Genomic DNA, 57,671 nt, shown 5'->3' on the forward strand with positions numbered 1-57,671 from the left:
TGTAAAAGAAATTAAAGAACCTGGTGTTTACCAACTACTTTTTCCAAAGAAGGAAGTCGGGTTGGCAGTTATGGTTTTATTTGAGAAAATTGAAAACAAAACGCTACCAGATGGAAAATTCATCGAAAAGGATCTTCACGATGCGTTTGCGCAAATAAGCAAACCAAACGAGAGATACCCAAAAGAAATTTACAGTGAACATATTAAAGATCTTCAGGAATACTTTTTAGACTACAACCAAGAAACTCAAAAATATTACTTTAAGGATTATGCACATAGGTTCTATGCCTATGCAAAGGAAACTTTAGAGGGTAACTTTAATCCAACTCATATTGAAAAGATTTGTAGTCTTCTTACAGCTTCATTAAAACAAAGAGAAACTTTAGAGGATTTAAAGTTTTGGCTCAAATCAGAATTCAAAAAATATGAACCTGATCTTCGGGAACAGGTAGACTTTTTGGACAGACAGATTATTGAATCTGTAAATAAACTTAAAAACAATACCACAAATTCCGATAAGAATTTTATTGAACTCTTGCGAGAAGTAGAAAGCAATCTAGATAAAGCACAAGATCAGAGTAAAGAATTAGCAGCCGCGTATTCTGAAACTAAAGTGATACGCTCAATCCTAGAAAAACGAGAAGATACAGATTCAGAAGCAGATGATTTAATAGCAGATGTTCACTTCTTTATCAAATATCTCAACGAGAGACTGGATTCTATAGATGGAAAATTAGATAGGATTCAACCAAAGATTAGACATTTATTTTCTATCCTAAATAGACCTCAGTTCAACAGCAAGATTGAAAAGTTTCTACATTTTCTATTAGATAAGAGTACCGTGACCGGTAAAAAGGATACGGTTTTACCAAAGTCGGTACTGAATCCAGTTTTGCATATAGACACCCCTAATTTTACCATTGTTGAGCGAGAAAGAGAATTATTTCCCTCTAAGCCAAAAAAAAGAGTTTCTTACAAATCAAATGAAGTTAAGATTGAGGAAAACACAAAAAGTATATTAAAAGTACTCACTCAACAGGATTTGATTAGAAAATGGGAACAACACATTATTGCCGAAATAGAATTAAGAGGTGGCATCGATTTATCCGCAACGTTCTTTGAAATTATGGAAGATACTAATGATGGACAGATAGCTGTAAGTGCAATATACAGTTCAATACAACAAGCACGTAAATCAAAAAGATTTGATTTTAAAATGAATAAAACTAAACAGACCAACAGTAAAATAGAGCATATTAGTTTATGGAAGATGAACATACAAAAGATATAAGGGTACAGTTTTTAGACCATCCTGATACAGAAGAACTATTTGCTTCCTTAGACTATATGTTGAAGGATGGTGTACATTTTCAAAGGGAAGGAAGTCAGGCAAGATATTACAATTACATCTACTCTAATGTAGATAGCTTAAAAGCGTACTACCAGTTTTTATTTAATGTTGAATTGACATTTGGCGGTACCGAAACAAGAGGTTATTACTACTTAGATTTTATTGGTAACACAAGGGGTCAAATAGATGCTGGGCATAGATATCATATGAAGAGCGAACACGTTATAATTGGCTTTATCATTTACAAGATTTTTTTCATTGATAATCAAATTGATGTGGCTTCGGTAGAAGACTTGCAAAAAAAGATTAGGACCGATTACGAAGATTTAAAACCTGGTATTTACAGATTGATTGCAAAATCAAGGAATACCAATCCCGGGAATTTAAATGACGATGCCATAGATTCAACTGTAGAATCTGCACTTAGAGAATTCAAAAAAATTGGTTGGGTAACATTAAAGGATGATGAGTTCGACCTGTTACCAGCTTTCGATAGGTTGATTGCCATACACGAAGACCACATAAATAATATAGATGAAACTCTAAATGAATTGAAATGAAGAGATACCCTAGAATAAAAAGACTATCTACTTTGGGCATCGTGCATCATCAATCATTTGATTATGATTTTAATCCATTCAGAACAGATTTTGTTGGCGAAGGTGGTTCTGGTAAGAGTATGATTGCAGATATTTTGCAACTCATTTTTGTAGGTTCTGCTGCCTTTCATTCACCTACAGATAGTAGTGAGCCAAGGAAACCCAAAACTATGGTGTTAAGGACATCTGGTAAAGGTACAGATATGGGTTACGCTTTTATCAATATAAAACTCGAAAAAGATGCCTTTGTAGTTATAGGTATATATCTTGAAAGTACCGGAAGCTCACGTTCTTTTATTATTCAGCAAGGAGAAAATTTTGAACCAGAAGATGAATTGCTTCCATTTAGTAAAGCCCTTAGTTTTTCAGATTTTCTAAAGGACAACAGTATTTTACCAATAGAAGATTTAAAAAATCACATATTCGACACCAAAGGATATGTATGCGAATCTTGGACACGACCAGACAAGTTTCACAAACTGTTGTTTGAAAACTTTATTATACCGGTTGACTTGTCCATCAACCAAGAATCACTAAAGAGCTATGCTAAAATCATTCAGGCATTCTCTAGAGAATCTTTAGACATCAAGAAAAGCGAAAAAATTCAGGAATTTCTATTCGGAAGTGACAAAGAAAAAGAGCTGAAACTAGAATTTGATAAAGCTGTTGAAGAATTGAGTGGCGATATCCGTCAGTTTGAATCTAACAGGGATGAGATAGATATGTTAACCCACAAGCAGACAGAGCTGCAAGATCTTCTCAATCTGAAAAAGAAAAGGGACAAAGCAAAGAGCGAATTTTTAAACACAAAATTTCATTATTTAAATCAGCAGATAAATCTATCTAATGGTAAAATGACTGAAAAGTTAGATGCCTTTTTTAATAATCGAAACACATTAAATGGACTTAAGAATTTTGCAGAAACTAAAGTTGAAGAGCTGAAATTAAATATACCTGCTCTAGACGAAGACTTTGAAAAGGCTTCTGCGGAAAGGATGATATGGCAAGGAAAAAGCAAGAATTTGAAAAAGTATTTTTCTTGGATGCAATATTTTGAAAAGACAGGGGAAGAACTTTCAGAACATTATCACAGTTATCATAAAAACAAGCAGGACATTGAGCGAATAGCACAATTAAAGTCCTTACTAAAGTATAATAATATCTACGGCTTCTTCGGGAACAATGATAAGCTTGACAAGAGCACTTTATTGAATATCGCCGAAACGATAAAGGGATTTGAGTCTTCACTAGAAGAAAAAAGGAAACTCAAAGTGCTAAACAATTTGGACGATACCGCTTCACTTGCGCATTGGGCATTAAATCTCAAACGGAAGTTGAACTTAAAAGAGGAAAGTGTAGTTCACAAATATCAAAACGATAATATTACCACCGAAGAACCTACAAACGGGATAAAGGAAAGATATATTCCAGAGCCAAAACTGCTCATTAAAAATCTGCAAATCACAAAGGATCAAGATGATGGTTTTTGGATAGACTTGGGTGGGGTTCGCGAGTATATTCCGTATGTAAAAAAACCAATTTTTGATACGGGTAACTCAGATAAAATCAAAGATTATTTTTCAAAACAAAAAACAACTTTAGAAAATGATATTAAAGATTTAGAAAAGGAATTGAAGAGTTGGACAATTTTAAAAGAGCTTTTAAATAACTTGGAAAACGCATCAACATATCTTTTGTCTTGGGAATCAAAAGATGTTAACTCTAAGTTTGACAAGCACGAACTGTTTGGGGAAACCCCAGATACCATAAAGCAATATTTGAAATTACTGGATGAAGATGAACTGATAGATGACGGTTTAAGAATGGCAAATAAGGTCTATAAGAAGATAGATGAAAAGCGTTCTGAAAATATTTCGTTAATTAAGGGGTTAGAGACAAACCTAAAAACAATTTCAATTCCTGAAATCGAAGAAGATGTTAACCAACTAACCGTAAAATATAACTATGAAGTAAAAGATACGAATGGTTTTGTCAGATTGAAAAAAACGTTAGTTCAAAAAAAAGATTTCTATGACACTTTTGTTTCAAAGCTTCAAGAAGAGATAAAAAATGAAATAGCTGTTGAAGATTTAAAATTTGAAGACAAAGCAATAGATGTTTTTAAGACAGATTTGCAAAAATTAATTGCTGACCATCCAAAAATCACTTCAGAAACTTATCAGGATGAGATTGAACTTTCTTCAGATTTATTAGAAGAAAAGGATACCCTAAATGCAGAATGTCAAAAACACTACAATACTAAATACGTTTTAGTGATAAAGGAATTTTTGAAAGAAAAAGCCAATCGCTATTTAGAAACAGATGATTTTAGACAAATATGCTCTGAAATTCTACCACCAGAGATTTTTTCAGAGAAGGATTTAGAAGATGATGAAATCATTCCACGTATAAAAAAGTTACTCAATGATATCAACATCAAGAATAAGCAGCTCAACATAAGAAAACTTCAAAAACTAACGAGTATAGTGGATAAGGTTCGTAATGAAGTAAGTGAACAGATATATTACTCAAGAAAAATTAGGGATTTTATAGATGCAGATGATAAGACGATAACTGGCGGTCACAGAGCTAAATTGTCTATTAATTTTGAAAATAGCTATCCTAAAGAGTGGATGGAAGATTTTATTGATAAAATACGGGAAGACATTCGAGTATCAAGTGAGAATAATCTATTCAATGATTTACAGGGCGTTTCTAATGAATTAGAAAAATATACATCGCTAGAAGAAAAAATGCAGGAAGCATTTTATAGATGTGGCGGTTCTAGAAATTTAAAGCCTAAAATTATAGAATTACTCAACCCTAAATCATATTATGGGTTAAACTTTACTATCAAATCCTTGCACGGAAAAACCAATCCAGGAAGCACGAGTCAGACCTATGCAGCAATTGCACTTTTATGTATTGCTAGGCTATCACTAATTAATAGAGTTGCCAAGGACAAAGTAAGGGATGGGATAAGGTTTATGCCTATTGACGAGGCTGCTGGTCTAGGAAGTAATTTCGATATGCTTTACGATATCGCCAAAGCTAATGATTACCAGATTATTTCGTTGTCAATTCAGCCTTATAAAGTTGATATGCTAAACCAGTATATCTACTTACTTCATAATAATCTAGAAGAATCTGATAAAGTAAATTATGAACCAGTTCCAATATTTGGGGATTTTGATGATAACTTAAATTAACTGGAAAACTGCTCATTGCCATAATGAAGAAAAACGTAGAGTGGAAATATTTAATTGGTCTTAACCAGTTGTACGAGAAGGGTAGAACTAACCTTAGAATCGAGAATAATAGTTTTATCAAACAAGTATTGATGAGGCAGAAAAAGCTAATAAAACCAAAAATGGGCAATCCTAAAATATTGGAAGCCAAATATGGTTATAAGGACTATTACAAAGAGGAATTTTTGAGCTACTTTGAGTACTATTCCAAGTTTTTTGAAAAAGCGGGATTAGAAAGTAACGCCCACAAAACCTACAATGAAGACGATTTAAAAAGTTTGGCTTTCATTTATTATCAAAAAGACCAGCTGAAGAAGAATCTAACAACCGAATATACATTTTCAACAAGAGTCTTCAAGGGTAAAGGTGCTAAATATTTAACTAATAAACCCAGTTTGCGCAATGCCGTATTACAGCTTTTAGAGATTGATGAATTTCCAGAGAAAGACCCGAAGAATGCTCAATGGCGATTTGTAGTCGATTGTGAAGATCCTAAGTTGGTTGTTATTTGCGAAAACATAGCCTGCCTTAAAGTGCCTTATGAATACAAACAAAATAACATTGAGTTATGGTACGTAGGCGGTAATAATACAAATCCTTTAAAGGATATTTCTGCGAAGAAAATAGAATTACCTCTCTTTTATTTTTGCGATTGGGACCATCACGGACTATCTATTTATTCTAGAATAAAAGGCATCTTTCAGGAAAAAGGAAAAGAAATAAGACTAGTTGAACCTACCACATTAGATAATGCACTACCTGTAGATTCACCACACCACAATAGTAAGTGGCGCAAAAAGGAATTTTCAGGATTAAAAAAAGAGAACTTTTCTGTGCAACAACAAGACATAATTAACAACTTGATTCAAGATAATATATGGGTAGAAGAAGAATCAATGGATTTGTTAGAACTTCTGGGAATGAAAAGTTTAAATTAAAAATAAAGATTTGGTAGAGATAGAAAAAATAGATTCAAAACTTGTATTAAAATACTATTCCGACTATGAGCCTACGGAATGGCTAGATAAGAAATTAGAAACGCTAATTCCTTTTAAAATCAAGCATATTTTTAATGTAGGAAGTAAGTCTCTACTTAAAAAGATTGAAAATGAATTTCAAGAATCTGAGTACTTCTTTGAGATTGGCGAATTAATGGATGGCTACTATGGTGTTTACAGAGAAGTTTTGGGTGTGTCTAATACATTTTTCTTTCATAAATCTTTGGATATTAAACTCGACTATTTTTTCGTAAAATCTAAATCCTCACTTCTGTTGCAAATAGATAAACATTTGCAAGAAGACATTTATATTGGTGGTCCAAAAGAAACTATATTACCAATCGAAGAATTTGAAAAACTCATTAAAATTTTCCCCACTACTCACGAAATTACCCTATATCGTCAGGCAAAAGTCACATCAGTTTTAAAGAATTATTTTGACTATATTACAGATAAGGAAGAATCTTATCAAAACTATCTAAACAATAAAACACCCAACTATGGTAGCAACTTAAGAAAAACGTTTCGGGAAGCCGATATTGTCAAATATCAAACGCTTTTAGAGAAACTAAAGGAAATGCTTTCCAATGAAGTGAAGTACACAGAACATCAATGGCAAGCTGAAATTATTGAAATAATATTATTACTATTTCCTAAATACATCGCGGTATTTGACGAAGTAAAGTTTAAGGACATCTACAATAACAAAACCAGAAGACTAGATTACGGATTAATCGATTTTATGGGGAATCTAGACATTGTTGAAATAAAAATTCCTTTTGATAAGAACATCGTATCGGCTAACCCTTACAGAGATAATCACATTCCAAATAAGGATTTATCTGGAACAATAATGCAAATAGAGAAATACATATTTTATTTAAACAAAACTGGGGCAAACGGGGAAAAAAGATTGACTGAAAAATACAAAGACCAACTACCAGAAAAATTGAAAATTAAGATTACAAACCCGAATGGAATGATTATTATGGGAAGAGATAATAACCTAACAGAAAGTCAACTTTCAGATTTTGAGATAATTAAAAGGAAGTACAAGAACATAATAGATATTTTTACATACGACGATTTAATGCGTAGAATGGAAATAATGTTGGCGCAGCTAGAACGGATATAAGATTTTTGGAATTTGAGAATCTATTCTTGCTCAATGAGAGTATTAAGGGTGTGCATTCTGCTTTGTTCAGTTGTACCAGTTATTTGATGAAAAAAGCCTGGATTGTGGTTATCAGATTTAGAAATAATCTTCACGTAAAGCTGAAGATTGCTTTTTTGTAAATCATTTAATTTTTCAAACTCTGAGATTATTAGTTTTTCAGGATGATTATTTATGAAACTATGATATTTAGAGGTTAAGCCTACTATGATATCGGAAAATTGAATCATAATTTCTGATTTTGAATCTTTGAATACATAGTTGTTCAAAGTCCTTTTTCCATCAATAAGATTAAATCGACCTATAATTTTTTGGATGGCATCTTCATTGTCAAACGTATGTGTAGAGTTTTTGAACATATAAATTTGTTTGATGTAAAACTGGTAAAACTCTTCTATTAACATATTATCTTTTTCTCCGCCTAGAAAAGGCATTTTTCGCTCCATACCTGAAAAGTCAAGTATTTCTTTGAGAATTTTTAGACTTTTCTGATTTTTTACATTTTCATTGTCATAGCTGGTTATAGCTATAATTTTTATTATAAATTCAGGAATATCTTCCTCACTTATGTTTGGGTATTTAAAATCAAAAAATAGAGCTCTAGTTTCATCTAAGTGTTCTCTAAGAACTTGGTGCATAACATCTTTTAGCTCTGCAATAAAATGAGGTCCACGGTCTAACAATTCTTTACGATTCATAAGTGCAGAATCCACAATATCAACTATAGAATAATACAAAAGATTAATACTAGAAAGATGAACTAATATATCTTCATTATCAATAAATTGTAGATAGGTATTTATTTTTTGAGAGTTTAAGCAACTTATAAAATCGCCACTAGCTAAATGTTTGAACTTGATTTCCTTTACATTTTTTTGCAATTGTAAAGAATCCTTAAGCTCTTTGAAGTTGAATACATTCCCAGCATCAACTATTCCACCCAAAACAAAACTACCAGTTATTGAGGAGTTGAAATCTGTTTCTTTGGTGTATAGTTTTCTCGGGTTATTGGATTCATCATAGAAAAAATGATATTTTCCATCAAAGTTGATATGTGGAGCGAGTGATTTCTGACCATCTCTTATTTTGTTTATGGGAAAATCCATTATGAATTTATTATGTGGTAATTGTGTTGTAATTCATTGAAGCATAAGGATGGAAATCTGGCGTATAACTTATTAATTCTCCATCTATGAATTTGTGATGTCCTATATTTGGAAAGTATTCCATATCAATAGGGTGTTTTGCTTTCGGATTATGAAATAAGTTTAAACCTTCTCGCCAAGTCTCTTTTGTGTCCTCTGAGACCTTATATTTAAATGAAATTGGGTCAAAACTTTGTGGGTCTGGATTTACACAATCTCCTATTCGAATAACTATCTGTCCCTCTTCTGCAAAGCCAGCTTGAATTCCCATACGTGTGAATTTGGCTAAGGTACCTGTAGCTGAAAATAGTATCGCACTTACATATTCAGTATCAGGTTGGTCAAAAAAACCTGTTGGGATTATTTTTCCTGAAGGCTTGGTGTAACTATTTGCTTTTACAGTCTTGATGATTTCTTTACCCTTCTCATCTTTCTCAGAAATTTGCTTATGACCATATAGATACTCTGTAAGAGCAACAAAAGACCATATCATAGAGGCGTCGCTATGAAAATCTGCGATTGCAAAAACAAGAGGCCTGTTCTTTACGTGGTCAAGTTTCCAATATTCCTTTCTCAATTTAGAGTAAAGAGCACTACCATAACGCAGAGGAGTTTCATTTTTTAGCTTTTCTTCAATGTCCTGTAGAGTAGTTGAACGAGGTTGTATATGGACTAGTTTAGGAGGATCATTTTTACGACCTAAAATAACTGCTTCTACAGCAATAGTTAAGTCATCTTTTTTAATCAAAAAGTCAGGTCTATTAAATTCTCTAAGCATTTCAAATTCTAATTCTATGAAGGAAGCAAAAAGATATAGCTCCCAAAGACGTGCATCAAATCCATTTATGGATTGAAATTGTTCTACAAAATTACCATCTATATCATCTAAATGATTAGATATTTCTATAATAGCTTGTTTTGAAGCTTTTGAACCTTTACTGTTTTTGAGGTTCTTGAAATAAGGATGAAGTTTTTCTGGTGATTGATTTACCTCGAATAGCTTAAGGCCTTTTGGAGGGCCACCTTGTTCAACAATAGTCAAATTTTGAGAACTATGCCACTTCATTGAATTAGTTAGAGCGGTTATGCATTTTTCTTCTGTAGTGTAATCTGTTTTGATTTCAAATGCGCGAAACTGCCTATTTTCATCCCTTGCCATTAGTATGTAATTATAGTCTTTGTCTGTATAGTCAAGAATAACAACCCCTAAAATAGTGTTAGTGTCATTAGTATAATAGTGTAGTTCTTTGGCAAGAAAATTTATAAACGGATGCCTTGTAAAAAGCATAAAAATATCGAAGCGATTTTTATTAATTTCTATTATTTTGATAGGTATTATTTTTTTCATAAACAATGGTTCAGATTATTGAAGATCAAGTCGTAATATCTAAAAATTGTTTTAAAATCAAAATTTTTTACATTATTTCCTCTTATCCCCAGCCCCTTTATCAAAAGCAATTAAATTAAAGAGTTCCCGCATTCGGCTACGAACGCGGTTGCCGTAACGTTCTTCCAATTCCTCGGCATTGAGGTTGGTCGTGGCGTGAGTCTTTATTTTTCTTTTGGTGCTTAAATAGAGTTCGTATCGGGATAACAGTACTTCACCCATCACATTTAAATCCTTACCATAAAAACGACCGGCAGGTTCGACACCCAAGTCATCAAAACAATAGAATTTTGTATTACCATACTCTTCGACCGTTTTAAAACCGAGATGGTTAAAGCTGAATGTCACGTTACGACAAGGAATCATTTCATAGGGTCGTTGTAATGGAACGATATGTCGTAGCAATTTCATCAAACTGGTCTTGCCACAGCCTACTGGTCCGGAAAGTAGAATCCCTTTGTCAATGTCAATTCCGTAGTTCTTGCAGTTCTCTTTGTCTCTTATGAAATATGAACAAAGCTTAAGCAGAATATCCTTATCCTCATCGTAAATCCTGAATTTTTTGCCGAACAATAGTTTGCCTTTGGCATTCACGTAAATCAGAATTTTTGGAAAGTCGTAAAGAACACTTTTTCCATCAAATTTGCCGAGCGAATATTCCACGCCGCCTTCCGTAATTTTAGAGGGGTTGTCCATAGTCTTTAGTTTTAGTGGTTCGTAAGTTGTCCTTGATTTGGGACGGTAGTTTTTTCTTTGGCTTGTTTTCTAATTCAAATAATTCGGTTCTGTCCATCCAGTTGATGGCTACAGCTCGCCAATCTCGAATCGGTTCGCCATCGCCTGTTTGCCAATCTCGTTCAGCATAATGCTGGTAAAACTTTTCAGCTTCAGCTTTATCAAAATTCTTTTCTTCAAAAAAATCAACGACAGCCAGACAGTCCTTTGGCTGTTTTATTAGGTTTTCTTGTTTGATATTGTTTGTATTAGATACCAATGCTTGTCCACCTATGGGACGGTGTTGGTACGTAGCCTGTCCATTTTTGGGATGGTGGTGTCCCTCAAGTGTTACACCTCTGGGATAGTACTGTTCCGCAAGCTGTTCCAATATGGGATTGTACTGTCCCGAGACAGGTTCATCACTTGTACCGATAATGGACATCTTGATTTTACTGCCCTTGTACGGATTATTGGATGGAAAGTAGGATAAGTATTCCCAGGAATGAAGCTCGGTGATGCACCTGTGGTAAGTTGATTTTGACCCGATTTTGGCCACGCGCATCAGCTCCCTACGGTTAACATAAAATTCGTCCATAAAACGGCAACTGTTCCATTCCTGGAACAGCGCCATATACAAACTGATATGGGTAGGATTTAGACGGTCATCAAAATAGAACTTTTCAAAAGCCGCGTTAAGTAGCTTTATATAGTTCATCGGTTAAGAATTTAAACCGTGCTGCACACGGTTGGCTTCCATTACTTTTTGAATTTCTTCTGTATCGTAATAGATAATTCCACCTACTTTGGTGTAAGGTAATGTGCCATTGATACGAAGATTCTGTAAAGTGCCTGGACTTACTTGAAGTAAATCCATAACTTCAGAAGATTTGAGGTACTTTTTTAGTTTTCCTTTGGACTGATTGGTAAGTAGTTTTTTGATGTCATCGAGCAGTTCCATTTTGAATTCTCGAAGGTCGTCTGTAGTAATAATACTTGTCGGCATAATAGAACGGTTTTGTGGAAAGACACTATCTGGTCTTGTGTTTTTAATTGATAGTCCCTGACCTGATTTAACTTTCGTTCTACAAATTTGAATAGGTTTATTGAATTTTATTCCACAGTACGACCGTACTACGGTCAAAATTTAACTTCTTTAAATTTGTTTTATTTTACTCGATTTTGATAGGTCTAAGTATGCTTTTGAGAAAGCGAAAAGAGGACAATTCATTAAAAAATCGAAAAACCTTAGTTCGACCGTACTACGGTATTTTTTAAACAGTTTAAAACATAATATTGATAAAGGAATTTAAGATTTATTCCTCACTTCTATTCATTTCAGAAAGTAGAGAAGTGCTTAGGTCATCAAGAAATAGCGTTCTGCTTTTTTTTCTGTTTTTGATGTCCTGAAAGGTTTTGTAGATGTCTTTCGGTTCAATATTAAAAATTTGTTCCAACTTCTTAGAAACTTGCATAATTCCTTGATTATTTCGTTTTCCCAATCCTTTTGAACATAGTGCGTACAGCAGTTCCACATAATCTGTGTTAGAAAACGGCCAATCAATTTTTTCCATTGGTTTGATCCTCTCGTGTTTTCCATTTAGTCCATTATGAACCCTATCTTTCTTTTCATCAAAATAGGTCACTAAACAATCGTATGCCTTGTATTTTCCCAAAAGCATATCTCTTGGAGTGCAAAAATCAGGATCTTGGAAGTAGAATTTGGATGTTGTGATATGAAAGGTTTCCAAATAATCCCGTGTGTAATATTCCTTGTCAAAATGTGTAGCACCAGAATTGACATATCGACCAAAATCAATGTTATAGAGAAAGAAGCGATTTAGTTTGTTGATTTTCTTTTTAAGGAATTTTAATTGACAATCTTTATTCCCCTTAGGGAATTGGACTTCAAACGAATAGATTTCAGAAAAGTAGATAAGTCTTATTAATGGCACCTGTTTGGTCTCTTTAAAGAACTGGATTTCTTCTTTGATGGTTTTAAATTCTTTACTGAGGATTTCATTTTTATAAACAGTTAATAAATTACGGCAGGCTTTTATAGAGCGCCAAGCACATTCTAAAATGTTTTCATTTTGAACCCTTATTTCATCCAGATCCTCTAATAGCTTTTTTGATAATAATTGTGAGTTCATAAGCAGGTGTATTTTGATATGAAACCATAGAAATCGGATTTAGTTAATACGATTAGTTAGATGAGATCATAGTCCTGTAAAACGGTATAAATGAATACCACGGGTAATTTAATTTGTGGCTCATTGGGGTATTTATAGAACCCAAATTAAAATAGTCGGTCTAGGTAAACGTACAAGGGAATCTTGCCGTATTTAATTACGGAATAAACCGTATTTCTCTACGGAAACTTTGTTAAACATTGAAAACACTTAGGTGATTGTTAAGGCAATTTATTCATTTTTTTTTGGCGAAACCGCTTTAAAAACTCACGCCGGTTCTTTACACCGGTTTTCTTAAAGATGTTTGATGCGTGTTTTGATACGGTGCTTTCGGCAATGAATAGTTCGTGGGCAATTTTCTTATAGCTTAAATTACTCAAGATCGATAAAGCTACTTCAATTTCCCGTCGCGTCAAATCCTCATAGATGATCTTTTGCTTTATGGACTCTTCACGCTGTTTTTTCTTTAAAGCAAATACTTCATACATCCGTGTATTATTTTCTAAAAAGTATAAATACCTGTCTACTTCAATAGCTGTGATGGCAAAGAAGGCTAAGTTCATTACAGTAAAGGTTATCCATTGATAATCACCTATTACGGTGCATATTGGTAACAAGGCTATACTCGCTACACTTACCATAGAAAGTTTGTTCCGTCTTAAAATAAAGGCATTCGGATTTCTTGGGTTTGAAATGCGACGGTAAAAAATAATGAGAAATATGAATGCCATTATGGATATCGGAATCGTAAAAAGAAAGCGAGCTGCCTCCAAGGAATTTGTTAGAAAATACGGTATCAAGAATAAAACTACAAAGCTAACGCTCGCCATTATCGCAAGATTTCTAATTGAGGAGTTAAACTTCAATACAACAATATCATACTCTTTATATAGGTAGTAAATAATATAAACGCATAATGCAATGGCCACACCATAAGTAATGATGTATTGAAGTATTAAAGGTCCAGGAAAATTATCTGCTGGCAGAAATCCACCAGTAGCATTATAGGCTATAAACAAATAGCCAAGATACAGAAATCGTCTTAAGCTACTGCGAGTTTTCTTTCTTGAAAAATAAAAGGCAAGCAATAAAATTACCGTATCTATTAAAAGATAAAAAAACGTTGTCCAGTGTATTGAAGTTCCAAACATCTATATTCCTACTCATTGCGCTCAAATTTGTTGGTTTCTAAATTTTTTGAAACATTATTCCAAAGTAAAACCTGTCCGTTCATAGCAATATAAACATCCGGTTTTAGAAGCTGTAATGAGCTTATTGCATAGCCTAAATTAAATGGTGCATCAGTGTCTGCAGATGACCCCAAAATAAAAGATCCAACCAGTACTATGGTTTTTTTCAGGTTGAGTTTGCCGATATATTTTGCGGTATCTTCCATTGTAAAAGTACCGTGGGTTATTAAAATCTTTGTTGAATTAGCATTTCTAATCCTTTGTACTAACAGTTGTATGTCTTTCTCATCAATAGCCCTACTATCCTTTTTAAACACACTTTCAACAGCGTATTCAAAATCAACATTCGCCTTTTCAAGAAAGGTTTCAATAGTAACGCTTGATTGGGTAATGCCTTTTCCATCTACATAGTCCAACCCTTCGATCGTGCCACCGGTAGTGAATATTTGTATCATATCAATAGATTCTAACTGAACTATTAAATTTAACTAAAATGAATTCTTGCATTTACGCAACTGTTGCCCTATTTTCAAACCATATACTGTTTTAAAGTTCTTTTATTACGAACCTACTTCTTTTTAAAGTTTCTTTATGTAACATCAGTTACCAAGATTGGAATCAATTCTTAATATTTTTGTTATTAAAAGAAAAAAATTGAAAAGACCTTATCTTTACAGTCTCTTGTTTTTAAAGTGCCCGCAATGTAGGCAAGGGGAGTTTCTTGAAGCGCACCCTTACAAGCTTTCCAAAATGAACAAGGTCAAAGAGTCTTGCCCGAAATGTGGACTAAAATATAGTATTGAACCTGCTTTTTACACTGGTTCAATGTATGTGTCTTATGGGGTGGGAATTGCAGTAGGTGTTGCTGTTTTCGTCCTGACCTATTTTACAGGATTAGCAAGACATCCATTGGCCATTTTTGGTTATATCGTTTTGGGTCTGTTTTTATTAATGCCCTACATAGGTGCCGTTTCAAAATCTATTTGGGCGCACTTCTTTTTCAAATACGACCCAGAGGTTGCTAAAAAAGTAAAAGGATGATTCAAGAACTAAAAAAACACTATGGCTCTGTATTTGAACCAGCACTTATAGACGAAATAAACCAGGTCGCAACCTTTATGGAAGTACCCGAAGGGCAAGATTTATTAAAACCTGGTCAGTATATTAAATCGATGCCTTTATTACTTTCTGGAAGCATAAAAATAATGCGTCCCGATGCCGATGGAGAAGAGTTATTACTATACCATCTTGAAAAAGGCGACACCTGTGCAATGACGATGACTTGCTGTATGGGAAATACAAAGAGCGAAATACACGCTGTTTCTGAAACACCTGCAAAGCTACTTATGGTACCTATTGGTAAAATGGAAGAATGGTCGAGAAAATATAAAACTTGGCGCAATTTTGTTTTTGAAAGTTATCACGTGCGTATGATGGAAATGCTTGAAAGCATTGATAATATTGCGTTCAACAATATGGACGAACGATTGGAAAAGTATCTTCAGAATAAAATTGAAATTTTAAATAGTAAGCATATTTACACGACCCATAAAGAGATAGCTCAAGATTTGCATACAAGTCGTGTCGTGGTTTCCAGACTGCTTAAAAGAATGGAAAACGATAAAAAAATTATATTACATAGAAGTTTTATTGAAGTCTTGTAACATCAGTTACAAAAATTTAATATACCTACAAGTACATTTGTCCCATAATTGATTTGACAAATGGAAATTGTAGAAATTTTAGGATACATAGGTTCGCTTTTCATTGGGCTCGTTTTAGGATTAATTGGCGGTGGTGGCTCAATTCTTACCGTTCCCATTTTAGTATATGCACTTTCTCTCAACCCAATAATAGCTACAGCATACTCGTTGTTTGTGGTGGGTACAACTTCATTGGTAGGAGCAATTAAAAATATGAAAAAGGGTAAAGTAGATTTTAAAACAGCCCTTATTTTTGCCGTTCCCGCTTTTACAGCTGTATATTTAACAAGAGCTTATTTAATCCCAGTAATTCCAGAACAACTTTTTGATGTTAAAAATTTTATGGTCACAAAAAATTTGGCCATTATGCTCTTTTTTGCCATTGTAATGCTTTTGGCATCTATTACTATGATTCGCAATGGAAATCGGCAGTTTAATTCCGAAGTAATTGAAAAAAAATCTAATTATCTTTTATTGAGTGTACAAGGTCTTTTCATAGGAGTTGTAACCGGAATGGTAGGCGCAGGAGGTGGTTTCTTGATTATCCCTGCTTTGGTACTCTTAGCCAAATTACCAATGAAAAAAGCAGTTGCAACCTCTCTTTTTATAATTGCTATTAATTCGTTAATAGGGTTTTTGGGAGATGTACAAAATTTAGATATTGATTGGCCATTCCTATTGATCTTTACAGGAATTTCAATAGTGGGTATTTTTATTGGGATTTGGCTTAATAAATTTATTGATGGTAAAAAATTGAAAAAGGCATTCGGATGGTTTGTGCTCATAATGGGAGTCTATATTATTTATAAGGAATTAAGTACATAACAGATTTTGGAAAAGTATATTGACATCATCTTAAATTCATTTTCAGGTTACTGGAATTATCTTGGCAAGGAAATATCCGACCCATCTTGGACCAATTATTTTTATTGGTTGTTAGCATTATCCTTACTCGTGTTTCTATTGGAAATTATTGTGCCTTGGCGAAAGAAACAGTCTATAATTAGAAAAGGGTTCTGGCTTGATGCTTTTTACATTCTTTTCAATTTCTTCTTGTTTTCTTTAATTGGTTACAATGCACTATCTAATGTTGGCGTAGCATTATTTAATGACTTCTTGGGCCTATTTGGTATTACAAATATTGTGGCATTAGAGGTGCAGACACTTCCCGTATGGTCGCAACTTTTTATAATGTTCATCGTTGCAGATTTCATCCAATGGAACGTTCACAGATTGCTACATCGTGTACCGTGGCTATGGCAATTCCATAAGGTTCATCACAGCGTAAAGGAAATGGGATTTGCCGCACAGTTCCGTTTTCATTTTATGGAAACCATCGTCTATAAATCCATTCAATATGTCCCATTTGCATTGATAGGTTTCGGTATCGAGCAATTTTTTGTCGTGCATATGTTTGCCGTCTTTGTAGGCCATCTCAATCACGCAAACCTTGACTGGAGCTATGGAAAGTTAGGCTACGTATTCAACAATCCTCGTATGCATATTTGGCATCATTCCAAAGAATTGCCAGAAAAACATCCATATGGGATGAATTTTGGTCTTACCTTGAGTATTTGGGATTACCTTTTTAGAACCGCCTACGTTCCCAAAAGTGGTAGGGATATCGAATTAGGCTTTGAAGACGACACTAATTTTCCAAGAACTTTTTTGGAACAGATGAAATATCCGTTTAAGAAAACCAAAGAAGCGTAACATTGGTTACTGAAAAACAGTATTGTGCCGCATAATTTTATCATATAAAAAAAGTAATTCAGCTTTCGCGTCGTGCCTGCCAGCAGGCAGGAAAGCGTAATTTCAAAAAACATTAAAATCAAATAGTATGAAAATCGAACAAATTTATACTGGATGTTTGGCGCAGGGAGCCTACTATATTGAAAGCAAAGGCGAAGTAGCCATCATAGACCCGTTGCGTGAAGTGCAACCCTATATTGACAAATCGGAAGCGGCAGGCTCAAAAATCAAATACATTTTTGAGACCCACTTTCACGCCGATTTTGTTTCGGGTCACGTAACCCTTTCAGAAAAAACGGGTGCACCCATTATTTATGGGCCCAATGCCAATCCAAATTTTGAATCGATAACAGCAAAAGATGGGCAGGAATTCAAATTGGGCGAATTGACTTTTGTAGTACTGCATACACCAGGACATACAATGGAGAGCACTACCTATCTGTTGCGTGACAAGAACGGAAAAGACCACGCGTTGTTTACGGGCGATACGCTCTTTTTAGGCGATGTTGGCCGTCCAGACCTTGCGCAAAAGGCAGCACATATGACACAGGAAGAATTGGCCGGAACGCTCTACGATAGCCTGCGCAATAAAATAATGCCCCTTGCAGATGATATTACGGTTTATCCCGCACACGGTGCAGGTTCGGCCTGTGGCAAGAATATGATGAAGGAAACCGTGGATACATTGGGCAACCAAAAGCAAATGAACTACGCGCTGCGTGCCGATATGAGCAAAGAAGAGTTCATCAAAGAAGTGACCGATGGCCTACTGCCGCCACCAGCCTATTTCCCGATGAATGTAAAACTGAACAAAGAAGGCTATAAGGATATTGATGACGTCATCGCTCAAGGCGAAAATGCCCTGTCCCCAGATGCCTTTGAAGCGGCCGCCAATGAAACAGGTGCCGTAATGTTGGACACGAGACACCAGAACGATTTTGCCAAAGGGCATATTCCCGGCTCAATTTTCATAGGTATCGATGGTAGTTTTGCGCCTTGGGTGGGCGATTTGATAAAAGATGTTCAACAACCTATTTTATTGATAGCAGATAAAGACCGCATAGAAGAGGTCATCACACGTTTATCGCGTGTAGGTTTCGATAATACGATGGGTTATCTCGATGGTGGTTTTGAAGCTTGGAAAAAAGCGAGCAAAGAATATGACACGGTAACTTCCATTCCAGCAACAGAGTTTAAACAGATTGAAGATGACAGTAATAATGATGTTCCCGTATTTGATGTAAGAAAGTCAGGGGAGTTCCAGAGTGAACACGTTGTTAATGCAAACCATACATCCCTGTCCGAAATTAACGACCACTTAGCCGGATATCCAGACAATGAAACTTTTTACGTGCATTGTGCAGGTGGCTATCGCAGTATGATTGCAGCTTCCATTTTAAAAAGCAGGGGTATCCACAACTTAATTGATGTTCAGGGTGGTTTTAAGGCTATAAAAGAAGCAGGAGTGGAAACCACCGATTATGTGTGCCCATCCACGTTAAAATAAAAGCTTGGTTTTAGTAAAGCAAAGAGTATAAAGCGGCAAGTGATTGTCGCTTTATATTTTTAGGATTTTTTCTTAAATACTAATGTGGTCATCGCTCGCTCATCTTGTACATTAGTAGTTTTTACGGGTTCAATGAGCTCAACCGTAAATTCCTTTAGTAAGTTTTCAATCCTTTCACGAGTAAGATAATATGTCCCCTTTTGCCCATTTTCCTTATATGTGATTTCTGGGGCATTACCGTCCAGACCAATATTTGATGCCATTCTAATGAGCAATGAGCCATTGGGTTTCAGTACACGAACCAATTCTGAAAACATAGCGGTAAATTGGGTTTGGCTTTGTGCGAAATGCAAAACAGCGCAACATAGAATATGGTCAAAACTGTTTTGGTCGTACGGTAACTTATCTAAACTTCCAACACTAAAATTTTTGCCGTATTCTGGGTATTCCGCTTTCGCGAAAGCGAGAAAATCAACATCCTTATCTATTCCGTACAGCTCAAAATCGTTTTGGTAAGACCATTTTAGGTTTCTGCCCTTTCCGCATCCCGCATCTAGGATGGATTGACCTTCTTGATAGCGTCCTTTTAGGATTTGGTCAATCACGTAGATGTCAACATTGCCGATTAAATTGAAAGTGTTCTTGTAATTCATACATCCATAATTGAATCAACAATATAAAAAGAATTAATCGCGGTTTATGTAACTCTTGTTACTGTCTTTGCACGGTATTCTGCATAATTTTATACCTCAGAACAAAGGGAAATACTATGGAAAACACAATTGAAAATGGCGTAACATCAATGCCAAGAATTGGCGACGAAGCCCCCGATTTTAAAGCAAAGACAACTAAGGGCGACATCCAGATGGCAGACTTTGCAAAGGACAAATGGATAGTGATGTTCTCTCACCCAGCAGACTTTACACCCGTTTGTACCACCGAGATGAGTGGCTTTGCAACCCGTAAAGAAGAATTTGATGCACTTAACACGGAACTTCTTGGATTAAGCATCGATAGCATACACGCTCACTTAGGGTGGGTTGCCAACGTAAGGGAAAAAACAGGGGTTTATTTTGACTTCCCGATTATTGCAGATATCGATATGAAGGTTTCAAAGCTTTACGGAATGCTGCAACCCAACGAGAGTGAAACTGCAGCCGTACGCGCGGTTTTCTTTATCGACCCTAAAAAGAAAATCCGTTTGATTATGTACTATCCGCTTAACGTGGGTAGAAATATGGACGAGATTTTAAGATCCCTTGAGGCTTTGCAAACTTCAGATAAACACGGCGTGGCTATGCCGCTGGACTGGAAAAAAGGCGACAAGGTAATTGTGCCGCCACCAAAAAATCTTGAAGAAATGGAAGCACGTATCGCAGATGATAGCTGTGAAAAAGTAGATTTTTATTTAGCGAAAAAATTCTTGTAAGCAATCAAGTTGGTTTTGCAAGTTAAGGTTGGTTAGTAGGGAAGCGACGAGTAATCGTCGCTTCTTTTTTGGACTACTGTAACATAGGTTACTAACTTCTTACTTCTTCATCCTTAATTTTAAATTTTATTGGTAGTGAAAAATAATGAAGAAAATAGCAATAATTATAATACTTATGAGCACTCTCTCTGGCGCAAATGCGCAACAAAACGACACATTAAAAATCTTAACAGCTTCAGAATTTAATGAAGCCATCAAAAACAACAATGTTCAGTTGATAGATGTACGTACTGCAAAAGAATTTAGCGAAGGAGCAATTAAAAACGCATTGAATATCGACTTCTTTCAGCAAGAAACGTTCAATAAAGAATTTGGTAAGCTGAATAAAGAACAACCTGTCTATCTCTACTGTCGTTCAGGAAACCGAAGTCAGCAGGCAGCCAGGAAGTTAGACTCTTTAGGTTTTAAGAAAATCTATGATTTGAAAGGCGGTTATATGGGCTGGCCGTATAAAAAATAGCCCGATGTATCAAACAAATATGAAGACTCTTCTGACGATTTTTGCGGTTACCCTATTTGCCTTGACCACGGCTGCTCAAAAGCCCGTGGACAATCCAGAGTATCAAAAAATGCTGGACACATTGTTAACGCACTCTGTAAATGAGATTTCGCCAAACGAAGTTCAACCCAATAAGGATGTTATTTTCCTGGACACAAGAGCAAAAAAGGAATTCAAGGTAAGCCGTATAGATGGGGCGATTTGGGTAGGTTTTTTATCTTTTAATAAGCGTAGAGTAAAAGAGATTCCAAAAGATAAAAAAATAATTCTCTATTGTTCAGTAGGATACCGAAGCGAAAAAATTGCAGAAAAATTACAAGAAGAAGGCTTTACCGATATCCATAATCTATATGGAGGCATTTTTGAATGGCTCAATAAAGGTAAGATCGTGGTAAATGATAAAGGACCTACCCAAGAAATACATCCTTACAACAAACATTGGGGACAATGGCTGGATAAAGGGGTTAAGGCTTATTAAGTTGATATAGCCTACGACTTTAGAGAATAATTCAAAATTATTTTAGATTCTTAGTGATGACGGAAAAAGAGCAATATGAAACCATAGAAAAAGAAATACATAGTGATGAAAGTCCTGTTGGTATCGATGCCAAAAAAACACACATCATCATCATTCACAAATTAATGAAAATAGAAGAACGCTTGACCCAAATAGAAAATAGATTAAAATGAAAACAACACTAAAATTACAGAATGTGAAGTGTGCCGGTTGCACAAATGGCATCGCTGTACGATTGTTAAAGTTATCAGATATTCACGAAGTAGCGATAAGTAACGCAACTTCAGAAGTTACCTTCTCTTATGAAACTGTAACTGACCTCGCCAACGCAGAGCGCACACTCACAAATGGGCGATCCAACGGAAGATATAGATAATGCGATTGTGAACAAAGTAAAATCATACATAAGTTGTTTGGAAAAGGCAAAAACAAGTGGTCAAATAACTAAATTGCTCAAATTAAACGTGTTTAAAATTTATTTTGGACAGGATTGAAAAGATATAATCAAACAAGGCTAATTATTTTTTTTGTTTAAATTTGCCCTTATTCTAATGCATAAATATATCCTCATATTTTTTTCCTTTTGGATGATCGTTACCAATTCGTGTGCGCTAAAAAAGAGTGTGCTTAATTGGGTAAACAACGGTGATGTAGAAAATTATTACCAGCATTCAGAAAAAACACTTCCAGAAACTGAGGTCAGCAGTTTTTCAATTTGTAAAAAAGGGATAAAAAATGCTGTTGAGGCCATTTCATCAAATTTTGTATTTCTTGTAAAATTTGTTCAGGATTCTCAGGCGCTTTTACTTTCTTTATATGCTTCTTTTTTGGTGAGTTTTTTGCTTTTTGCAAAGTCTAGGAAAAGAAAATATGTTATAAAAACCTTACCCTTAGGATGCAGTCCGCCATTCTATATTCAGTTTCAGCGTTTGCAATACTACGCATAAACATTCCATCCATTTCTTTGTTTCGTTGATACCGGGTTTTTCGGTATGAACTCCCTTTGATTTTTATTTATCATTTTAAAAACACAGCATTATGAAATATGGAATGCTGATAATGGGATGTTTTGCGCTATCGTATTCAGTTACTTCTGCACAAACTTCAGAAAATATTCCGTTGTCACAACTTTATCAAAAGGCTGCTGCCTATCCCGGGTTACAAGCAGAAGTCTCAAGCATTAAATCTGCCGATTACGATTATAGACTCGCTAAACAAAAAATCCTACCTGACCTTAATCTGCAGGCGCAAAATACATTTGGGACTTTTGAAGGTGCTGCCGGTGCCTTTGTTCCATTGCCCGGTTTTTTTAACGTCAGTGGCGAAGGTATTAATGGAAATACCGCGGTAAACGCTATGGCCTCGGCTACGCTAAAATGGGATTTTCTTCGGTTTGGAAAATACAGGGATCAGGTTCAACTAGCTCAGGTAAACCAAGATCAGGCGCAGACGAGTTTTGATATCGAAGCGCTTAAGCTAAAACATCAGGTCACTCAAGCGTATTTTGGTTGGATTCATGGTAAAGCTATGCAAGGCTGGGCCAAGCGGGAAGCCCAGCGCAATAAAAATTTACTCCAATTATCTTCCAGTCTGGTACAATCTGGACTGGCATCTGCTGCCGATTCCTTAATTGCATCGACAAGCCTGAAGCAAGCCGTCGCTCTACAGAAAAAATGGGAAGGACAAACCAACCGTTTTCAAAATCAGCTTTTGGAATATACCGGCACTGAGGTAATGAATGAAAATGTCCCACAGCCATTCTTTTCGATCAAGAAAGCTGAAATAAACGATTCAGCCCTTAGCCACCCATTAATAACGGCAAAAGAGCAACAGGATAAAGCGCTCAAAGTACGTGAAAAGATGGTGAACCATCAGGTTTTACCCGATGTTTCCTTGCTTGCCGGGGGACTGGCAAGAGGAGTTGGATTTGGTGATGATAGTCAGGCTTTTCAAGACAGTTATGAGTTACCCATCAGTAATTACCTGGTGGGCGTGGGGCTTACGTGGGATTTAAGCCAATGGTATTCCAAAGGATTAAAAACGCGAAAAGTACAACAGGAGCAGGAACGGGTTTCCCAAGAAAAGGAAGTTGTGGAACGCTCTTTAAATGAACAGCAAAATTCACTGCAATTTCATATTGAAAAATCAAAGGAAGAAATTCAGGAAGCGGAAGGTGCCTATCGTTCAGCTTCCGAATCGTACCGCTTATTTAAGGTACGTTACGAAAGTGGTTTGATAAACCTAACCACCTTATTGCAAATTCAGCAAACCCTTCAGTTTACCGAAAAAGCACGAATACAGGCGTATTATGATTACTGGCAATATTGGAACAATTATGCCTATACACAAGCCGATTTTTCAGTGCTCACCACAGTATTCAACTAAAAAAATAGAAAACGAATGAATATAATCAGATTCGCTTTACGAAAACCGATAGCCATCATCGTGACAGTCCTTGCGCTGCTCTATTTTTCGGTATTGGCCATTCAAAAAATTAAAGTAGATATTTTTCCGGAAGTAGAAGCGCCGGCAATTTATATCGCGATGCCTTACGGAGGGCTTTCCCCTGCCTACATGGATGGATTTATGTCCAATGAGTTTCAAAAGGTACTCGTGTTTGTAGGTGGTGTTAAAAATATGGAATTTAAAAGTGTGCAAGGATTAACTTTGATGAAGTTAAGTTTTTATCCCGGTACCGATATGGCACAGGCACAGGCCGAGGTGGCCACCCAGGTATCCCGCGCCATGGCTTTTTTACCTCCTGGAGCAGTCCCCCCTCAAGTAGTGCGTTTTGATGCCGGTGCACAACCGGTTGGCCAAATAGTTTTTGAGAGTGACCAGCGGTCTACCGGAGAGCTGCAAAACCTGGCCATTACCCGTATTCGACCTTCCTTTGTAAATATTCCAGGAATTAGTGCACCGGCACCATTTGGCGGAAATGTGCGCACGATGGTGATTAATGTAAAGCCTGAAGAAATGCAGGCATATGGGCTTACCGCTGATAACATATTAGAGGCGGTAGCTAAAAATAATTTCCCCTCCCCTGCCGGGAATGTTCAGATAGGGAACACCAATTATATGGCCCCGGTCAATACTTTGGAACTTAGTAGGGAAGACTTTATGAATACACCCGTCAAAACCGGTTCGGGACCTACGGTATTTGTTCGAGACGTGGCCACTGTTACCGACGGGGCCGATAAAACCACCGCGTATGCCCTCGCTAATGGAAAGCGTACCGTTTATCTGCCCATCATTAAAAAAGCAGATGCCTCTACCCTGGCCGCCATAAATAACCTAAAGGATGCTATGCCGATGTTATCGGACGCCTTGCCGGAGGACGTATCGATCAAATTCGTGTTCGACCAGTCTACCTATATTGAAAATGCCCTTTCCAATTTATTGCACGAAGGAATTTTGGGAGCAGTCCTTACCGGCCTAATGGTACTGCTGTTTCTTGGAGATAAACGAGGGGCTCTAATTGTGGTGCTCACCATCCCGATTGCGGTACTCACCGCTATAATTATGTTATACCTGCTGGGGCAGACGATCAATATTATGACCTTAAGTGGTCTGGCATTGTCCATAGGTATTTTGGTAGATGAGGCTACAGTCACCATTGAGAATATTCATCAGCATTTTGAAATGGAAAAAACCAAACAACGAGCGATTTTAGATGCTTTATTGGAGATTTCGATACCAAAACTTCTAATTTTGCTATGTATTCTTGCGGTATTAATTCCGTCATTTATGATGGTAGGAATTCCCCGGGATATGTTTATGCCTTTATCCATTGCGGTAGGCTCGGCAATGATTGCTTCTTTTTTGGCCTCACAGACTTTTATTCCTGTGGTGGCCAATTGGATAATGAAAAAGCATCCCCAAAAACATTCCGATACAAAGAAATCCCGGTTTGATAGGTTTAAGGGGCGATACCTAAAATTTATTCAGCAGAAGGAACGCTATAAAAAGCCTATTTTCTTTGGGTATTTGTTGGTTGTAATAGCCTTGTCAGGGGTTTTATTTGTTTCCATCGGGACCGATATTCTGCCACCCAGCGGTTCTAAGGATTTACAGTTGCGGATAAAAGCCCCGGTGGGTTCTGCTTTAGATCAAACGGAAGAGTATGTGCTGGCTGTAGAAAACCACATTCGAGAACAAATTGCACCTGACAAACTGGAGATCACTTCAGGATTCGTTGGAATGCATTCGCCAAATACACCAATTAACCCTATTTTCTTATTTACCAGCGGTTCGCAGGAAGCGATTTTACAGTTTTCGCTACCGGAATCGTTTGATGTACCGGTGGATGAACTGAAAGACGATTTGCGTACCAGTCTTAAAAATGAGTTTCCTGAACTTCAATTTACATTCGAACCGATGGAACTTGTGGAAAAAATTATGGGTCAAGGCTACAACACACCTATTGCTATTGAAGTATTAGGAAAAAACCTGGATCAGGTTACTTTGTATGCCCATAAGATCACGGATGCCTTAAAAGATGAAAATTACCTGACCGATGTGCATTTGAATGAACCCGTTGATTATCCCAGTATTTCGATAAACGTAGATCGTGAACGTGTCGCACAACTGGGACTAACAATGCGTGAGGTGAGTACGGCACTTACCACGGCGACGTCTTCTTCCCGTTTTGTAAGTAAAAATGTATGGGTAGATCCAAATTCAGGTCTGGTTTTTCAGGTTCAGGTTCAATTACCGGAAAATCAGGTTAATTCATTGAATGATCTTCAAAACCTTCCGCTAAAGCCGGGGGCAATGAGCCCCGTCCTTGATGATGTGGCAGATCTGAGTTTGGCGACCGAACCGGGACAGGTAAACCGAAAAGGCCCTAACCGTTTTGTAACCGTTACCGCAAACACCAATCACTCCGATTTGGGAAGTGCCTCCCGGAAAGTTCGTAAAATTCTTAGCGAATTGGACGCCCCGCCAAGAGGCTATAGCGTTAGAATGGCCGGAGAGGTAAATGTGCTTAGCGAGACTTTATCGGGCTTGCAATCTGGATTGCTGGTCGCCATTGTGGTAATTTTCTTAATGCTGACCGCTTACTATCAATCTTTTAAAACCTCTTTGGTTATTTTGGGGATTATACCTGCTGTGGTGGCGGGCAGTCTTTTAAGTTTATCACTTTTGGGGAGTACACTCAACCTGCAATCGTATATGGGTATGATTATGGCCGTAGGGGTTTCGGTATCCAATGCGGTACTTATTATCAACCAGAGCGAACTTTTTAGAAAAGAGAAACTGGAAAATGCGGCCGAATCTTCCCTATTGGCGGTAGCCTCCCGTTTTCGACCTATTTTAATGACCGCCCTGGCAATGATTGCCGGGATGATCCCAATGGCACTGGGACTTGGTGATGGCGGATCGCAGGTCGCCCCGCTGGGACAGGCCGTAATTGGAGGATTGGTATTTTCAACTTTTACCTCCCTACTGGTTTTGCCATTTATCTATACAATCGCTTATGCAAATACCCAGCCTAAAAAAGTGTCTTTAGATCCAGACGATCAGCACAGTAAATACTATCAAAAAAACTTAAAATCCTAAAAAATGAAATTTTACATAAAATCTATTTCTTTTTCCTTACTTACCCTTCTTTTAATGGCGTGTGGTAATGCTGAAAACAAAGCAAAGAAGGAAGATAAACCTTTAAAACCTACCTATCAGGTTACCAACGTAAAAAGTGATACGTTAAAATATAAACTTTCCCTTCCCGGTGAACTAAAACCCTATGAAGAGGTGACTTTATATGCCAAAATTGAAGGTTTTGTTGAAAAGCTAAATGTAGATCGAGGAGATTTAGTAAAAAAAGGAGAAATTTTATTAAATATTGAAGCTCCGGAAATTCAACAAAAATTATTGGCCGCCCGGGCAAAGCAGCGTGAAATAGCTGAAAAGCTAAGTTTTAGTGCACAAAACTACCAACGGATGAACCGAGCTTCTGAAGTTGAAGGTGCAATATCATCAATAGAACTTGAACAGACCAAAACGCGTTTTATGGTGACAGTGCTGCTTTGAGGCTTGTAAAAGCAGAACTATCGGCCGCTGCGCAGTTGGCGGGATATCGTAATATCAAGGCGCCGTTTGATGGGGTGGTTACCAGCCGGTTTGTTTCCCCAGGTGCCTTGGTAGGAAGCGGAAAGGAACCACTTTTAAAATTGGCGCGGGAAGATAAATTGCGCCTGGTAGTGGCTATTCCTTCGAAACACGCAGATGCCCTTTCTGCAAATACCAAGGCCAGTTTTACTGTGAATGGTGCTCCCGGAAAAAAGTTTCCGGTCAGTTTTTCCCGTAGCAGTAGGGCACTCGATCCTGAGCTACGTTCGCTAATGGTTGAATTTGATTATGATAATTCAGCTAATATCTTAAGTGCTGGAGCCTATGCACAGGTTCATTTGCAATTAAGGCGTAATCAACCTACTTTAAAAGTTCCTGCCAGTAGCATTATAACCACCCCAACCCAAACCTTAATCGCAAAGGTCAAGTCGGGTAAAATTCAAATGATTCCTATTACAACGGGAATCTCTAAAGATGGAATGATAGAAATATTCGGAAATCTTGATAGCGGAGATCAAGTTGTTTTAAAAGGAAATTCAACCCTTAAAAACGGAATGGCTATAGAAGCGGTAAATGCAAAAAAACAGCTAAATAATTAAAGAGCTTTCCTAAACCGATCTAAGATTCACTTATTTTAAACAATTAATTACTAAACAATAAACAGAAATACTATGAAAACAATTTTTTGGGGTATCTTACTCCTTTTCACACAAATAATTATGGCGCAGGAATGGAGCAATCCGAGAATTAAAGGTTACGGAAAAATCCATTTTAATAAAGACCTGGGTTTCCAGCCCGATGTAAAAAAAACCTATAAGTTAGTGTTCAACATAGATAATAATGCAGAAAAAGAAGGAGTAAATATGAGGTTATGGAAAATTGCAAGGGAACTCAATTTATTAAAAGCCGCTGGGGTACCCGATCAAAACGTGCAAATAGCGGCGGTAGTTCACGGAAAAGCCATTGCCATAAGTTTGACCGACCAAGCTTACGAAAAACGCCACCAAAAGAAGAACCCCAACACAAATCTGGTAAAAGCACTTGATGATGCCGGGGTCAAATTATACTTATGTGGACAAACTGTGGCAGGTATGAAAATTGAACAAGACGAGTTGAACCCATCTTGGGAAGTTACCTTATCGGCATTGCTAACCCTACCAATTTTAGAAAGTGAGGGATATTTGATGGTTCCCTAATTATTTTGAGGCTAGTAAATATACTTATTAATAGTTAAAGGAATATCGATAATCCACTATCTGCAATAATTAATCTCTGCGTCATTCCGAACTTGATTCGGAATCTCACAAAGTTCTTAAAATCAAAGGTTATTAAGTGAGACCCTGAGTCAAGTTCAAGGTGACGACTCTTTTATGAAACATAACGGACATTCAAAAGGAATATTCATTTTATGGAACTAATATAAACACGAAATAAATTTGTAATTAGACGTGGTCAGTACGGCTATAATAGGTCTTGGCGTATGCCATAAATTTAAGAATTATTTCAATCGATTGCGAGATGTGTAACAAAGGTTACCAATCCTTAAGATAACAACCCATATCTTTAAAAGATTTAAAAATACAAAAACTATGGCAACGCATCATCAAGTGCTCATTATAGGTGGCGGTACCGCCGGTATTATGGTGGCCGCACAACTCTTAAAACAGAAAAAATCCAATAGTGTCGCAATCATTGAACCGGCAGATACGCATTACTATCAGCCTGCTTGGACGCTCGTAGGTGCAGGGACTTACGACTATGATAAAACGGGCAGGCCTATGGCAGACGTAATGCCTAAAGGTGCAAAGTGGATAATGGACAAGGCCACCAGGTTTTGATGCAGACAACAACACGGTACATACAGAGGTAAGTGGCGATATTACCTATAACTATCTGGTCGTGTCACCCGGGCTCACTTATGATTTCAGTCTGGTTCCCGGACTGGGAGATGCTATAGATAATGGTGTGGTGTGTAGTAACTATACAGACCCCAAGCATACGTGGCACGTCGTAAAGAATTTTAAGGGAGATACAGCGCTTTTCACGCAACCTACAACACCTATCAAGTGTGGTGGTGCACCGCAAAAAATAATGTATCTGGCAGAGTCCCATTTTCAAAAATCTGGGGTAAGAAAAAACACCAAAGTGGTTTTTGCCACCGCAGGTACCGTAATTTTTGGGGTAAAGGAAATAGCCAAAACCCTAATGAAAGTCATTGACCGAAAAAACATTGATTTAAGACTGGGCCACCAGCTGGTAAAAATTGACGGACCCAATCAGATAGCTTGGTACAAAATGGCCGAACACGAAGGCTATCACAACAAAGACAATGGTGTAAAAGTAGAAAAAGATGGCGAGCTTACGGGCATCCACTACGATATGCTGCACACCGCACCACCATCTGTAGCACCTAAATTTGTTCAAGAGTCTAATTTGGTTAATGATGCTGGATGGTTGGATGTGGATAAGCACACAATGCAACATAATAAGTACGCAAATATTTTTGGGCTGGGAGACGTGGCCGGCTTACCGACAGCAAAAACGGGAGCCGCCATACGCAAGCAAGTACCTGTAGTGGTAGATAATATCGATTTGCTTATTCAACACGATAAAATGGGCAAGAAATCATATAACGGTTATTCTTCCTGCCCACTCGTTACCGACTATGGAAAAATGGTATTGGCAGAGTTTGACTATGATAAAAATTTTATTCCAGACCCAAAATTGAAAAACCTATTTATTTCTGATAGTTCCAAAGAACATTGGAGATTATGGATGCTCAAAAAATACGGACTTCCCTACCTATATTGGAACAAAATGTTGAAAGGTAAGGATGTATAGCATTGGACAGGCAAAGAATAAAAAAATTGGTCATTGTCTGTATCCTTTGTGCAGCAATAGTTACAGGACTTGTTTTGTCAATACAATTTTTAAATAAATGATTATGAAAAAAAATATGGGCGGTGCAGACCGCATTATCAGAACCATTATTGCAATAACGGTAGGTGTGCTATACTGGCAAGGAATTATCGAAGGTACCTTGGCGTATGTTCTTCTTGCGCTATCGGCCGTATTTCTATTGACCAGTTTTATAAGTTTTTGTCCGCTGTATAAGTTGGTAGGATTGAATACGTGTCCAAGAAAATAAACGCTTGAAATTTAGAGTTGTGTATCTAAGGTTACAGCCATTGGTTGTGACCTTTTTTATTTTTATATAAAATTTGGAAATTATGAACATCAAACAATTTGAATACAAACCGCTGGCACATTATTCGTATGCCATCGCAAGCGAAGGTAAGGTAGCCATCATTGACCCAGAGCGCGACCCATCGCAGTATTACGCTTTCGCGAAAGCGAACAACGCAGAAATCGTTGCCGTAATAGAAACCCACCCACACGCCGATTTTGTGAGTTCGCATCTTGAAATCCATAAAAAGACAGGTGCAACCATTTACAATAGTGAAAAACTGGGCGCTGACTATCCGCATCAATCCTTTGATGAAGGCGACGAGATTAGATTGGGAAAAATTTCCCTCAAAGCGATAAACACACCTGGACATTCGCCAGACAGTATAACCATTGTGGCCACCGAAGGCGAAGACACGGCATTGTTTACGGGCGACACATTATTTATTGGCGACGTAGGCCGTCCAGACTTGCGTGAAAAGGCAGGAAATATGCAAGCAAAACGAGAGGAACTTGCCGAGATGATGTATGACACTATCCAAAATAAATTTACCGACTTGCCAGATGATGCCGTGGTCTATCCCGCACACGGTGCTGGTTCGCTATGCGGAAAAAATTTGAGGGATGCCAACAGTAGCACCTTGGGCAATGAACGTATGGGCAACTGGGCTTTTAAAGAACAGTCCAAAAAAGAATTTATGGACACCATACTCGATGGCCAGCCGTTTATTCCGTCCTATTTTGGCTTTGACGTGGATATCAATAAAGCCGGTGCAGCTGATTTACAACCTTCAATCGAGGATATTCCATTTACTGAAAAGACAACTGCTGAAGGACTTATAGTCGATATTCGGGAAGAAGCTACCTTTAAAAAAGGTCATTTAAAGGGAAGTATCAACATACAGGCAAATTCAGAAAATGCGAAGTTCGAGACGTGGTTAGGTTCTATTGTTGAGCCTAAAGAAGCATTTACCCTCGTAATAGATAGCGCCGAAAATAAGGACATCCTATTACACCGCGTGGCAAAAATCGGCTACGAAAAACAGCTTACAAAAGTCATCACGCTTGCTAATGAAAATCTGGTAAAAACCGAAAAGCTGGATTTGGCAGATTTCAAGAAAAACCCTGATAACTATACCATTGTCGATATTCGTAATACAAGTGAGGTAGAAGAAGGAAAGTTTTTTGATAGTGCCGTTTCTCATCCATTGAATGAGTTGCGAGAAACAGCCGATGAAATCCCGACGGACAAGCCTATCGTGGTGCATTGTGCCGGTGGCTATCGTAGTGCAGCGGGAAGCAGTATCCTTCAAAAAAAGATAAAAGGCACTATTGTCTATGATTTAAGTGAAGATATTAACGATTTTAAAAATTAGAATATGGAAACTATAAGCAAAAACAACATAGGATTAGACATAGATAAATCAAAAATCATTGCTGAAAAGCTAAATGAATTGCTTTCAAATTATCAGCAGTTTTATATGAACCTACGAGGGTTTCATTGGAACATCAAAGGAAAAAAATTCTTTGAGTTACATCTTAAGTTTGAGGAGCTTTATAACGATGCATTACTTAAAATAGATGAAATCGCAGAACGTGTTCTTACCTTGAGCGAAACGCCCGTTCATTCGTTTAGAAAATATCTTAAGATTTCCGAAATAAAACCTGCCGAAAATATTACCAATGGCGAACAAGCAGTTGATAAGGTTCTCTTGAAGCCTTAAAGGTATTGCTGGCAAAAGAAAGAATTACATTAAATATGGCTTCCGAAGCCAATGACGAAGGTACTGTTGCTTTGATGAGCGATTATATTGTTCAGCAAGAAAAACTGGTTTGGATGCTTTCATCCTTCTTGGATTAAAATTGATATTTTAATTAAAAAGTTAATTGATAAAAAATAAACCGTCATATCGAGATTATATGTACGTAGCAATACAATTGTCATTGTTCGTCATATATCTTTTACCGGTAAAAATAGTTTCTACACACCTTCCCGAATGGCTACGCTATTCGGGTTTGGTTTTACTGTGTTTAGGTGTGATTTTGGGGGCAGTTGCGTTGCTTCAACTCAATACAAATCTTTCGCCTTTCCCAACACCAACTTCAAACGGAACATTGATTACCACAGGTGCTTACAGGATTGCGAGACACCCTATATACACCGCCTTGATTTTTTGTGGATTGGGATATGCATTCTACAATCAGTCGAGTTATAAGGCACTAATATCTATTACATTGCTCATCCTGTTTTATTTCAAATCAAAGTATGAAGAAAAGTTGTTATTGAAACACTTTCCCGAATACAGGCAGTATCAACAAAAAACGAGAAGATTTTTATGAAAGAATATCCAGCCGATTTCTGGAACAAAATGTACGGTGCTGATGAATATAGATACGGTACTAAACCCAACAGATTCTTTAAACAACAGCTCGACAAACTTAAATCTGGAAATATACTGCTTCCTGCCGAAGGCGAAGGCCGTAATGCGGTTTATGCCGCTTCCCAAGGTTGGGATATATCCGCTTTTGATATTAGTAAGAAAGGCAGGGCAAAGGCCTTGCGTTTGGCGAAAGAGCGGAAAGTATCCATAACGTACGAACTTACAGGCGTTTTGGAATTTCGGAGTGAGACACAATTTGATGTTATCGGTTTATCCTACGCTCATTTTCCCGCGTCTATTCGTAATAAAGCACACAAGCACTTGTTACAGTATTTAAAACCTGAAGGCATTGTGATTTTTGAAGCGTTTGCGAAAGCGCAACTGGGAAACCCATCTGGTGGCCCCAAAAATGAAGCAATGTTATTTTCAGTAGAAGAAATCAAGGAGGAGTTTCCACAATTAGAATTTGAGTTTTTGAAGGAAGTAACCATCCAACTTTCCGAGGGAAATTTCCATAAGGGAAAAGCTGAAGTCATACGTTTTGTAGGAATAAATAAGATGTTTAAAAACCATTTATCCTTTATACCAATCTAAAGCTTCCAATTGGGTCAGAATTAAAATCTGGATGTACTTTTAAATACATCTTCATAGCTTCCACCGCTTTTGGAGGATGTTCTATTCTATTTTTTCCATATTTCTTGGGGACGCCCTGTATAGTGATGAAACTAACCCTATATGTTTTATCCATTTCAAGGTGCTTGCCATTGTAATATATTTCTTGGATACGATGTCCGGTAGGGTTTTCTATGCGCATATTGATTTGCAGGCCCAAAACGCGTTTCACATAGCCGCCCATTTGTTTAAATGCATCGCTAGAGAAAGTACGCTCAAGGTTCTCTTCCAGCATCTGTTTTATTTCTTTGCCCGTAAGCTCTACGGTAGAAAGGGGCGGATTCATAGGGGCGATATTGTACAGGTCATTTTCAGTTATAGATCCTACAGGAATTGGTGCACCGTATCGCCATCCGTTGGAAAATACAATTGAGGTATCAGTAGCGTGAGCTGTGGCCTTTAGTAACAATTCATCCATAGTGGAGTTAAGGGTATTATACCGATGCAATACCGTCTTTGTACGTCCTATGTTTTTATTGCGCATATCTTCATAAGGCTCTAGTGACTTGTTCACGAGTTGTGCCATCGCTTCGTTCTCGGGTATGGAATCATCCACTTTGAGCATTTCATAATCGCAAATTTTGATTTTTTTATCTTCAAGTTCAATTGTAAAATTACCAACGAAGGCGCCGTGGCATCCACATTGGACAATTTTTGCACCATTGACTTCAATGGGCTTGTAAATCCGGTTGTGGGTATGGGCACTCAAACAAATATCAATGCCGTCAACTCTCTTGAGTAGTTCAACATCTTGGGGAAAGCCATTGTGGGATAGCACTATGATAATAGCTGCATCATTGGCTTTTAGTTCTTTAATATGATGCGGAACCTCTTCCACCCCAGAAGTGAATTGGAGACCTTTGCTCATCTTCTCCGGCATCACTTTATCGATAATCATCGAGCAAAGACCCACAACGCCAATTTTCACACCTTCTTTTTCGAACATAGCCGTGGGTTGCAAAAAATGATCACCGTCTATGGTGAATACATTGCAACCTAGCATAGGAAAATCTAACTGCTTATTGATTTTCTCTAATTGGTCTGGTCCGTAACCAAAATCCCAATGTCCCACCAGGGCATCGATATTAAGAGCATTTAAAATAGGAACCATAGCCATACCGTTTGAAGCTACAATAGGTTTTGTTCCGTATAAGGTGTCGCCACCGTCAAAGAGCAATGTATTAGGATTTCCTTCTCTGATGGCTTTCACTACGCTGGCAATCCTTGCATAACCACCCGCAGTCTCAATAATCTCTCCGGTTTCATCATAGAAAAGTTCGGGATGTGGTGCAAGGTATCCGTGCACGTCGTTTATAAACAATACATTTAGTTTCATCAATTTAATCTTCTAGTGTTAATGACATTTTGTGTTTTATCGAAATTGGTTACGATCAATTTATAATTGGGTTATGATTTACACCTTCGGAATCGCTGTTCACTAAAACGTCTTTTGTGTTTCTAATTTTAAATTCTTCAAGACCATTGTCTAAAAACTCAACAAAGTTCTGCACACTCAAATCATATCCTTTTGGCGCATTTAATAAAGAACCATTTGTATCAACCAAAGTATAATAGGGCTGAGCATTTGCATTGAGCCGCTGAATCATAAAATCAAGATTTTGGCCTCCTATGGTTTTTTTCAAGCGCTCATCGTGAGCAGAAACATACCATTCCTTTTCGGGCAATTCAGTCTTTTCATCAACATAAAGTGCCACGACAACATAATCTTCCTTTAGCCTTTTAAGTACTTTTGGATCAGACCAAACAGTTGCTTCCATTTCCCTACAATTTACACAACCGTGACCGGTAAAATCTATAAACAGCGGCTTATCTTGTTTCTTTGCGCATTCTAAAGCTTGAGTATAATCGAAATAGCCTTGAATACCCAATGGTAATTCTAGCAGGTCTCCGTATTTCGGCACTCCACATTCTGCGGTTTTCATCGTATTGTTGGAAATGGAAGTGACTTGAGGTGAGTTCATCACAAAACTTTGTGAACTTAACGGAGGCATATAACCGGCCAATGCTTTTAAGGGCGCACCTACTAAACCTGGGATAAGATAAACCACAAAACTGAAAACCAACAATGCCGAAATTATACGGCCTACCGATGTCTTCTGTTGTTTTTGTTCGTGAGGAAATGTGATTTTCCCCAAGAGATAAAACCCAAGAAAAGCGAATATAACAATCCATAAGGCAAGGTAAACCTCGCGGTTTAATATATCCCAATGGTAAACTTGGTCCACAATGCTGAAAAATTTTAATGCCAGTGCTAATTCTATGAAACCGAGTACCACTTTAACGGTATCTAACCAACCACCACTTTTAGGTAAAGATTTTAACCAATTTGGGAAGACCGCAAAGAGTGTGAAGGGTAATGCAAACGCCAGGGAAAAGCCCAGCATTCCCACAATAGGTTGTATAGTATCGCCATTAGCGGCTTGTAACAGAATAGTTCCAGCAATTGGTCCAGTACAGCTAAAGCTGACCAGAACCAAAGTAAATGCCATAAAAAAGATACCCAGCACACCGCTTTTGTTCGATTTTGAATCTATTTTATTAACAAATTTATTGGGCAGTGTTATTTCAAACAGACCAAAAAAGGAAAGCGCAAATATTATGAAGATCGCAAAGAAAAATAGATTTGGGATCCAGTGCGTACTTAAAAAGTTAGCGAAATCTGCACCAAACAATACCGAAAATAGAGTACCAACGATAGTGTAAATCGCTATAATGGAAACGCCGTACAAAATGGCATAGGCAATTCCCTTCTTACGACTCGTATTGGATTTTGTGAAGTAACTTACCGTCATCGGTATCATTGGGAACACGCAAGGCGTAAGTAATGCTATTAGACCTGCGCCAAAGGATATGAAAAAGAATGTCAAAAGAAAAGATAAACCCTGTCCTCGTCTCGGTGGTCTCAAAATCATTGTCAAAGGCTTCGAGGACCATAGGTGTCGAGGCATCGGCATCGCTCTTGGCCGTATCTAATGGTTTTTTGAGAACATTGTTAAATACAGCAACGTCACTTTCAAAGGGAATACATTGGCCATTGACATCTGAACATATCTGATAGGAAACCAGCCCTTTAATATCAGGACTTTCTGAATGGATAACAAATCGCTGTTTGAATTTTGCTTTTTTTGTAAAATAGGTGTACTCACCCTCAAACAGCTCATCATATTTTTTCTTTTGCCCTATGGCTTCAACATTTCCCAGTCGCTCAAATTGTTCGTTTTCGTAAAAATTGAATTCCGTAACCATTGGCCCAAGTTTTGGGTCAAAGTCGCTTGAATACATATACCAATCTTCCGGAATTTTAGCCTCGAAAAACACGGTTATTGTATCACCTTCAACAATATTATTTTCTTGGACTTCCACATTCCATTTGGGGACTTCCATAACTTGCGAATGCCCAAAATGACTGATTAGAGCAAGGACAAATACAATCGTTAGTTTATGATATCGCATACTTTGCTATATATTATTAGTTACTCCGAAAAAGGATGGGCATTGGTAAGAATCCATCCCCATTTCAGAACAAAATCTATTTTAAACTATTCAGGAACTCCCTAAATTCTTCATTGTTATAATCTGCCATACCTTTATGTGTAAGGGCAATGTTTCCTTCAGCATCAATCACATACGTAGTAGGCAGCGCGGTCGATTCATAAACAGCGGGCATAGGGCCAGCTTGCTCATAAATGGGTAGTCCATAGTCCTTCCGCTCCATATAGGCCTTGGCCGTTTCAAAATTTTTGTCAAAGGAGAGCATTACAAAGACTACGTCGTTCCCCATATCCTTGTATAATTTTTCGATACTCGGCATTTCTGCCACACAAGGTGGGCACCACGTGGCCCAAAAATTCAAAAAGATGACCTTGCCTTTGTACTTTTCCAGCGATACAACATTTCCTTTAGCATCGCGCAGTTTTAAGTTATAATCCGCTTTCGCGAAAGCGGAACTCTCAACAGTTTCTACATCACTATTATTTTGTGCAATTACTTCTACATCTGGATTCATAAAGCCAGTTGCGAGCAGCCCACGTTGCACAAAACCTATAACTTCGGTATGTAAACCCGTGGCGTAAAGTGTTATGGCCACTATCGCAAATATCCCGTACTGAATCCAGGTTTTTTTAATGTTCTTGTCTTTTTGGTTCTCTTCCATCATTAAAGTTTTATTGAAATTCGTAATCAGTTTTAGGCACGGTTGAGAAAGAATACTGTCCCAGATAATCGCAATACGCCCTACCTTCCAATGTTGGTGAAACGGGCGAGTTTTCCTGAAGATATTCTTCTACCACATCGTGAATGGTATAGTCTTTTACTTCAACATCCTCAACACCTGACATCCTGCAAAGGTTGTCAACTGGGTCGCCAGGGCGTACACAGGCCGAAATGGTATAATATTCATCATCTTCCATTGGTTCGCCGTTTACGGTTATACTATTGATTCTTTGACCCTTTTCATCTTGACTGTTGAAGTTGACCTTCATTCCTGAAAATCGTACCAGCCAACCACCGAATCGTTCGGTCGGGTCTTGCGCAAATGCGTTGTGCATTTCTTTTTCCAGCCAGTCCTTTATCTGTCTTCCCGTAGCTCTTCCTGTTTTCACCTTTTCATTCACGGGCAGTAAATTCCACAGATTTGCGCGCGTAATGGGTGCAGGGTTACCGTTTTTGGGAACTATTGGGTTACCGAACCTAAATCCGTTTGAAATAGATATGTCTGCACCCGTCTTCCAGCGAGCCGCATCTGTAATCATATTGTCCATAGGGTTCTCTACGGTAAGATATCGATAGAGAGGTTTTGTAGTATATCCTATCACTGTTTCCAGATGGTCTTTGTAAGGTGCTTTGGCCTTGTTCACCAAAGATTGAATTTCTTCATCTGCAGGAAAGACCTCTGGGTCAACGTCAATAAGTTCATATTCGTCACCCACTAATTTGCCGTCAATAAAATGAAGTGTCAGTTTACCAACGAAAGAACCGAATGCACCAGGTTCGGTGACTTTAGCGTACTTACCTTGAATGGGTTCTCGCACACGCTCGTGGGTATCATTTCCCAATATATAGTCCACATTTTCTGAAATAGGGTTATTAGCAAGTTCCACCTGTTTGAAAATACCGATATGCGTTACCAAAAAGAGTGCGTCAAGGTTTTCATTAACCTTAAAAGTGTCCACTTGCTTTCTCAAATCTTCAGTCAAACCACTGAATCCTATACCTTTACTGAAAATTGGGTTTTGACGCACGGGTACGTCCGGGTCATTAATACCCATAAACCCTATGCGTACGCCTTCTATTTCTTTGACGGAATAAGCTGGGAACAAAAGTTCGTCACTTTCTTCGTGGTACATATTTTGGGCTATGACATCTGTTTCATAACCGTTCATTGCATCCATCATTACATCTTTACCGTACACCACTTCCCAGTTGCCAGGAATGATAACGTCATAGCCCATATTTTTTATAAGTTCCGGCATAACCTTCCCTTCTGACAGCGCTGTGTAACCACTGCCCTGAATCAAATCGCCACCATCAATGATAATGGTGCGGTCTGGATTTTTCTGGCGTTCCTGTTCAAAAAGAGTTTTGATATTGGCAAGTCCTCCACGGTCTTTAAACACGATCTCTTCGTTTTCCCAGAACAGTTCAGGATGTGTGTCGAGTTGCCCGTGGATATCGGCTGTTTGAAGTACGGTAATACTCAAAGTATCCTTCGCTGTGCCGGTCCTGTCCATTTTATTTGATTTTTCTGTTTTGCAAGCAACCGGTGCCATCAATATTATCATCAGCAAAACTCTATTAAAAATTTTCATAGTTGTAAATTTTGCTTTTTAGATTCTTATAGGCTAATGCTTTTATATCCCTTTTTTTGAAGTTGAAAATTGTAAAGAATTCCGTTATCGACAACCTCAATTTTTTTAGGGACTTTTGTTTTATCGACTTTAAACTTTTTCAGTGAGAAACCGCAAGCTATAATGTGTACCCCTGCTTTTTCGGCTTTTTCAATAAAATTGCCCATTTTTTCAACGTTCGTGATATCGCCTATTTCCTTTCCGCATATGATGACTTGAAAATCGCCAAAGGCATCGCCTTCTTCCGCTTTAAGGGCTTCGGCGGTTAGAATTATGGGTTGTAATTGAGGCACTTTTTTGGTCAGTACCACATAATTGTTTGTGTCGTTGTCCATTTGCTGTGCCTGTGTTTTGTTTATGCTGAACAGGGTTAGCACCAAAAGAATTGAACTTAATAAATACGTTTTCATTTTTTTATTTTAGAAGATTACTGGTGTCGTTCAATACAAAAAAAAGAAGTCCATCGAAGATTGCTATATTTTTAAATAAAGGTCCAAGCGTTGTTATTTGACCCACTTGAATAGTTAATGTGATGGGGATTAAGACCGCCATCAATACAATAGCCGCCCATTTTGTCCTGTATCCGATTAGAAACAGGAAGCCTGCTACAAGCATTACGATACCGGATAGGATTACAAGCCATTGAGGTTCGCCAAAAAAAAAGCGCGATACCTTTAAAGCTTGCTTGTTCTATACGCTGGGCAGTTTTTTCTACATTCACAAGGTGGTTAAACCTGCTACGAGAAAAATGCCACTTACCATTATGCGCAATAGCTGAATGGAACGACGACTGATTAAAATTTTTGTCGCCATTGTAAATGATATTTAAAATGTTTTGATTTGTGCGGTGACTGTCCGTAATAGTTCATCCTGTCATATTTTTATGGATACAGAGAACCATTACGGAAGCACCGACTTTAAATTTTGAAAATGGGAGTTGGACTAAGCCAAACGAGGTGGTGGTGAATCGTTATCTAAATAGTGATAACTTAGGTTGGAAGGGAAATGCTCGCTGATAGTTGCGATGTTTTCTGAAAAACTTGTTTCCCAAGAGAACAGTTCAAATTGAAACTGCGGGTTACAAAGACTGCTAAGAATTAAAACTTGCGAATTGGATACGTCCTTTTGAGAAATTGAAAAATCCTCTGCATTGTTAATTTTCTTAGGGGAATTTTTCTTTTTGCAAAATGGCTTGACAACTGTCATACCACTATCAAAAATAAAGCCCATAGCATTTGCATCCACGGCAATAAGTTTAGCCATAAAAATGAATGTAAGTAAAATTGGTATGTAAGTTTTAGCTTTCACAATTATGACAAAAATAAAGAAAAGTGTAAAGCCGATATGTAACCTTTGTTACCTAAGTAAGAAAAATCTTATGCTTTTATTAAAAAGATTCCACTTCTAATCCTAAAACACCAAAATAATTAAAATAGAAAGCCCACACTTATAACGGCCGATGCCTAATGCCCATAAAAAATATTCCTATATACATTAATTATATAAAGTAATATTGAAATTAAGTTTTTTAGTCGTATTATCTCTATTACTTTATAAGTTAGCTGAAATTAATCATCACTTCTGTAACTATTGTTACAGAATCACTTTCGTAAAAATATCATATTTGCTTCAAATTAATTAAAATGAATTGGATATATGAGCCTTGGCCGTGGTATGTAGCGGGACCTCTTATTGCTTTTGTGATGTTAGTTTTATTGCTCGTAGGAAAGCAATTTGGGATGTCATCAAACCTACGCACGGCCTGTGCAGCCCTTGGAGCAGGAAAAGCAGCAGATTTCTTTAAATTCGATTGGAAAGCAGAGCGATGGAACCTGATGGTCGTATTGGGTGCAATTATTGGTGGTTTTTTAGCCTCAAACTATATGAGCGACAATACGGTAGAAATCAATCCTGAAATCGCACAGCAACTCTCAGATGATTATCAAATAAATAGTGCAGGCGAAAGTTATCTGCCGCCAGAAATTTTTGCGACAGATGCATTGAGTGACCCATTTATCATCGTGGTATTGTTAATAGGTGGCCTATTGGTTGGTTTTGGGGCAAGATACGCAGGAGGTTGTACATCGGGACACGCAATTTCCGGATTGAGCAATCTGCAATTGCCCTCACTTATAGCTGTCATAGGTTTCTTCATCGGTGGGTTGGTAATGATACATTTAATTTATCCTTTAATCTTTTAAAAATGAGATACATCACATATTTGGCCATTGGTATTTTCTTTGGAATCATAATGTTCAAATCCGAAGCAGCTTCGTGGTTCCGTATTTATGAAATGTTCCAGTTTGGCAGCTTCCATATGTATGGTATAATAGGTTCAGCTTTGGTTATCGGAATTCTTGGCGTTCAAGTCATAAAACGTAAGAATATCAAAACCTTGAATGGTAGCGAAATGAGTCTCAAACCTAAGAATAAAAGCGTTGCTCGATATTTAATAGGTGGGATTATCTTTGGTCTGGGATGGGCGCTTGCAGGTGCTTGCCCAGGACCTATGTATGTACTGATAGGTGCAGGATACGTTTCTATTTTGATTGTGATTGTTGGAGCAGTCGTAGGGACTTTTTTATATGGCTTGGTTAAGGATATGTTGCCGCATTAAATCGCTTAAAATTTATTATTTAATCAACAAGAGTTTACCTATGTTCTACTATTCTACGGTTTCCTTCAATTTAATTAATGCCAATGACCACTTGCTGTCAAAAGTCTTTTTAAATTAATGAGTTGATCTTCATCTTTAAAATATTTATGGCTTAACATTTTTTTGAGTTGACTGATTGCTTCTTTAGAAGTAAACCCTTTTTTTCTGCAAAGCAAATCGAACTTTTGCATCTGTTCTAATTTGAATTTTGCTTTCGCAACAAATTCTTCTGCATTTTCAGCGTCTTCATAACTTGATTGAATTTTGAAATGAGTTTCTATTGTTCCTGGCTTTCCAATTATCAACTTCTCGGCATTACTCTGAACTATTGCATTTGTAGTAAAAACGTAATCCCTATCGTGAACCATTCTATGAATTCTGGTTTGACCGTCAGCGATATTGTTAGGGAAAATTTCCAAATAATATTGAGTATCTAAAGGCAAAGTTATTACAGAGTCAGGATTGAAAAGACCTTCGAATCGAGTTGATTTGATACCGCGGATAGAAACTGGATTATCACAGGTAATCAATGGTGCATTTTTGTCATTGATTCGGTGTACATTTATCGTACAATCATATTTGAAGTCCACAAACTCTTTCCATTTTTCTAAATGTTGCACCAAGAATTTAATTCTGTTTCGCTCTTTAAATTCGTGTCTAACTTTATCAATATCCTTCATATTGAACTCGTGCCTTTCTTCTTCGAACGTAAATTTCACATCGCCTTTTTCATCGGCGTGTAATGTCATTCTATCTAAAATTTGGTCTGTAAAGGCATTTTGATGATTAAGAAATCTTGGTGTTCTAAAGTAAAGGGATAGACACACGTATAATACCTGTCTCTTTTGCTCAGGGGTCAATACTTTCACATTTTCATCAACGAGCAATTTATATATTTTGGGAAATTCTGAATCTACGTGTTCAGCATAGTGATGTTCTAAATCGTATTTTCTATCTACTTCAGCATTCGGAATTGTGTAAAGATTTTTTTTGAAGCAAATACTTTTTGTACTGATTTGTTTCAACAGAAATTCATCTTCTAACTTGTAGGCATCAACAAAATAGTTGCCGTTTTTTCCTTCAACGCCAAAATTTTTCAGGTATGAGCGAGGAATGTAATGCTGTTTTATTGGTTCGTTTTTGGCCATATCTTTAAAACTTAATTGTACAAGCCAGGAATATAGGTTTTTGGTGTAAGAAACGGTATGCTCAACCTGCCTTGAACAGTTTGGTTGAACTTATAATTTTTGAAATCTGTAATCTCAAAAAAATCATCGCGCGTTGGCTCAGAGTCTAAAGAATAGACCAACCCGAAAGGCGGATAGGTTATTTCACCAAGATAATGATACCCTTTGCTGGTTCTTGCCATTCCCCAACCATTCCTAACTTGTTTTGTGGATGTATGATAAATAAAAACTCTTAGATTTTTAGGAAATGTTTGTGAATCTTTATTCAATAGAAAGCTTGAAAGCCCTTCTAAATGTAGCAGTTGGTCACTGGTGTCAATTGCCATAAACATAGACAATATTTGCTTCAAGACGTTAAGAGGTTGTATGGCGTATTCAAAAGTGATGACCCTTGATGCCCAAACTCGATTGGTCAACGCCATCATTCCCTTATAGGCGAATTTCTTGTAGCTGTCCCCATAGTAACTACCTGTAAGGTTGTTGCAAGATTTGCATAAGTAATAGCCACCTGCACCTTGATTACTTCGAATTTTCTTACCGTATAAATAACTGTTTTTGTCGTGTATATGAACAGATTTTTGAAATAATACAGGTTTAGAATTGAAGGCGCTTTGAGGTGGAACGTGCTCAAACGTAAGTTTTCCGTAATTACCGCAAATTCTGCAAATTCCTTCTTTCTTCAACTAATACTTAGTAATTAAGGTTTTTAATTTTTTTAGTTAATCTTTTATCTTGAATTCTTTCTTTAGCTTCTCGTTCAATCCTTATACCCAGACCTTTCGTCTGATTAATATGGTTTGATGTAAGTTGATTGACATAGGCATAGATTATTCCAACTTCCTTATTCATTTTTGTGTTCCAGTCGAAGTCATAGAGTTCTTTCAATTTATCAGTCGGTGTTGTTCTGAATACGAAATTTTGGTTTCTATAGTGCCTGCCATCGTCCAGCAATATGACCATTAAAAAGACCTTACTAAAACCTATCTTTATGTATCCATCTGCTTGCTTTGTTCCTTTTTTCTGAACGCTTGTAATCTTGTTGATTTTCGGCGATTGATTTTCTAAGGATTCTGATTTTACTATTTTACATTCTATCCCAATTGCATTACTTTCATCGCCTGCATTGTAAATAAGAATATCAATATCGCCAGGTTTCTTTTTAGGTTCAGTAATTGGTTCTTTTACGCCACAATGATGGATGACAGAGGATGATGAAAATAGCTTTCTGTATAACATTTGTTTAAAATTATCATTGCTCATTAACCAATTAATAACATCGTCTTCATTTTCAAAGGTTCTGGTCACACTTACATCAGACTCAGTATTATTTACAAAAAATGAAATTTTTGATGAACCGTCTATTTGCCGAATATCTGAAATCACGAATTCTGTGACTTCATATTCAGGCTGTGGTTTTTTGCGAAAAAAAGCCTTGATACTATTTCTTATTGATGCGAATAGCTTCATTTGCTAAAATGGCAATATTTGGTCAGTAAATTGCTTGAATATTTCGCTGGCAATAGCTTTATCAAAAGCTTCTTGAGTTACCAAATCATATAATTTAGCTTTGAGAAGTTGACCAAATGATTTTTTGTCAAGGTTCGGAATATCTTCACGTAGCTCATCAAATTCATCGAAAATAATCTGTTGACCATAACCTAATTTTTCAATTTCTGAGAGTACTTGTTTTATCAGTTCCTTTAGTTCTTCATCAGAACTGCTAATTTTTGAGTAGTCTGTAACTTGCCTTTTTCTCGCCTGTTCTATGGCATATTTACCTTCTAATTTTAGTTTGGCATTTACGTTTCTGCCGTTCATACATTCAATGAATCCCCGATTTTCGAGCATCCTTCCATAATCCCAATCTTCGCTACGACCATTTAGTTTTACACCGTTACCTTCAAGAATCAAATTTAAAGAATGGTATTTTCCATCTTTGTAAAGGTCGTATAGTTTTGAAAGAATAAGGTCGAGTATGCCGTCGGTGTCCAGATTTTGACGTTCGTTCAAATCAATTTCATCAGGTCGCACAATGGCATCTGAAATAAAAAGAATTTTCAGGTAGTAGTTAAGCCCGTTTATTTCATCCTTTAGGGCCTGAATAGTGTTTTTTATCTTTTGGTCAACCCCTAATTTCATTCCCAGATTATAGCCTTTCTGAGCTCTGAACTCATAAGCGAAATTAATATGTTCCGGCTCAAAAGATTTTTTAACGAAGCTTATCACAGTATTTTCCCAAGACTGCTTTGCATCTTTTAATTCGGTAAATTCTTCTTCGCTTCTTGAAGACTTATATTTTTCAAGAAGGACTTCGCCCTCAATTATGTATTTATCGATTTGACTTTTGAAATCTATCCATTTGACCTTTAAAACCATATGCAAATTATATGGTGGTAAAGGTAGCGGAATGAAAATCAGAAATGTTAAAATTTCAGTCGAAGATGTTCACAGTTGGTAAACAATTACATACAAAAGAATATAGAAGCTACAGATGGGATTATTGATTTTATCTTTTTTTCAAGATGTAACTTAACGCTTCATTTTGAATCTCAGACTTAGATTTTCGATTGTTCTGAAGCAACCATTCATTGAGGCGATTGATATCAAAAAAAATGAGTTTGCCATTTGGCTTGCTGTGGGGAACAATTCCGGCAGAAGTTAATTTGTATAGATAGCTGCGTGAAATTCCGGTGTACTCGCAAGCCTCGTCCAGAGTAAGCACCTGTTTAGAGCCTAACAACAAACGCTCAATTCTATCGAGTTTTTCTTGAATTTCAATAATATCCATAACAATTAGTTCAATATGTTGAACTCTATAAAGCGCGTAGTTTCTTATAGTAGAATTCAGAAACTAAAGGTATAAATATGCTAAATAGAAAGTGCTGGACAACTACATTACTTATTCACAAATATCATTGAATAAGACGATTAGACTTGTTTGACTATAAATGAGTTCAAATTTAATTAGCCTCATTTAATTGATAATCTAATGATGGATTTTACCGTCCCAAATCATTGGGGAAAACACCTATGACTGACAGTTATTAACAATTAGACCACCGAAACAGTACTAAAGCGCCCTTATCTCAAAGTAAAGGAGGTTTTGGCTTTAAATTTAAACAGCAGTTTCTAAAATATCCAGGTCCAGTTTGGGGACTAAGTTTGCTGCCTCTTTCATTTTCTTGTCAATAATCTTGGCATAAATTTCAGTAGTTCTTATTTCCTTATGCCCCAAACGTTTTGAAACCGTATAGATGTCTGCCCCATTTTCGAGTAGTAAGACTGCATTGGTGTGGCGTGCAGAGTGAAACGTGATATGTTTCGAAATACCGGCAGCCATACACCAACGAAGCAATTGAAGATTCATATAGGCACTATAACGCAAGTTGGTAAAAACCCTATCTTTTGGTTCGGAACGTTTCCCCAATAATCTTCTCGCTTGTTTTGATATGTATAGATATTCCATTCCTTCAGTTTTCTTTTGCTTAAAAACTATTCGGAAAATTTCGTTATCTGACTTATCAATTCCCTCGTCCCGTACTTCGGACCAGGTTAGTTTGTGAATATCCGACCATCTTATCCCTGTCAAGGCAGAAAATAGGAAAGCATCTTTGAAAACCTGAATGTTGCAAGGGGTTTTTGCAAGCCTTTTTAATTCATCAGAGGTCAAATATTCTCTTTTGGATTCACCCATCGCAAACCCCTTCACTTTTGCGATTAAGTTTTCTTTCAAATACCCTTCTTCAAACGCAGCTCGCATAGCCGCTTTGAACTTATTGAAATAGGTATGCTTCGTGTTCTGGGATAAGTTCTTATTACTTTTTGTAACAGCAACGGTATCAAGATACTTTTTGAACCCTTTGATAAAGTCAATATCAACTTCGTTGAATGAAATATGGTTTGGGCAGTAGTTTTCTAAATGTTTTTGAGCAGCATCCCAGTTGTCATAATTGCCCTTTGTCTGATAGCGTTCCTCTTTCTTTTCCTCATAAAAATCGAGAAAACTTGTCCTTCCTTTGGAATTATTTTGGATTTTATATTTCCCTTGATAGATTGAAGCCTTCCTTATGGCCAAGATTTGTTCGGCCAGTTCAAGCTGTTCTTTGTTTTTCTTCTTTTCAGAAACCTTTGTCGGATTAGTAGTTAGATAAAGCTCTAAGTACTCAAATTCTCGAAGATGCTTAATCTTACCTTCAGCGGTGGTCTTATGACCTTTGTAGTATTCAATATAAAGACTTGTTTTTCCACTTTTCAATTTCTTCTTTCTTAGATGGACTTTCATAACAGGTGTAAATTTTTACACCTCGGGTGTAAAAAATAATTTTGAGGTGTAAATTAGGTGTAATAAAAGTATGAAAATCGGATAACCAAGAGAAAGTAAAAACTCAAGAGTTATTAACAGTAATTTGATTTACAGTCAATTACAGGCAAATAAAATCAAATAAAATGTCTAACTATTTCCCGATACAGAAATTAGCAAAAATATTACCCAGTAAATCATCATTAGTTATTTCACCGGTAATTTCTCCAAAATGATGTAAAGCCTGTCGAATATCGATTGCCAGTAAGTCTCCAGAAAGCTCCATATTTAAGCCATCTTCAACTTTATTGATTTCTTCCAGTGCTTTTAGCAGGGCGTTATAGTGACGGCTGTTCGTTACAATGGTATTATTGTTTCGAAGAGCACCGGTATTCACGAAATTCAATAATTTCTCTTTTAATTCTTCAACACCCAGTCCGGTTTTGGCAGAAAGCAAATGAAGATCCGGAATTCTGGAAGTTAAAATTTCAACCTGCTCTTCTGTTAACTGATCGATCTTATTGGCTATAATCACCAGTGGTTTTTGTGGATATTTATTCTTTATTTTTTCAATCTCTACTTGTATCATGTTCAGCGAAGTTTCATTTCCCTGAAGCTGATCTTTAGCTACACTTCCTTCAGCGAATTCTATTTTGCTTAATCGTGAAGTATCAAATAGGTAAATAACGACCTGTGCCTGGCCTATTTTTTCGAACGTCTTTTTTATACCGATACTTTCTACCACATCTTTGGTTTCCCTAATACCGGCAGTATCGATAAATCGGAAACCAACGCCTCCTATAGCCAGCTCATCTTCAATAACATCCCGGGTGGTTCCGGCAATTTCAGAAACAATGGCACGTTCCTCATTTAATAAAGCATTTAACAGGGTGGATTTACCAACATTGGGTTCTCCAACGATGGCAACGGGAATGCCATTTTTCAATACATTTCCTGTCGCAAAAGAATCGATCAGGCGTTTTAAAACTTTTTGGATTCTGGCTACCAGATTCCTAAACTGATCGCGATTCGCAAATTCAACATCTTCTTCGGCAAAATCGAGTTCTAATTCGATCAGAGAAGCAAAGTTCAATAATTCTTCCCGTAAACGCTGAATTTCGTTGGAAAAACCACCGCGCATTTGTTGCATGGCCATTTGATGAGAGGCTGCATTTTCAGAAGAGATTAAATCGGCTACCGCTTCCGCCTGACTCAAATCCATTTTAGCATTTAGGAATGCTCTAAGTGTAAATTCTCCGGCTTCTGCAGAGCGACAACCACTTCTTACCAAAAGCTGAATAATCTCCTGCTGAATATAAGGAGAGCCGTGGCAACTAATTTCGATAGTTTCTTCGCCGGTATACGATTTAGGTGCTCGAAACACTGAAATTAAAACTTCATCTAAATTGCGCTGTCCATCTACAATATTTCCTAAATGAAGGGTATGGGTAGGCTGTTCTTCTAATTTTTTCTTACTTTTTGCCTTAAAAAGTGGGGCAACAATCGAAATAGCTTCTGGTCCCGAAACTCGAATTACAGCAATAGCTCCCGCTCCCGAAGGGGTAGCAAGCGCAACAATGGTATCGTTTAATTTCATGCCTGCAAAGATAATAAAGAAAGAGCGTATGCAAAGATTTTGTAGAAAACTGTAACATTCCTTGGGCTTATTCGTCTTTTAAGTGTAGTTCTTTTTTTAGGAACGTTTATTAACCATCAAAATACCATCAAAAAATTATGGAAACGTATAGTGCAATGCGAGAAGACAGGCAAATGTTAATGATTATGCATTTGAGTCAGTTACTGGATTTTGTTACCGGAATAGGAGGTTTTATTGTACCGCTGATCTTATGGGCAACACAAAAAGATAAAATTCAGGATATGGACGAGCAGGGGAAAGAGATCATAAATTTTCAGATTAGTCTATTTATTTATTCAATAGTTTGTATTCCGTTGATATTTTTATTCGGTTTAGGATTTTTGTTTTTAATTTTAGTAGGTATCCTGGGGTTAATTTTTCCGATTATCAACGCGATCAAAGCTTCTAATGGAGAGCCAACGAATTACCCAATGACGATTAGAATCATCCAATAATATATACAATATCAAACTAAAGAATCAACTTTGGTTTCATGCATCAATCGAAAAGCAAAAACCCATTCAGGTTACTGAATGGGTTTTAATTTTATATAAAATAGAATCCTATTTAGAGCTGTCTATTTATTAGTTATTCAACATTACCGGCATTACCAGCATTGTAATTTTTTCTCCCGGATCTAATCCGTCAACCGGAGTTAAGATTCCGGCACGGTTAGGTAAACTCATTTCTAACTGTACTTCATCTGAATTTAAATTATTCAGCATTTCGGTAAGAAATCTGGAGTTAAAACCAATTTGCATATCATCTCCCTGGTAACCACAAGTTAAACGCTCTTCAGCTTTGTTGCTGTAATCTACATCTTCCGCAGAAATATTTAACTCGGCTCCGGCGATTTTTAAACGTACCTGATGCGTTGTTTTATTAGAGAAAATAGATACCCTTCTTACCGAACTTAAAAACTGGTTACGCTCTATGGTAAGTTTATTAGGATTTTCTTTTGGGATTACCGCTTCGTAATTTGGGTATTTACCATCGATTAAACGGCAAATTAATGTGGTATCATCAAAAGTAAATTTAGCATTACTCTCATTATATTCGATAAGCACTTCGCTTTCGCTACCCGCAAGAATTCCTTTTAAAAGATTAAGCGGTTTCTTGGGCATAATAAATTCTGCCGTTTGTGAAGCCGTCACATCTTCGCGGGAATACTTTACCAATTTATGGGCATCTGTAGCGACAAAAGTTAAGCCTTCTGTAGAGAACTGAAAGAACACGCCGCTCATTACCGGGCGAAGGTCATCATTACCAGAGGCAAAAATAGTCTTACTAATGGCTGAAGAAAGAATATCACCTTCGATCACTGTATTGCTTGGATCTTCAAGACTTACAGGATTAGGGAATTCTTCACCATCGGCATAAGCCAGTGCGTATTTACCATGATTAGAGCTAAGCTCTATCGTATGATTATCCTCGGCAACAAAAGTTAAAGGTTGCTCTGGAAAAGTTTTTAGCGTATCTAAAAGAAGTTTGGCCGGTACAGCGATTTTTCCTTCAGAATCAGATTCTACATTTAATTTAGCAGACATGGTGGTCTCTAAATCTGAAGCAGAAACTGTTAACTCGTCATTGTTCAAATCAAAAAGGAAATTATCCAATATCGGCAAAGTGTTGTTATTATTAATAACCCCACCAAGTATCTGAAGCTGTTTCAGCAAATAACTGCTGGATACAATAAATTTCATTGGCTTTTTATTGATTTATTTAGAATCACTTACAAAGATATTTTAATCCTGTAAAAATTGAAGCAGGAGAAAGGAGTTTTTATTAACATTAAATTGAATTTGTTGACAAGTAAATTGCTATCTTCCAGTGCTTTTTTGAAAAACCACCCTGTTAAATTGTTAATATGTCGAAAATCAGGAATTTTTTGAAGGCATTATTTCTTCCTGATATATTTCTTGCGTCTAAGCCAGGTATAAAGCAGCGCAAAAATGCCCAATATCAATAGTGGTAATGCAATGCTTATCAATTGCCATTTGCTACGTTCAGCAGCAGTTTTTTGCGGATCCAAAAATGCGATCGTTACTTTTTTGGTACGAATGTCCATTAGTCCCCGGTCATCCAACATATAGTTAACGGCATTCAGTAAAAACTCTTTGTTACCATAGGTAGTACCGGTATATTTTTGAAATCCAAGCGCTAGTGGTTCCCCTTGTTGAAGATCATTTTTGATCACGTCTCCATCCGAAATTACCAGCATTGCAGTAGGTTTGCTTTGGTCTAAATTATCCCGTATTTTAAAGGGTTTTAAGCGATTGTTGTATACTGAAGTAAATTCGCCTTCCAGTAAAACGGCGAGCGCTTGTTCACCATCAGTATACGACGCAATATCTGGTTCTTTACCAACGATATTTAAACTGATCTCACGAGGAGTCCCTTCAACCTTCGATTTTGGAGAACTAGTTAATAATATCGTTTTTTTGATGTTGTTTTTTAATGTGTCTATAGGATTTACAAAATCAAATTTTACCGCTTCTATATTATTGATGATTGGATGGTCGTTAGGGGAGGTGGTAAGCGGACTATAAAACCATGGATAGGGATTAAATCGGGTATCGTTACCATTCCCGGTAGCCAGAATAATTGGTGCCGAATATAGATCGTTTACAAGGCTGGGGTTAATTCTTAAGCCATAACTAAAGAAGAAATCCCCCAGATTAAGGTTTTGTGGTAAAGCAAAGGCTGAGCCGTTGGGATTTAATAGGCTGTCTTTTTCCATCGCAACACTTTCGGTAAGCCACAGTGATTTTCCACCGTTCATGGTGTATTGATCCAGAATATATTTCTCGTTCTCAGTAAAAGGTTGGGTTGGTTTTGCTTCAATGATAAGATCATATTCCCTTAATTCCTTTAGTGTTTTTTGCGGATTCACCGCAGCTGAATCTAAAGTGAAAGGCGCCATAAAATAATATTGTTGAAGCGTCTTTACAAAATCGGCAATATTAGCATTGGGCAATTCACCATTACCGCGCATCACTGCAATTTTCTTTTCCCTGGGGTAAATTAGCTTGTTTATCGCATCAGTAAAAGCGTATTCTAATTGTTGGACCGAGTTGGTCACACGATCTTCATCACTGCTTCCTAACTGATTTTTAAGCAAACCAATACGTACCGATTTTTCACCAAGATTGGCCATGGCCCAGGGAAAAATAATCGTTTCGCTATTTTGCCCGTTTTCCATGACATTTATGCGTGCGGGAGACATGCCCATCTGGTAAAACTGTTGAGCCACCTGTTGCGCATTGGCATCTTCAGCCAAAGGGTCTATAAAATTAAAGCTGATATTGCTGTTTTTAGCTGTATATTCTTCAAGGATTTGACGGGTTTCGTTTTGCAGGCGTCTAAATTCAGAAGGAAAGTCACCTTTTAAAAATACATCGATAATGATGGGGTCTTTAATATCGGCTATTATTTCCTCGGAAGCTTTGGAAAGAGTGTAGCGCTTGTCCTGTGTAAGATCTAAACGTTCAAAATAGTGTGAAGCAACAAAGTTTATCGCAATTAAGATTACGATAAATAAAACAACCGATTTATATTTCGAAAACTGCTTCAAGATTAGTTATTTCTTAGATTTTTTATTCTGAAGTGCGTAAGCTTTAAAAACAAAGCAATAAAACTTAAAAAGTAAATAAGATCGCGGGTATCTACAACTCCCCGACTAATACTGCGGTAATGATAGCTAATTCCGAAGTATTCTATTCCGTATTCCGGGGCTTCCAAGATTGATAATCCGGAAATTCCTTCAAATAAAAAGAAACTCAAAAAACATATAAAAACAGCTATAATAAAAGCTACGATCTGGTTTTTGGTTAAGCTGGAAGAAAATATCCCGATGGCGGTATAACAACCACTCAGAAACAATAGTCCCAGATAACTCCCTAAAGTTGCTCCTAAATCAAAATTTCCAGGAGTTCGACCTAACTCTGAAATGCAGATCACGTAAATAACCGAAGGAACAATTGCTAAAATCACTAATAGTAAAGCTCCCAGGTATTTGCCAAATATTAGTTTAGCGATCGATAAAGGTTTAGTAAGTAAGAGCTCCATGGTACCTAGTTTCTGTTCTTCAGAAAAGCTTTTCATGGAAATGGCGGGGATCAGAAAGATAAAAATCCAAGGCGCCATATTAAAGAACGGCTTGATAGTAGCGAAACCGCTATCTAAAATGTTATACTCTCCTGTAAACACAAATAAAAACAGGCCGCTAACCACCAAAAATATCCCAATGACCAGATAGCCTATAGGAGTGGCAAAAAAAGATTGTATTTCTTTATTTAAAATAGCTAACAAAGCGACTTAATTTTGATCTGAAACCCAAAGTTGATCAACACTCCAGGCTTCTGGTTTCGCATTAAACAAAATTTTGGTATTGCTCCAAACGACCTTGAAAAATGCAGAATTTCGATAATTTTCCAATGCATTTTCATTTTCCCAGTAACTATACGTAAAAAATTGACTGGTATTGTCTTTGTCACGATATAATTCTAAATGTCTACAACCTTTAAAATTGCGAATTTGCTCTTTGGTATTTTCAAAGATTTCTAAAAAAGCATCGATATTTTCAGGGCTAAAGCTCAGCTTTACGATCCTTACTAGCATAAGCTTCAAATTTTATAGTTACGGTATCACGATTTTGTAATCCAAAGAGGCTGGCCGCGCTGCCCACAGTTAAGGGATTACTTTTATAAATGGCCAGTTCGATATATCCGGCCGAATTAAATACAGCTAGTTTTTTACCATCTTCTTCGCCGCGTTTTTCTTTTTCTATCTTAAAGTTAATGCAGTCACTATAAGTTTCATGTACCTTACTAAAGGTGACCATTCTTGCACTAATGGTAAAATTTCTTCCTTTGCCTATATTCTCGAATAATTTCCTGGAAATATTGGTAATCACATTCCCATAATTATCAATATAAATTACATGCCCGATAATCTGGTTTTTATCTGAGTTGATTAAAGGCTCAATTTGTTTTAGATATTTAATCTCCTGAATATTTTTTCCTATAACATCTAAAGTACCACCGCGTGCAATATGACAGGCTACTTTCACAAAAATATCCAGCACAGGAAAGTTGGATTCAATCTTATCGTGGATATTGATTTCTACGATTTTTTCAGGCTTAATTTCTGAAGCCAATAATGACAAAATACCATTGTTGGCACAAAGAAAATAATGATCGTCCAACAATATGGCCAGATGTTTATTCTCTGGCGTTAATTCTGAATCAATCCCTATTATATGAATGCTTCCTTTTGGAAAGCTTTTGTAAGCATTTTTAATAATATAACTCGCTTCGCTAATATGAAAAGGAGAGATACAATGCGAAATATCAACAATCCTAACATCATCAAGTTCGCTGTAAACAGCTCCTTTAACCGCTGCTGCAAAGTAATCTTTCTGCCCAAAATCGGTTGTTAAGGTAATGATTGCCATAAGTGATTGTTAATATTTTTTTAAGTTGTAAAGGCTAAATTTCCTTAAGTTTGTATAAGGAGCGAAGATACTTTTATTTTGTTCTTCCAACCTTAAAATTGCGCCAAAAATATGGCGATAAATCAGGCTGCAAAAATAAATCCTGATATTTGGAACACAAATTTAACCGGTAAGAATTTTACTCGATAATCGAGATTAAATGCTCCGGTTCTTATCTAGATAGCTATCGGGATAGGAGGTATTGAAATAAAGAAATCATAATAAATGACTTATGGGCTTTCCCAGAGGTAGTTTATGCTTATAACCACCAAATTTTAACTAAAACAAAGGCTTTTGAACGAACTTGTAATCGAACTTTCAGAGATTAGTCCCAGAGATTTTTTTGGGCAGGGTAATGAACATATTGAACTTTTAAAAAGATATTTTCCGAAGTTAAAAATCGTAGCACGAGGAAGTAAAATAAAAGTTTTTGGAGATGAAGAAATGCTGGAAGAATTCGATAAGCGATTTACCATGCTTATCGAGCATTTTGGAAAGTTTAATAAACTGGATGAAAATGTTATTGAGCGCGTCTTAACGAGTGAGAGTAAGGAAGAATATCAATCTTCTAAAGAAAGCGGTGAGGTTTTGGTGCATGGAGTAAGCGGTAGATTAATCAAAGCACAAACCGCCAACCAGCGTAAAATGGTAGATCTTAGTAAAAAGAACGATCTGTTATTTGCTATAGGCCCGGCGGGAACCGGAAAAACGTATACCGGTGTAGCCCTAGCGGTTAAAGCTTTAAAAGAAAAAGAGGTTAAAAGGATCATTCTTACTCGTCCCGCGGTGGAAGCGGGGGAGAACCTTGGATTTTTACCGGGAGATCTTAAAGAAAAACTGGATCCTTACATGCAGCCACTGTATGATGGATTACGCGATATGATCCCGGCAGAAAGACTTGAATCTTTTATCGAAAAAGGAGTGATACAGATAGCCCCATTAGCCTTTATGCGTGGTAGAACCTTGGATAATGCGTTTGTAATCTTAGATGAAGCACAAAATACTACCCATGCACAAATGAAAATGTTTTTAACCCGAATGGGGAAAAATGCTAAATTTATTATTACCGGCGATCCGGGCCAGATCGACTTACCTAGAAGAACAGTATCCGGGTTAAAAGAAGCGCTTTTGGTTTTAAAAGACGTAAAAGGTGTAGGTATGGTATATTTGGACGATAAAGATGTGATTCGTCATCGATTGGTAAAAAAGATCATCGCGGCCTACAAAACAATAGAACACAACGATTAAATAAAAATAAATCAACCGATTTTAAAGAAATGAGTAATACTCTAATAAAGACCGATTATAATTTTCCTGGACAAAAATCAGTATACAAAGGAAAGGTGAGAGATGTATATGCTTTCGAAGATGATCAACTGGTGATGATCGCCTCAGACCGTCTTTCGGCTTTTGACGTGGTGATGCCAAAAGGAATTCCTTATAAAGGTCAGATTCTGAACCAGATCGCTACTAAAATGATGAAGGATACTGAAGATTTGGTACCAAACTGGCTTCAGGCAACACCAGATCCTAACGTAGCTGTAGGTGAAGCCTGCGAACCTTTTAAAGTAGAAATGGTGATTCGTGGATATCTTTCCGGGCACGCGGCAAGAGAATATAAAGCTGGTAAAAGAACACTTTGTGGAGTGGCTATGCCAGAAGGAATGAAGGAAAACGATCGTTTTCCTGAACCCATAATTACTCCGGCTACCAAAGCAGAACAGGGTGATCATGATGAAGATATCTCTAAAGAAGATATTTTAAAACGCGGAATTGTTTCTGCGGAAGATTATGCGGTATTAGAGGATTACACCAAAAAACTTTTTCAACGTGGAACCGAAATTGCTGAAAAGCGAGGCTTAATTTTAGTGGATACTAAATATGAGTTCGGGAAAACTAAAGATGGTAAAATCGTTTTGATCGACGAAATTCATACCCCTGATTCTTCAAGATATTTCTATGCCAATACCTATAAAGAATTACAGGAGAAAGGAGAGCCACAAAAGCAACTTTCTAAAGAATTTGTTCGCCAGTGGCTTATCCAGAATGGTTTTCAGGGCAAAGAAGGACAAGAAGTGCCGTTTATGAGTGACGAATATATAGAAACCGTAAGCGAAAGATATATAGAATTATATGAAAATATAACCGGAGAGACTTTTGAAAAAGCAGATGTTTCTAATATTGAAAAACGGGTAGAAGAAAATGTAAAAGCCTATTTGAAATAGGAATACTGTCTAATCACTATAGAAAAGCGATCTGTTGTAATAGACATATCGCTTTTTTTATGTTTAAATTTTTGTAAAAACATAGAATTGTTCAAGCGAAATCAGTAAAAAATCAATAGTTTTAAGGGAAAATTAAAGAATCCTTACAACCGATTGATAATTATGAGTAATTACCACATTAAAAATCTGGAAGAATATTTTCAGGTTTATAGAAAATCCGTGCGCGAACCAGAAAATTTTTGGGCAGAAATTGCCGAAGAGCATTTTACCTGGAGAAAAAAATGGGACAATGTATTAAGCTGGGATTTTACCAAACCAGAAGTAAAATGGTTTGAAAATGCTAAACTGAATATCACTGAAAACTGTATAGATCGTCATCTTTTAACTCGAGGAGAGAAAACCGCCATTATTTGGGAGCCTAACGATAGTAGTGAAGAAGCTCAACATATCACTTATAACGAGCTGCATAAAAAAGTAAATAAGCTCGCAAACGTTTTAAAAAGCAAGGGTATTCAAAAAGGAGATAGGGT

At 37.0% G+C, this 57,671-nt stretch carries 59 protein-coding genes and 3 pseudogenes (2 of these 62 only partly in view); 33 read left to right on the top strand and 29 right to left on the bottom strand.

The window, feature by feature from the left end:
- The 5 genes in view from ZPR_RS08430 to ZPR_RS08450 are tightly spaced (at most 23 nt apart) and all read left to right on the top strand, a layout consistent with a single transcriptional unit that may run on beyond the window.
- Positions 1-1,291: the 3' portion of a hypothetical protein gene (locus ZPR_RS08430; protein WP_009779496.1), read on the top strand. The gene continues 32 nt to the left of window position 1, outside the view; 1,291 of the gene's 1,323 nt are visible here — the last part of the coding sequence; its start codon lies beyond the left edge, outside the window; the stop codon is at positions 1,289-1,291.
- Positions 1,264-1,911, top strand: coding sequence for a condensin complex protein MksE (locus tag ZPR_RS08435; protein WP_009779497.1), 648 nt, complete (start codon positions 1,264-1,266; stop codon positions 1,909-1,911). The genes ZPR_RS08430 and ZPR_RS08435 overlap by 28 nt, the downstream gene beginning before the upstream one ends.
- Positions 1,908-5,159 carry a ligand-binding sensor domain-containing protein gene (locus ZPR_RS22490; RefSeq protein WP_148211692.1) on the top strand — a complete coding sequence of 1,084 codons (3,252 nt, stop codon included), beginning with the start codon at positions 1,908-1,910 and terminating at the stop codon, positions 5,157-5,159. The genes ZPR_RS08435 and ZPR_RS22490 overlap by 4 nt, the downstream gene beginning before the upstream one ends.
- 23 nt (positions 5,160-5,182) lie before the next feature.
- Positions 5,183-6,136, top strand: coding sequence for a hypothetical protein (locus ZPR_RS08445; protein WP_009779499.1), 954 nt, complete (start codon positions 5,183-5,185; stop codon positions 6,134-6,136).
- A 10-nt stretch (positions 6,137-6,146) separates the two neighbouring features.
- Entirely contained in the window at positions 6,147-7,331 is a 1,185-nt protein-coding gene (locus tag ZPR_RS08450) for a Shedu immune nuclease family protein (RefSeq protein WP_009779500.1), read from the top strand.
- 20 nt (positions 7,332-7,351) lie between these two features.
- Here ZPR_RS08450 and ZPR_RS08455 read toward each other — a convergent pair whose 3' ends face one another.
- The 8 genes from ZPR_RS08455 to ZPR_RS08490 form a co-directional block, all read right to left on the bottom strand.
- Positions 7,352-8,476: a DUF3800 domain-containing protein gene (locus ZPR_RS08455; protein ID WP_009779501.1), complete on the bottom strand. Its 1,125-nt coding sequence runs from the start codon at positions 8,474-8,476 to the stop codon at positions 7,352-7,354.
- Positions 8,477-8,486: 10 nt separating this feature from the next.
- The gene (locus ZPR_RS08460; RefSeq protein WP_013071246.1) at positions 8,487-9,863 is read right to left on the bottom strand and encodes a hypothetical protein; all 1,377 of its coding nucleotides are present in this window, start codon (positions 9,861-9,863) and stop codon (positions 8,487-8,489) included.
- Positions 9,864-9,935: 72 nt separating this feature from the next.
- Positions 9,936-10,598 carry an ATPase gene (locus ZPR_RS08465; RefSeq protein ID WP_009779503.1) on the bottom strand — a complete coding sequence of 221 codons (663 nt, stop codon included), beginning with the start codon at positions 10,596-10,598 and terminating at the stop codon, positions 9,936-9,938.
- A complete protein-coding gene (locus ZPR_RS08470) occupies positions 10,582-11,334 on the bottom strand; it encodes a hypothetical protein (RefSeq protein WP_013071247.1) in 753 nt (250 codons plus the stop codon). The genes ZPR_RS08465 and ZPR_RS08470 overlap by 17 nt, the downstream gene beginning before the upstream one ends.
- Positions 11,335-11,337: 3 nt before the next feature.
- Positions 11,338-11,622 carry a helix-turn-helix domain-containing protein gene (locus ZPR_RS08475; RefSeq protein ID WP_009779505.1) on the bottom strand — a complete coding sequence of 95 codons (285 nt, stop codon included), beginning with the start codon at positions 11,620-11,622 and terminating at the stop codon, positions 11,338-11,340.
- Positions 11,623-11,932: 310 nt separating this feature from the next.
- Positions 11,933-12,769 (bottom strand): RteC domain-containing protein, encoded by an 837-nt coding sequence (locus ZPR_RS08480; RefSeq protein ID WP_009779506.1) that lies wholly within the window; start codon positions 12,767-12,769, stop codon positions 11,933-11,935.
- A 260-nt stretch (positions 12,770-13,029) separates the two neighbouring features.
- Positions 13,030-13,959 carry a helix-turn-helix domain-containing protein gene (locus ZPR_RS08485; RefSeq protein ID WP_009779507.1) on the bottom strand — a complete coding sequence of 310 codons (930 nt, stop codon included), beginning with the start codon at positions 13,957-13,959 and terminating at the stop codon, positions 13,030-13,032.
- 8 nt (positions 13,960-13,967) lie between these two features.
- On the bottom strand, positions 13,968-14,453 hold the full coding sequence (locus ZPR_RS08490) for an asparaginase domain-containing protein (protein WP_009779508.1): 486 nt from the start codon (positions 14,451-14,453) through the stop codon (positions 13,968-13,970).
- 199 nt (positions 14,454-14,652) lie between these two features.
- On the opposite strand from ZPR_RS08490, the gene ZPR_RS08495 reads away from it, so the two are divergent.
- The 5 genes from ZPR_RS08495 to ZPR_RS08515 all read left to right on the top strand — a co-directional run bounded on the left by ZPR_RS08495 (position 14,653) and on the right by ZPR_RS08515 (position 18,960).
- Entirely contained in the window at positions 14,653-15,039 is a 387-nt protein-coding gene (locus ZPR_RS08495) for a DUF983 domain-containing protein (protein ID WP_040533278.1), read from the top strand.
- Positions 15,036-15,662, top strand: a complete 627-nt coding sequence (locus ZPR_RS08500; protein WP_009779510.1) for a Crp/Fnr family transcriptional regulator — start codon at positions 15,036-15,038, stop codon at positions 15,660-15,662. The genes ZPR_RS08495 and ZPR_RS08500 overlap by 4 nt, the downstream gene beginning before the upstream one ends.
- A gap of 60 nt (positions 15,663-15,722) precedes the next feature.
- The gene (locus ZPR_RS08505; RefSeq protein WP_009779511.1) at positions 15,723-16,526 is read left to right on the top strand and encodes a sulfite exporter TauE/SafE family protein; all 804 of its coding nucleotides are present in this window, start codon (positions 15,723-15,725) and stop codon (positions 16,524-16,526) included.
- Between the two features lie 6 nt (positions 16,527-16,532).
- Entirely contained in the window at positions 16,533-17,414 is an 882-nt protein-coding gene (locus tag ZPR_RS08510; RefSeq protein ID WP_009779512.1) for a sterol desaturase family protein, read from the top strand.
- Positions 17,415-17,541: 127 nt separating this feature from the next.
- Positions 17,542-18,960, top strand: a complete 1,419-nt coding sequence (locus ZPR_RS08515) for an MBL fold metallo-hydrolase (RefSeq protein ID WP_009779513.1) — start codon at positions 17,542-17,544, stop codon at positions 18,958-18,960.
- A 59-nt stretch (positions 18,961-19,019) separates the two neighbouring features.
- Here the strand turns inward: ZPR_RS08515 and ZPR_RS08520 are convergent, their stop codons facing one another.
- Positions 19,020-19,613: a class I SAM-dependent methyltransferase gene (locus ZPR_RS08520; RefSeq protein WP_009779514.1), complete on the bottom strand. Its 594-nt coding sequence runs from the start codon at positions 19,611-19,613 to the stop codon at positions 19,020-19,022.
- A gap of 116 nt (positions 19,614-19,729) precedes the next feature.
- Between ZPR_RS08520 and ZPR_RS08525 the strand changes: the two genes are divergently transcribed.
- The 17 genes and pseudogenes from ZPR_RS08525 to ZPR_RS08595 all read left to right on the top strand — a co-directional run bounded on the left by ZPR_RS08525 (position 19,730) and on the right by ZPR_RS08595 (position 33,698).
- On the top strand, positions 19,730-20,389 hold the full coding sequence (locus tag ZPR_RS08525; protein ID WP_009779515.1) for a peroxiredoxin: 660 nt from the start codon (positions 19,730-19,732) through the stop codon (positions 20,387-20,389).
- 175 nt (positions 20,390-20,564) lie between these two features.
- Positions 20,565-20,909, top strand: coding sequence for a rhodanese-like domain-containing protein (locus ZPR_RS08530; RefSeq protein ID WP_009779516.1), 345 nt, complete (start codon positions 20,565-20,567; stop codon positions 20,907-20,909).
- Between the two features lie 19 nt (positions 20,910-20,928).
- Entirely contained in the window at positions 20,929-21,426 is a 498-nt protein-coding gene (locus tag ZPR_RS08535) for a rhodanese-like domain-containing protein (protein WP_230199239.1), read from the top strand.
- Between the two features lie 56 nt (positions 21,427-21,482).
- Complete coding sequence (locus ZPR_RS23375; protein WP_009779518.1) at positions 21,483-21,638, top strand: hypothetical protein; 156 nt, start codon at positions 21,483-21,485, stop codon at positions 21,636-21,638.
- Positions 21,635-21,841, top strand: coding sequence for a cation transporter (locus ZPR_RS22930; RefSeq protein ID WP_009779519.1), 207 nt, complete (start codon positions 21,635-21,637; stop codon positions 21,839-21,841). Before ZPR_RS23375 ends, ZPR_RS22930 begins: the two co-directional genes overlap by 4 nt.
- 175 nt (positions 21,842-22,016) lie before the next feature.
- A complete protein-coding gene (locus tag ZPR_RS08540) occupies positions 22,017-22,412 on the top strand; it encodes a hypothetical protein (RefSeq protein WP_009779521.1) in 396 nt (131 codons plus the stop codon).
- 91 nt (positions 22,413-22,503) lie between these two features.
- Positions 22,504-23,850 (top strand): TolC family protein, encoded by a 1,347-nt coding sequence (locus ZPR_RS08545; RefSeq protein WP_013071250.1) that lies wholly within the window; start codon positions 22,504-22,506, stop codon positions 23,848-23,850.
- A 15-nt stretch (positions 23,851-23,865) separates the two neighbouring features.
- Positions 23,866-27,027, top strand: a complete 3,162-nt coding sequence (locus tag ZPR_RS08550) for an efflux RND transporter permease subunit (protein ID WP_041578795.1) — start codon at positions 23,866-23,868, stop codon at positions 27,025-27,027.
- Between the two features lie 3 nt (positions 27,028-27,030).
- Positions 27,031-27,498: an efflux RND transporter periplasmic adaptor subunit gene (locus ZPR_RS23855; RefSeq protein ID WP_013071252.1), complete on the top strand. Its 468-nt coding sequence runs from the start codon at positions 27,031-27,033 to the stop codon at positions 27,496-27,498.
- Complete coding sequence (locus ZPR_RS23860) at positions 27,495-28,136, top strand: efflux RND transporter periplasmic adaptor subunit (RefSeq protein WP_013071253.1); 642 nt, start codon at positions 27,495-27,497, stop codon at positions 28,134-28,136. The genes ZPR_RS23855 and ZPR_RS23860 overlap by 4 nt, the downstream gene beginning before the upstream one ends.
- Positions 28,137-28,208: 72 nt before the next feature.
- Positions 28,209-28,733: a DsrE family protein gene (locus ZPR_RS08560; protein ID WP_041578796.1), complete on the top strand. Its 525-nt coding sequence runs from the start codon at positions 28,209-28,211 to the stop codon at positions 28,731-28,733.
- A gap of 393 nt (positions 28,734-29,126) precedes the next feature.
- Positions 29,127-30,378: pseudogene (locus ZPR_RS08570) on the top strand (FAD-dependent oxidoreductase).
- Positions 30,379-30,481: 103 nt separating this feature from the next.
- Positions 30,482-30,685: a YgaP family membrane protein gene (locus ZPR_RS08575; RefSeq protein WP_009779528.1), complete on the top strand. Its 204-nt coding sequence runs from the start codon at positions 30,482-30,484 to the stop codon at positions 30,683-30,685.
- A gap of 82 nt (positions 30,686-30,767) precedes the next feature.
- A complete protein-coding gene (locus ZPR_RS08580; RefSeq protein ID WP_009779529.1) occupies positions 30,768-32,099 on the top strand; it encodes an MBL fold metallo-hydrolase in 1,332 nt (443 codons plus the stop codon).
- 3 nt (positions 32,100-32,102) lie between these two features.
- Positions 32,103-32,584 (top strand): annotated as a pseudogene (locus ZPR_RS08585) (Dps family protein).
- Between the two features lie 59 nt (positions 32,585-32,643).
- Positions 32,644-33,063 (top strand): methyltransferase family protein, encoded by a 420-nt coding sequence (locus ZPR_RS22935; RefSeq protein ID WP_009779532.1) that lies wholly within the window; start codon positions 32,644-32,646, stop codon positions 33,061-33,063.
- Entirely contained in the window at positions 33,060-33,698 is a 639-nt protein-coding gene (locus ZPR_RS08595) for a class I SAM-dependent methyltransferase (protein WP_009779533.1), read from the top strand. The genes ZPR_RS22935 and ZPR_RS08595 overlap by 4 nt, the downstream gene beginning before the upstream one ends.
- Here ZPR_RS08595 and ZPR_RS08600 read toward each other — a convergent pair.
- The 8 genes and pseudogenes from ZPR_RS08600 to ZPR_RS08630 all read right to left on the bottom strand — a co-directional run bounded on the left by ZPR_RS08600 (position 33,685) and on the right by ZPR_RS08630 (position 40,906).
- A complete protein-coding gene (locus tag ZPR_RS08600) occupies positions 33,685-35,112 on the bottom strand; it encodes a bifunctional metallophosphatase/5'-nucleotidase (RefSeq protein ID WP_009779534.1) in 1,428 nt (475 codons plus the stop codon). The two genes, ZPR_RS08595 and ZPR_RS08600, sit on opposite strands and share 14 nt — an antisense overlap.
- A 55-nt stretch (positions 35,113-35,167) precedes the next feature.
- Positions 35,168-36,598 carry a protein-disulfide reductase DsbD family protein gene (locus tag ZPR_RS08605; protein ID WP_456243144.1) on the bottom strand — a complete coding sequence of 477 codons (1,431 nt, stop codon included), beginning with the start codon at positions 36,596-36,598 and terminating at the stop codon, positions 35,168-35,170.
- Entirely contained in the window at positions 36,549-37,181 is a 633-nt protein-coding gene (locus ZPR_RS23585) for a protein-disulfide reductase DsbD domain-containing protein (RefSeq protein ID WP_201765810.1), read from the bottom strand. The genes ZPR_RS08605 and ZPR_RS23585 overlap by 50 nt, the downstream gene beginning before the upstream one ends.
- 145 nt (positions 37,182-37,326) lie before the next feature.
- Positions 37,327-37,950 (bottom strand): TlpA family protein disulfide reductase, encoded by a 624-nt coding sequence (locus ZPR_RS08610; protein WP_009779536.1) that lies wholly within the window; start codon positions 37,948-37,950, stop codon positions 37,327-37,329.
- A 10-nt stretch (positions 37,951-37,960) separates the two neighbouring features.
- Entirely contained in the window at positions 37,961-39,604 is a 1,644-nt protein-coding gene (locus ZPR_RS08615) for a bifunctional metallophosphatase/5'-nucleotidase (protein WP_009779537.1), read from the bottom strand.
- 26 nt (positions 39,605-39,630) lie between these two features.
- On the bottom strand, positions 39,631-40,053 hold the full coding sequence (locus ZPR_RS08620; protein ID WP_009779538.1) for a sulfur reduction protein DsrE: 423 nt from the start codon (positions 40,051-40,053) through the stop codon (positions 39,631-39,633).
- 4 nt (positions 40,054-40,057) lie between these two features.
- Positions 40,058-40,456, bottom strand: a pseudogene (locus ZPR_RS08625) (DoxX family protein).
- Between the two features lie 129 nt (positions 40,457-40,585).
- The gene (locus ZPR_RS08630) at positions 40,586-40,906 is read right to left on the bottom strand and encodes a hypothetical protein (protein WP_009779540.1); all 321 of its coding nucleotides are present in this window, start codon (positions 40,904-40,906) and stop codon (positions 40,586-40,588) included.
- A 380-nt stretch (positions 40,907-41,286) separates the two neighbouring features.
- On the opposite strand from ZPR_RS08630, the gene ZPR_RS08635 reads away from it, so the two are divergent.
- Together ZPR_RS08635 and ZPR_RS08640 are read left to right on the top strand one after the other, a co-directional pair.
- Positions 41,287-41,844: a YeeE/YedE family protein gene (locus ZPR_RS08635; protein ID WP_009779541.1), complete on the top strand. Its 558-nt coding sequence runs from the start codon at positions 41,287-41,289 to the stop codon at positions 41,842-41,844.
- A gap of 2 nt (positions 41,845-41,846) precedes the next feature.
- Entirely contained in the window at positions 41,847-42,260 is a 414-nt protein-coding gene (locus ZPR_RS08640) for a DUF6691 family protein (protein WP_013071261.1), read from the top strand.
- A gap of 74 nt (positions 42,261-42,334) precedes the next feature.
- Here the strand turns inward: ZPR_RS08640 and ZPR_RS08645 are convergent, their stop codons facing one another.
- The 7 genes from ZPR_RS08645 to mnmE all read right to left on the bottom strand — a co-directional run bounded on the left by ZPR_RS08645 (position 42,335) and on the right by mnmE (position 49,383).
- Positions 42,335-43,447 carry a DUF4238 domain-containing protein gene (locus ZPR_RS08645; protein WP_009779543.1) on the bottom strand — a complete coding sequence of 371 codons (1,113 nt, stop codon included), beginning with the start codon at positions 43,445-43,447 and terminating at the stop codon, positions 42,335-42,337.
- 11 nt (positions 43,448-43,458) lie between these two features.
- A complete protein-coding gene (locus ZPR_RS08650; RefSeq protein WP_009779544.1) occupies positions 43,459-44,169 on the bottom strand; it encodes a hypothetical protein in 711 nt (236 codons plus the stop codon).
- Between the two features lie 7 nt (positions 44,170-44,176).
- Positions 44,177-44,953 (bottom strand): hypothetical protein, encoded by a 777-nt coding sequence (locus ZPR_RS08655; RefSeq protein ID WP_009779545.1) that lies wholly within the window; start codon positions 44,951-44,953, stop codon positions 44,177-44,179.
- 3 nt (positions 44,954-44,956) lie between these two features.
- Positions 44,957-45,862, bottom strand: a complete 906-nt coding sequence (locus ZPR_RS08660; protein ID WP_009779546.1) for a hypothetical protein — start codon at positions 45,860-45,862, stop codon at positions 44,957-44,959.
- A gap of 130 nt (positions 45,863-45,992) precedes the next feature.
- Positions 45,993-46,274 carry a helix-turn-helix transcriptional regulator gene (locus tag ZPR_RS08665; protein WP_009779547.1) on the bottom strand — a complete coding sequence of 94 codons (282 nt, stop codon included), beginning with the start codon at positions 46,272-46,274 and terminating at the stop codon, positions 45,993-45,995.
- A gap of 327 nt (positions 46,275-46,601) precedes the next feature.
- Positions 46,602-47,768, bottom strand: coding sequence for a site-specific integrase (locus ZPR_RS08670; RefSeq protein ID WP_009779548.1), 1,167 nt, complete (start codon positions 47,766-47,768; stop codon positions 46,602-46,604).
- Between the two features lie 172 nt (positions 47,769-47,940).
- A complete protein-coding gene (mnmE, locus tag ZPR_RS08675; protein WP_013071262.1) occupies positions 47,941-49,383 on the bottom strand; it encodes a tRNA uridine-5-carboxymethylaminomethyl(34) synthesis GTPase MnmE in 1,443 nt (480 codons plus the stop codon).
- Positions 49,384-49,520: 137 nt separating this feature from the next.
- On the opposite strand from mnmE, the gene ZPR_RS08680 reads away from it, so the two are divergent.
- Positions 49,521-49,877 carry a DUF4870 domain-containing protein gene (locus ZPR_RS08680; protein ID WP_013071263.1) on the top strand — a complete coding sequence of 119 codons (357 nt, stop codon included), beginning with the start codon at positions 49,521-49,523 and terminating at the stop codon, positions 49,875-49,877.
- Positions 49,878-50,006: 129 nt separating this feature from the next.
- Here the strand turns inward: ZPR_RS08680 and dnaN are convergent, their stop codons facing one another.
- The 5 genes from dnaN to ZPR_RS08705 all read right to left on the bottom strand — a co-directional run bounded on the left by dnaN (position 50,007) and on the right by ZPR_RS08705 (position 54,877).
- Positions 50,007-51,125, bottom strand: a complete 1,119-nt coding sequence (gene dnaN / locus ZPR_RS08685) for a DNA polymerase III subunit beta (protein WP_013071264.1) — start codon at positions 51,123-51,125, stop codon at positions 50,007-50,009.
- Positions 51,126-51,319: 194 nt separating this feature from the next.
- On the bottom strand, positions 51,320-52,996 hold the full coding sequence (gene gldG, locus ZPR_RS08690) for a gliding motility-associated ABC transporter substrate-binding protein GldG (RefSeq protein ID WP_013071265.1): 1,677 nt from the start codon (positions 52,994-52,996) through the stop codon (positions 51,320-51,322).
- Between the two features lie 2 nt (positions 52,997-52,998).
- Complete coding sequence (gene gldF / locus ZPR_RS08695; RefSeq protein WP_013071266.1) at positions 52,999-53,733, bottom strand: gliding motility-associated ABC transporter permease subunit GldF; 735 nt, start codon at positions 53,731-53,733, stop codon at positions 52,999-53,001.
- A gap of 6 nt (positions 53,734-53,739) precedes the next feature.
- On the bottom strand, positions 53,740-54,042 hold the full coding sequence (locus tag ZPR_RS08700) for a putative quinol monooxygenase (RefSeq protein ID WP_041578797.1): 303 nt from the start codon (positions 54,040-54,042) through the stop codon (positions 53,740-53,742).
- Positions 54,011-54,877: an SAM hydrolase/SAM-dependent halogenase family protein gene (locus ZPR_RS08705; protein WP_013071268.1), complete on the bottom strand. Its 867-nt coding sequence runs from the start codon at positions 54,875-54,877 to the stop codon at positions 54,011-54,013. The genes ZPR_RS08700 and ZPR_RS08705 overlap by 32 nt, the downstream gene beginning before the upstream one ends.
- A 333-nt stretch (positions 54,878-55,210) precedes the next feature.
- Between ZPR_RS08705 and ZPR_RS08710 the strand changes: the two genes are divergently transcribed.
- The 3 genes from ZPR_RS08710 to acs all read left to right on the top strand — a co-directional run.
- A complete protein-coding gene (locus ZPR_RS08710; RefSeq protein ID WP_013071269.1) occupies positions 55,211-56,164 on the top strand; it encodes a PhoH family protein in 954 nt (317 codons plus the stop codon).
- A gap of 29 nt (positions 56,165-56,193) precedes the next feature.
- On the top strand, positions 56,194-57,141 hold the full coding sequence (locus ZPR_RS08715) for a phosphoribosylaminoimidazolesuccinocarboxamide synthase (RefSeq protein WP_013071270.1): 948 nt from the start codon (positions 56,194-56,196) through the stop codon (positions 57,139-57,141).
- A 162-nt stretch (positions 57,142-57,303) separates the two neighbouring features.
- On the top strand, positions 57,304-57,671 hold the 5' portion of the coding sequence (acs, locus tag ZPR_RS08720) for an acetate--CoA ligase (protein ID WP_013071271.1). It continues 1,540 nt past the right edge of the window; 368 of the gene's 1,908 nt are visible here — the first part of the coding sequence; it begins with the start codon at positions 57,304-57,306; the stop codon falls past the right edge of the window.

It is taken from the genome of Zunongwangia profunda SM-A87 (assembly GCF_000023465.1).
Lineage (GTDB): Bacteria > Bacteroidota > Bacteroidia > Flavobacteriales > Flavobacteriaceae > Zunongwangia > Zunongwangia profunda.

Bases quoted from the DNA above. Each gene is read 5' to 3' on its own strand.
- ZPR_RS08435 (WP_009779497.1), top strand. From the start codon at position 1,264: ATGGAAGATGAACATACAAAAGATATAAGGGTACAGTTTTTAGACCAT.
- ZPR_RS22490 (WP_148211692.1), top strand. From the start codon at position 1,908: ATGAAGAGATACCCTAGAATAAAAAGACTATCTACTTTGGGCATCGTG.
- ZPR_RS08445 (WP_009779499.1), top strand. From the start codon at position 5,183: ATGAAGAAAAACGTAGAGTGGAAATATTTAATTGGTCTTAACCAGTTG.
- ZPR_RS08455 (WP_009779501.1), bottom strand. From the start codon at position 8,476: ATGGATTTTCCCATAAACAAAATAAGAGATGGTCAGAAATCACTCGCT.
- ZPR_RS08460 (WP_013071246.1), bottom strand. From the start codon at position 9,863: ATGAAAAAAATAATACCTATCAAAATAATAGAAATTAATAAAAATCGC.
- ZPR_RS08465 (WP_009779503.1), bottom strand. From the start codon at position 10,598: ATGGACAACCCCTCTAAAATTACGGAAGGCGGCGTGGAATATTCGCTC.
- ZPR_RS08470 (WP_013071247.1), bottom strand. From the start codon at position 11,334: ATGAACTATATAAAGCTACTTAACGCGGCTTTTGAAAAGTTCTATTTT.
- ZPR_RS08475 (WP_009779505.1), bottom strand. From the start codon at position 11,622: ATGCCGACAAGTATTATTACTACAGACGACCTTCGAGAATTCAAAATG.
- ZPR_RS08480 (WP_009779506.1), bottom strand. From the start codon at position 12,769: ATGAACTCACAATTATTATCAAAAAAGCTATTAGAGGATCTGGATGAA.
- ZPR_RS08485 (WP_009779507.1), bottom strand. From the start codon at position 13,959: ATGTTTGGAACTTCAATACACTGGACAACGTTTTTTTATCTTTTAATA.
- ZPR_RS08490 (WP_009779508.1), bottom strand. From the start codon at position 14,453: ATGATACAAATATTCACTACCGGTGGCACGATCGAAGGGTTGGACTAT.
- ZPR_RS08500 (WP_009779510.1), top strand. From the start codon at position 15,036: ATGATTCAAGAACTAAAAAAACACTATGGCTCTGTATTTGAACCAGCA.
- ZPR_RS08505 (WP_009779511.1), top strand. From the start codon at position 15,723: ATGGAAATTGTAGAAATTTTAGGATACATAGGTTCGCTTTTCATTGGG.
- ZPR_RS08515 (WP_009779513.1), top strand. From the start codon at position 17,542: ATGAAAATCGAACAAATTTATACTGGATGTTTGGCGCAGGGAGCCTAC.
- ZPR_RS08520 (WP_009779514.1), bottom strand. From the start codon at position 19,613: ATGAATTACAAGAACACTTTCAATTTAATCGGCAATGTTGACATCTAC.
- ZPR_RS08525 (WP_009779515.1), top strand. From the start codon at position 19,730: ATGGAAAACACAATTGAAAATGGCGTAACATCAATGCCAAGAATTGGC.
- ZPR_RS08530 (WP_009779516.1), top strand. From the start codon at position 20,565: ATGAGCACTCTCTCTGGCGCAAATGCGCAACAAAACGACACATTAAAA.
- ZPR_RS08535 (WP_230199239.1), top strand. From the start codon at position 20,929: ATGAAGACTCTTCTGACGATTTTTGCGGTTACCCTATTTGCCTTGACC.
- ZPR_RS23375 (WP_009779518.1), top strand. From the start codon at position 21,483: ATGACGGAAAAAGAGCAATATGAAACCATAGAAAAAGAAATACATAGT.
- ZPR_RS22930 (WP_009779519.1), top strand. From the start codon at position 21,635: ATGAAAACAACACTAAAATTACAGAATGTGAAGTGTGCCGGTTGCACA.
- ZPR_RS08540 (WP_009779521.1), top strand. From the start codon at position 22,017: ATGCATAAATATATCCTCATATTTTTTTCCTTTTGGATGATCGTTACC.
- ZPR_RS08545 (WP_013071250.1), top strand. From the start codon at position 22,504: ATGAAATATGGAATGCTGATAATGGGATGTTTTGCGCTATCGTATTCA.
- ZPR_RS08550 (WP_041578795.1), top strand. From the start codon at position 23,866: ATGAATATAATCAGATTCGCTTTACGAAAACCGATAGCCATCATCGTG.
- ZPR_RS23855 (WP_013071252.1), top strand. From the start codon at position 27,031: ATGAAATTTTACATAAAATCTATTTCTTTTTCCTTACTTACCCTTCTT.
- ZPR_RS08560 (WP_041578796.1), top strand. From the start codon at position 28,209: ATGAAAACAATTTTTTGGGGTATCTTACTCCTTTTCACACAAATAATT.
- ZPR_RS08575 (WP_009779528.1), top strand. From the start codon at position 30,482: ATGAAAAAAAATATGGGCGGTGCAGACCGCATTATCAGAACCATTATT.
- ZPR_RS08580 (WP_009779529.1), top strand. From the start codon at position 30,768: ATGAACATCAAACAATTTGAATACAAACCGCTGGCACATTATTCGTAT.
- ZPR_RS22935 (WP_009779532.1), top strand. From the start codon at position 32,644: ATGTACGTAGCAATACAATTGTCATTGTTCGTCATATATCTTTTACCG.
- ZPR_RS08595 (WP_009779533.1), top strand. From the start codon at position 33,060: ATGAAAGAATATCCAGCCGATTTCTGGAACAAAATGTACGGTGCTGAT.
- ZPR_RS08600 (WP_009779534.1), bottom strand. From the start codon at position 35,112: ATGAAACTAAATGTATTGTTTATAAACGACGTGCACGGATACCTTGCA.
- ZPR_RS08605 (WP_456243144.1), bottom strand. From the start codon at position 36,598: ATGATACCGATGACGGTAAGTTACTTCACAAAATCCAATACGAGTCGT.
- ZPR_RS23585 (WP_201765810.1), bottom strand. From the start codon at position 37,181: ATGGAAGTCCCCAAATGGAATGTGGAAGTCCAAGAAAATAATATTGTT.
- ZPR_RS08610 (WP_009779536.1), bottom strand. From the start codon at position 37,950: ATGGAAGAGAACCAAAAAGACAAGAACATTAAAAAAACCTGGATTCAG.
- ZPR_RS08615 (WP_009779537.1), bottom strand. From the start codon at position 39,604: ATGAAAATTTTTAATAGAGTTTTGCTGATGATAATATTGATGGCACCG.
- ZPR_RS08620 (WP_009779538.1), bottom strand. From the start codon at position 40,053: ATGAAAACGTATTTATTAAGTTCAATTCTTTTGGTGCTAACCCTGTTC.
- ZPR_RS08630 (WP_009779540.1), bottom strand. From the start codon at position 40,906: ATGGCTAAACTTATTGCCGTGGATGCAAATGCTATGGGCTTTATTTTT.
- ZPR_RS08635 (WP_009779541.1), top strand. From the start codon at position 41,287: ATGAATTGGATATATGAGCCTTGGCCGTGGTATGTAGCGGGACCTCTT.
- ZPR_RS08640 (WP_013071261.1), top strand. From the start codon at position 41,847: ATGAGATACATCACATATTTGGCCATTGGTATTTTCTTTGGAATCATA.
- ZPR_RS08645 (WP_009779543.1), bottom strand. From the start codon at position 43,447: ATGGCCAAAAACGAACCAATAAAACAGCATTACATTCCTCGCTCATAC.
- ZPR_RS08655 (WP_009779545.1), bottom strand. From the start codon at position 44,953: ATGAAGCTATTCGCATCAATAAGAAATAGTATCAAGGCTTTTTTTCGC.
- ZPR_RS08660 (WP_009779546.1), bottom strand. From the start codon at position 45,862: ATGGTTTTAAAGGTCAAATGGATAGATTTCAAAAGTCAAATCGATAAA.
- ZPR_RS08665 (WP_009779547.1), bottom strand. From the start codon at position 46,274: ATGGATATTATTGAAATTCAAGAAAAACTCGATAGAATTGAGCGTTTG.
- ZPR_RS08670 (WP_009779548.1), bottom strand. From the start codon at position 47,768: ATGAAAGTCCATCTAAGAAAGAAGAAATTGAAAAGTGGAAAAACAAGT.
- mnmE (WP_013071262.1), bottom strand. From the start codon at position 49,383: ATGAAATTAAACGATACCATTGTTGCGCTTGCTACCCCTTCGGGAGCG.
- ZPR_RS08680 (WP_013071263.1), top strand. From the start codon at position 49,521: ATGGAAACGTATAGTGCAATGCGAGAAGACAGGCAAATGTTAATGATT.
- dnaN (WP_013071264.1), bottom strand. From the start codon at position 51,125: ATGAAATTTATTGTATCCAGCAGTTATTTGCTGAAACAGCTTCAGATA.
- ZPR_RS08700 (WP_041578797.1), bottom strand. From the start codon at position 54,042: ATGCTAGTAAGGATCGTAAAGCTGAGCTTTAGCCCTGAAAATATCGAT.
- ZPR_RS08705 (WP_013071268.1), bottom strand. From the start codon at position 54,877: ATGGCAATCATTACCTTAACAACCGATTTTGGGCAGAAAGATTACTTT.
- ZPR_RS08715 (WP_013071270.1), top strand. From the start codon at position 56,194: ATGAGTAATACTCTAATAAAGACCGATTATAATTTTCCTGGACAAAAA.